Origin of the sequence: Rhizobium sp. 2YAF20 (genome assembly GCF_052114685.1) — a bacterium.
Classification (GTDB): domain Bacteria; phylum Pseudomonadota; class Alphaproteobacteria; order Rhizobiales; family Rhizobiaceae; genus Rhizobium.
Genome location: NZ_JBFRFF010000003.1, coordinates 224093 through 279781 on the forward strand (window position 1 = coordinate 224093; position 55689 = coordinate 279781).

Genomic DNA, 55689 nt, shown 5'->3' on the forward strand with positions numbered 1-55689 from the left:
TGGATAAGGATGGTCTCGCCCGGCTCGAGCTTGGCGTTGTCGAACAGCATGTGCTCGACAGTACCGAAGGTCACCGGCGCAAGCGCTGCGGCAATGGCATCGACGCCGGGAGGAGCTGGAACCAGCAGCCGCGCCGGCAGGTTGACCTTCTCCTGCGCAAAGCCGTCGAGATGGAAACCGTGCACGCCGCTGACATGGTCGCAGAGATTGTCGCGACCCTCGCGGCAGGCGCGGCAAAGTCCGCAGGTGCGTGCGCCGTAGATCGACACGAGCTGCCCAGGCAGCACATTAGTAACGCCCGTCCCGATCGCCTCGACGACGCCGGAGGCCTCCGCACCGATCACCAGCGGCTTCTTGCGCTTGGCAAAGGCCATGCCGCGCCAGCCCCAGACGTCGATGTGATTGAGCGCGACCGCCTTGACGCGCAGGGTCACTTCACCGGGTCCTGGAGCATCGGGCTCCGGCAGGTCGGTGATTTCAAGCTTGCGGTCGTCGATCAGTTGCAAAGCGCGCATGGCAAAACCCTATCGCCCGGAGGCGTCGTCAATATCTCACGAGGCACAATCCCGAAAAACACGAAGCGGTTTTCGGGCTGTTATCATGCCAAACAATGGTTGCAGACAGCCTCTAAGCCGGATCGAGCGCCATGACAAGGCTGGCGTTCTGTCCGCCAAAGCCGAACGAGTTCGAAAGCACGGCATGCACCTGCTTTTCTCGCTTCCTGTTCGGCACGACATCAAGGGCGATCGCCGGATCGGGATTGTTGTAGTTGATCGTCGGCGGCAGCGTGCCGGCAAGCATCGTCTGCAGCGAGAACACGGCCTCGACGGCGCCGGCGGCGGTTAGCGTATGGCCGATCATCGACTTGTTGGACGAAACCGGAATGGAAGGCAGGCGATCGCCGAACACTGCGGACATCGCCCCATATTCCATCTTGTCGTTTTCCGGCGTCGAGGTGCCGTGGGCGTTGATGTAGCCAATATCTGTCTCGTCCATGCCTGCATCGGCCAGCGCCGCGCGGATCGTCGCGATCGCGGGCGCCCCGTCTGGCGAAGACCGGGTGCGGTGGAAGCTGTCGGCTTTGTCGCCACAGCCTTTCATGATGCCGAGGATCTTCGCGCCGCGGGCAATCGCAGCCTCGAGCGATTCCAGCACCAGGGTCGCCGCCCCCTCGGCGATGACAAAGCCGTCGCGGTCCTTGCTGAAGGGCTTGGATGCCTTGGTGGGCGGATCGTTCTGGGTCGACAGAGCCGACAGCAGCGAGAAGCGGATCAGGGCTTCCGCGCTCAGCGAGCCGTCGGTGGCAACCGTCAGCGCCCGCGATGTACGGCCCTGTCGGATGGCCTCGACGCCAAGCTGGATCGCCGTGACGCCGGAAGCGCAGGCGGTCGACAGCGTCACCGGCAGGCCGCGTGTGCCGAACCGGTCGGCAAGCCGCTCGGAGATCGCGCCAAACAGCGCCGCCTCGTGGAAACCCGGGTCCGGACGCTCGCGCATGGCGGCAAGGAAGCGGTTATAGGCATCGCCCTCGTGATCGGCGGGCGGCGAGCGATCGGCAAGTTCGAAGCGGGCGCTCCATTCCGGCTCGATCGGCGGTGCGGCAAGAAACAGCGGCCCGTTGAAATCGCCGGAAAGGCCCGCCTGCGCCAGTGCTTCGATGGTGGTCTCACGCGCAAAGGCATAGGATCGTTCGACGGCATTCGGAACCGGGATATCGATGAAATCGACAGTGCCGGCGATGCGCGTCGAGATGCCGTCCGTTGGGAAACGGGTGATGCCGTGGATGCCGGAGACGCCCGATGAAAGCGCCTCCCAATTGTCTTTTAGTCCCTGGCCGAGCGAGGTGATGATGCCCATACCGGTGACGGCGACGATCGGGCGGCCGAGATGATCCTTGTAGGCGGAAGTTGTCATGGTTGTGTCACTCCTCACGCTTCAGCGGAAAGTACGGCGATGCCTTCGCCACGCACGTGGCCGACTGTCGTCACCACAGCAGTTCTGGCACCGGCCTTCATCGGCAGTTCCTTGCCGGGATCGAATGGGGGCACTTTCGCCTTGTTGGCAAGGGCAAGAGCGGCGAAGGCCACACCGAGCGGGAACTGCGTCTCGAGCCCATGCCCGGAAATGCCGCCATAGCCGCGGATCGCCGCATTCGGCAATGTCGCCTCCAGCAAAGCCTTCTCGCGCGCTGCAAGATCATGAAAGCCGGTACTGCCTGAAAATACGATGGTGCCCTCGCCACGTGCTGCCTTGGCTTCGCCAAGCATGCGCTCAAGACGGGCCTCCATCCTGCCGTCGGCGCGATTGCCGCGATCACCTTCGATCGCATCGATCGTTGCATAGATCGTCGCGGCGCGGGCTTCGGCATGGGCGCGCGATTCGAGCACCAGGAAGGCGCCGAGCGAGCCGACGATCATGCCGCCGCCGTCCTCCGGCTTGCGAGACCAGAGCGGATGCCAATCGCCGAGCGCATGGCCGCTGATCGATTCGATCAGAAGGATCATGTCCAGACGTTCGGCGGAAAAGGCGCCACCGACGAGCGCATGGCTCGATTCGCCTGACTTGATACGATGAAAGGCAGTTTCGACTGCCGATATCCCGGCCGCCTCCTCGCCCATGAACGTGCGCGAAGAGCCCGTCACCTTGTGGACGATGGATATATTGCCGGCAAGAAGGTTCGAAAGCTGGGCGAGAAACAAGGTCGGGCGAAGTTCGGTCGTCAGCTTCTCGTTGAGGAGCAACTCGCGATCATTGCGCTTCAGGCCCTCGTTGACGATCAGCGTATCGACATTGATATCGCGCTCGCCGCCGCCGGCTGCCACGATCATGTCCATGCTACCGCAGGCTTCGAGATCGTCCTTGAAGCCTGCATCGTCGAGAGCCAGCCCGGCCGTGAACACGCCGATGCGCTGCCAGTTTTCCATCTGCCGCTGATCGCCGCGCTTTGGGATCTGCTGGGACCAGTCGATTTCCGGTAGCGGATGCACCGGATAGGGCTTGAATTTCTCGGTTTCGACGATGGTTGCGGGCGCGGTCGCTGCCGTCAGCAGCGCGACATGCGCGTCCTTGCCGACACCCTGGCAGGTGACGATGCCGACACCTGTCACAACCACATCATTCGGAGCCTTGGTCATACATCAATCCTCTTGGCTGCGCCGCGCATCGGCTGCCGCGTCCTTACGCGTTGGCGGCGATGGCGTCGAGAAGCCCGACTTCGCCTGCCCGCTTGCGCACGATGTCGGCCAGCGGCACTTCATTAAACGGCATGGTACGCAGCTTCAACTGCGCATCGCAGACCTTCTTTCCAGCAATGGTGATCCGCGCCTTGGTGACGGCGAAACCAGAGCCGTCGTGCTCCAGCTGCGCCTCGATATCGAGCACGGCCTCCGGCTCGACGAATGTGCGCATCTTTGCACTGTCGACGGTCATCAGGAACGGCATCGCTGCAAACTTGGTCACGGCAAGGACGAGCATGCCCGACGCCTGCGCCATCGTCTCGATCAACAAAACGCCGGGAACCAGTGGCATGCCGGGAAAATGGCCCTCGAAGACGGGGCTTTTGGCGGGAACAACGGAGCGAGCCTTCAAAAGGCCCTTGGAAAGATCGACGGATTCGATCCGGTCGATCATCTGGAAATATTCCAGCAGCATCAGTGCCTCCGATCCGACCCGGCGAGACTGAAATGCCCAGGCGGGATACGATACTTAAGAACGAAACCGCCCGGCCGCCATGTTTCAGAGCGGCAGGGCGTTAAAAAAGATTGGACGGTCGCTCAGGCCTTGGCAGCGCGCAGTTCGTCGATCTTGGCACAGAGGTTCTTGAGGACGAAATATTCCTCCGTCGAAACCTTGCCTTCGTTCACTTCCTGCGTCCACTGTTCCAGCGGAATCTTGATGCCGAATTCCTTGTCGATAGCAAAGACGATATCAAGGAAGTCGAGGCTGTCGATGCCGAGGTCGTCGATCGTATGGCTCTCCGGCGTAATCGTCTCACGATCGATTTCGCTCGTCTCTGCAATTATGTCGGCAACTTTATCGAATGTAGCAGTCACGCCCGTACCTCTTGAAATGATAGTTCAGCCCTCGTCATAGGGAAATCCATTCCAAAAGCCAATGGTATCAGCCAGAGCCTGCAGAAATTTGCGGAGATACTGTTGCCCAAACAGCAATGCCGGCCCATTCCGGCACCGCAAACCGCCCATCGCGCGATATCGCCGAGCCTACCGCTACCTGTCGTGCTGTGTTAGGGCGAGGTGTTCGACCGCGTTGCTCGCGACGCGCTCGGGCTCACCCCTGATGATGATATGCGTGTTGTGCAGACCAACCTCGGATGCGAGCGCGAAGAACTTGGCGGCGTTTTCCGTCTGCAGTCGGACACAGCCATGCGAAGCCGGCTGACCCAGATGCCTCACCTCGACGGTCCCGTGGACGGCATAGCCGCCGTCGAAAAATACAGCATAGGGCATCGGCGCATTGTCGTATTTCTTCGAATGATGATCGCGTGAAAGCCAGAGCGCGCTATAGGAGCCCGTGGGCGTGAAATAGCCCTTCCGAGCGGTCGAAACCTTCCAGTGATACTTGGTAACGCCGTCCTGGGTGACGGTCATTGTCTGTGTCGGAATGCTGACCTCGGCAACAAGCATCCCCGCATTTGCGGAAACGGCATGAAACTGCAAGCATAAAGTCGCGACAACCGCCGCCATGGTCTTCTTCATCTTCGTCCCCTCTGTCACGCCCCTTGAAGCGGGACGTTTTCGACTGACGGGACACTATCGGGAATTTGATTATATTCACTTAAGACGAGCACTGTTCTCGCGCGATTACGCCCGTGCTTATATTGCAGCGGCGATAGGCAAGCTCAAAGCAGGACGAGGAAGAGAACAAAAGCCGTGAAGGCAAGCATGTCGCAGGCCGAATAGAAGATCATCACCCCCGCCTCGACATCACTGACGGTGGCGACGTCGCGTCCCGCCCCGTTTATCATCGGTTCGCGAACGGTCTCGCCGCCATAGACGCGCGGGCCTGCAAGCTGGATGTCGAGCGCACCCGCCATCGCAGCTTCCGGGCGGCCGGAATTCGGCGAGCGATGCAGGCCGCCATCACGCATCGCGACCCTGATCGTATTGCTGAGTGCCGCGATACCGTTCTTGGCCAGCGCACCAACGGCAATCAGCAGGATCGACAGCCTTGCCGCCGGCCAATTGGCGATGTCATCGAGCCGGGCTGCGGCCCAGCCGAAATCGAAATAGGTTTCCGACTTATGGCCGATCATCGAATCCGCCGTGTTCAGCATCTTGTACATGAACAGGCCCGGCAGCCCGAAGACCGCATACCAGAGCGCCGGCGCCACGACGCCGTCCGAAAAATTCTCCGCAAGGCTCTCGATCGCCGCCCGACATACGCCGGCCTCATCAAGCGTTTCCGGGTCCCGGCCGACTATGCGCGAAACCGCGATCCGGCCGCCGGCAAGTCCATCGCTGCGTAGCGCGTTGGAGACGTCGTTGACGTGATCGGCAAGACTTTTCTGCGCGAGAAAGATAGCCACCAGCAAGGCTTCGACCATGATGCCGAACCAGCCGAAGATGCTGAGAAATACATGCAGCACTGAACCGGCAACAATGCTTGCAACGAGCAGCAGCAAGATCGCAACGACGCCGTTGCGCCTCCGCGTCGAGGCAGTCAGCCGTTTCAAATTCAGCTTGCGATCGAAGAACGAGATTGCCTTGCCGAAGACGACCACGGGATGCGGCACATGCGACCATAGCCAATGGGGATCGCCGATCAGCCGATCGAGCAGCAGCGCCAGAACCAGGATAAGGACATGTTCGTCGATCATCGTCTATCCAAATTCAGCCAGCGCCCGCGCCAGCCTCTGATCGGCTTCCTCGTCCGGCGCCAGGCCGAAACGTAGCCAATCACCGGCATAATCGAACTTGCGGACCAGAATGTGATGCATGGCCAGGTGCGTATATATGTCGCTCGCCCGGTGATCGGCAACGAGGGCGAACAAATCCGTTCCGCCAGCCACCTTGAGCCCGCTCCTTGCCAGTACCTCCTCAAGCGCACGCCGGCGTTCGCGGATGCGGTGGAAAATCGAGGTCTGATCACTTAAGAGCAATGATGCGGCGATCGACAATGCGGGTCCGGAGACCGCCCATGGTCCCAACCACTCCTCGAATTTCTCAAGGATCGCCCCATCCGCGATTGCAAAGCCAAGACGAAGACCGGCAAGGCCGAAGAATTTTCCGAAGGAGCGGAATATGATGAGGTTCGGCATGTCAAAGGCATAGGGGGCAAGGCTCGCCTCCGGCGACATATCGCCGAACGCCTCGTCGACGACGAGTAATCCGTCGCGGCGCGCAAGCCGGGAGTAAAGGGCCCTCAGCCGCTCGAGGGAGATCACACGTCCGTCAGGATTGTTTGGATTGACGACGACGACCAGCCCACAGTCGTCGCCTAGAGCGTCAATGTCGCTGATCGCATCGACCGAAAAAACCGCGGCCTGGAAGGCGCGCGCATATTCGCCATAGGTCGGGCAGAGGATCGCAACCCGCTTTCCCGGCGGAACGAGCCGCGGCAGGAGCTGAATGACGGACTGCGTTCCGGGGACGGGCAGAGGCAGGATATCGCCGCTGCGATAGTGGCCCCGAGCCGCCTGTCTTGCCTGCTCCACCAGATATTCATCCGGAAGCCGGTGCCAGGCGGTGACCGAGATGTCCGGCAGCGCCACCGGGTTGGGATTGATGCCGGTCGACAGATCGAGCCATTCCCGCGGTTCGCCGCCATAGATGCGCGCCGCCGCCGTGACGCCGCCGCCATGAGCGATCCTTCCGCTCATTCTTCCTCTCCGGCAAGATCGATCAGATGCATGTAGGAACCTGCTACATTGCCGCGACGCAGACCGGCATTTCCAAGTTCGACATGGAGGGCATCGCTTACGGCAAACAATCGATCCGCTTCGCCTTCCGAGACGATCGTCGAATAATGAAATTCGTGCGCCGTCATCGGGCGATTGAAATAGTCGCGGCTGAGCGGCGTAACACGCCGATAGCCGAGATGTCTTTTGCGGGTTTCATAGCTGGTGACCACCGGCAGCATCCCCAGCATCCGGTGGCGCTTTCCCGATGCATCCACCAACCCGTCGCCGAGAACCATATAGCCACCGCATTCCCCATAGATGCGGATGCCGCGTCCGGCTGCCTCGTTCATTGCCGCGCGGAATTTCTCAGCCGCGGCAATCGTCCCGGCATGTAGCTCCGGATAGCCGCCCGGCAGATAGATCGCATCCGCGTCAGCCGCCGGAGCCTCGTCGGCAAGCGGCGAGAAAAACGAGATTTCCGCACCGCGCCGACGCCAGCCCAGCAGCATGTGCTCATAGGAGAATGCGAAGGCGATATCGCGGGCAACGGATATGCGCTGGCCGAGCGGCGGCAAGCGCGCGATGTTGGCGGTTGAGGGCCGCACGCTTCCCTGCTGCGCGGCACGAAGCAGCAATTCGAAATCGCACTCGGCCGATACCGCCTCAGCGGCGCGCTCGATGAACTCCTCGAGACCCGAATGCTCTTGCGCCTGGACAAGGCCCAGATGCCGCTCCGGCAGCGCAAGGGCCTTGTCGGCACTGACGACGCCGACGACCGGCATCCGGATCGCATCCAGCGCGCTGCGCAGCATCGCCTCGTGGCGGTCGCTTCCGACACGGTTGAGAATGACGCCGGCGATGCGGATATCGGCGCGGAAATTGGCAAAGCCGCTGACGAGTGCGGCAACCGACTGCGACATCCGCGAGGCATCGACGACGAATATCGCCGAAAGCGAGAGGATCGCCGCCAGATCCGCCGCCGTTCCCCGGCCGTCCACCGCACCATCGAACAGTCCCATCATCGCCTCGATGACGAGGGTTCGGCCGCCGCTTCGATGCAGGGCGGCATTGGCGGATATCAATTCGGCCCGCATTGCCCAGGGATCGAAATTCAGGCAGGGCGTGCCGCTTGCCGCAGTATGGAATGCGGGATCGATGTAGTCGGGGCCAGCCTTGCCGGGAGCCACGGAAATGCCCCGCTTGCCAAGGGCGCGCAGGAGGCCAAGTGTGATCGTGGTCTTGCCGGAGCCGGAGGACGGTGCCGCGATCAACAGGCCGCTCATGCCGGGACCTTGCGGGCAGCAACCCGCCTCGTTTCCGGCTGCAGTTTGCGCCCGGAAAGCGCGCCAAGCCAGTCCAGCGACGGCCGCAGGCGAACGACTTCGCCAACGACCACGATCGCCGGAGGCTCGAGGCCTGAGGCGGCAACGGCACCTTCCGCCTCACCGAGCGTCGTCTCCAGTACCTGCTGTTGAGGCGTTGCCGCATTGCAGACGAAGGCGACGGGTTCGTCAGGGGACCGGCCTGCGGCAATCAGATTGGCGCTGATCTGGGCAATATGCTTCATCGCCATGTACATGACGATAACGGGGGAGCCCTTGCCGATCGCCTCCCAGTTGATCGCATCCGGCACCAGCCCCGAGGAATCGTGCCCGGTCAGGAAAGTGACGGCGTGGTTGATGTCGCGATGGGTGACGGGGATGCCGGCATAGGCAAGTCCGCCGATCCCGGCGGTGATACCGGGAACGATGCGAAATGGAATGTCATGCGCCACCAGCATCAGCGCTTCCTCGCCGCCGCGCCCGAAGACGAATGGATCGCCCCCCTTCAGTCGCAGCACGCGCTTGCCGGCGCGCGCAAGCTCGACCAGCCGCAGCGAGATATCGCGCTGCTTGGCTGATGGCTTGCCGCCACGCTTGCCCGCAAACTCCAGCGATGCACCTGGGCGGGCGAGCTTCAGGCAGTCTTCGTTGACGAGCGCGTCGTGGACCACGACATCCGCTTCTGCCAGTCCCTTGGCGGCAAGCAGCGTCAAAAGCCCAGGGTCGCCGGGCCCGGCTCCCACAAGCCAGACGCTGCCCGGCTCCAACGCCGGCAGGTTGGAAAATGCGCTATCGTTCATCCCTGCTGTCCTATGCCCGCCCAATCGAAATTGCAATCTTGCGAACGCGCCTGCCGCCCGCTGAAGCTGCCTTGCCAAATGGCAGGCTTTCAGCGGTATGCAAATCGTAGATCAACTTGGCCGGCGATGCGTTGGTTTGCGCGCTATGCGGTTCTCCCTGTGCGACGCGGCCTTTACCGGAGAAAACCGAATCAAACTATCAATACCCTCATCCAAATTATGAGCGCCTAATCGTAGGAAATTGAAATGATTCGAGCTTAAGGCATCGCCTTCGCAAGCGGGAGAAAGGCGTCGAGCCGCCCCTTCCAACGAAGACATCAGTGTCCAGCGCCGCCCAGAATGGTGTCGCGAATGAGGTCCACGACCTTTTCGGACTGGATGCTGGTGCAGACGATCTGGCTCGGCAGATTGTCCCAGTCTCCCGGTGGAAAGTGTTTGCCAGCTGGCTTCACCACCGTCTGGCCGTCGGCAATACCGCCGCAGACGACGCGCACCGCACCCTCGATGCTGGTAAAGAGCTCCGGGGCGACGATATAGGCGCTGGCGCAGCTGTCATGCACCATCATGCCGTCGTCGACGGCGTGCTTGTAGAAGTCGATATAGGATTGCGACAGCTCGTTGAGCAGCTGAACGTCCTTGCCGCCGGCCTTGGCCATGTCGCCGAGATAGCTTCGGCTCATCGTCGTAATCGCAGTGACGTCAAGGCCGATGACAACAACCTTCCATGCGGCCGTCATGACGACGTCGGCTGCTTCCGGATCGCCGTGGATATTGGCCTCGGCCACCGGAGTGACGTTGCCTGGAACATAGAAGGAGCCGCCCATGATGACGACATCCTTCACCAGTCCTGCGATCTCGGGGTCTTGCTTCAGCGCCAGGGCAAGGTTGGTCATGCGTCCCACGGCCACAAGCCGCACCTCGCCCGGATTGGCCCGGACCGTGTCGATGATGAACTGGTAGGCCGGACGCGGATCGGTCGGCAGATCGACGGCCTGGGGCAGATCGATATCGCCGAGGCCGTTATGGCCGTGCACGAAGGTCGGCCAAGGCCGCTCTTGGCGCGAGGGATCGAGCGTCACGCTGGCGCCCTTGGCGACGGGGCACAGTATGTTCCACTCGCGCTTCAGGAACAGCGCGTTGCGGGTCGTCGTCTCGACGGCGGCATTGCCGAATACCGTGGTCACGCCGAGGAGATCGATCTGCGGGTGGCGATGCAGGAAGAGCAGAGCCATTGCGTCATCAACGCCCGGGTCCGTGTCATAAATGACTTTATGCATGATAGGTCCTTGTTACACTTCTTCAGCCGACGCCAGACGAGTGGCAATCGGCGGGTGCGTCACCATACCCACGGCGGCTATTTCCGCAATATTAGATGCGGCTTTGCGCGATTAGGTCACAGCCCATGCGCATGCATCAGGATCTGGCCAGTCTCTATGCGACGATGGGCCGGCCAGCGTCCCACATGGCTTAAAGGGTCTGCACGCCCGTGCGGAAGCTTGGCCAGACGATTCTGGCGATTGCAGCGGTCGCGAAGGCGGATTTGATCTTCGGGACAACGAGAACACCCGCAGTGCCAGCCGCCGCCAACGCCGCTGCCTCAGCAACTCCGTGACAACCGACGCGGGCAAAGACGAGATCGGACGGATTGGCGAGCCTTGGCGTTTCCCGTTCGAGTGTGGCGGCATCGAAAAATCGGGCAACAACGCCGAGTAGCGCGGCAGTGGCAAGGATCGCCGGCTCTTCAGTTTTCGCATCGATCGAGCCCAGCGCGAGGATCTCGCTCGCCGTGATGCCCGCCTGTTCCAGGGCGCTGAGCGCCAGGGCGGCGACGTCTTCTACCGGAGCGTCGCGCTCGCAGCCCATGCCCAGAACATATCGCGCGGAATTGTCGGTCGGATTGAGATCTTCTAAGTGAGCGGCCAAGGGAGCATTCTCTGAAACGGCAGGAGATCGTGTCTATCCCCTGCCCGGCATGACGTCAATTTCGCCCACGCTTCCAAAACAACGGTTGCCGGAAATCGCCGCGAATGCAACAAGGCCTCGCATCGCCACCACCTCCCTTGAGTCCCCGCCTTGCAAGATATCGCCCTCAATCTGCTGCTCCTGCTATTTGCCGCCGCATTCTTTGCTGGCTTTGTCGATTCGATCGCAGGTGGCGGCGGGCTGATCACCGTGCCAGCCATGCTGATCGCCGGCATACCACCGTTGCAGACGCTCGCAACCAACAAGGTGCAATCGATATTCGGTGCCGGGTCTGCAACGCTTGCCTATGCGCGCAACGGTCACGTAAAGCTCCGCGACCAGCTGCCAATGGCGCTGATGGCAGTGTTCGGAGGTGCGCTGGGCGCAGCGCTCGCCACGATAATGCCGAGCGATGCGCTGCGCATCATCATGCCTTTCCTTCTGATCGCCATCGCGCTCTATTTCGCATTCAAGCCGAACCTTGACGACGTGGAAAAGCATAGGCGCTTGACCCCCATGCTGTTCGGCCTGACCTTCGTGCCGCTAATCGGCTTTTACGACGGCGCTTTCGGCCCGGGCACCGGCTCGTTCCTGATGCTTTCCTTCGTGACGCTCGCAGGCTTCGGGCTCCTGAAGGCCACGGCGCACACCAAGCTCTTGAACTTCGGCTCCAACCTCGGCGCCCTGATCGTCTTCATCTTTTCCGGCGCCATCCTCTGGAAAGTCGGCCTGACGATGGGTCTCGGCCAGTTCCTCGGAGCGCAGGTCGGATCGAAGGTCGCCATGCGCATCGGCGCAAAGATTATCAAACCTCTTCTCGTTGTCGTTTGTCTTGCCTTTGCGGTCAAACTCATCGCCGACCCGACCAATCCGGTCAGGGTGTGGCTCGGGATCTAGCGTCCGACGGTTAGAACTCGACCCCGGCCTGCCCCTTAATCCCCGAACGGAAGGGATGCTTGACCAGTTCCATCTCGGTCACGAGATCGGCGATCTCGAAGAGTTCCTCCTTAGCGTTGCGCCCGGTCAGGACGACGTGCGTCATGTCAGGTTTTTCCGTCTTCAGGAACTCGATCACCTCGTTCAAATCGAGATAATCATAGCGCAGTGCAATGTTGATCTCGTCGAGCAGCACCATGGAATTGCGCTCGTCGCGGATGAGCTCCTTCGCCTTTTCCCAGGCAGCGCCGGCCGCTGCGACATCGCGGGCGCGGTCCTGCGTTTCCCAGGTGAAGCCCTCGCCCATGGTATGAAACTGGCAGATATCGGAAAAGTGCTTCTCGATGAGATCGCGCTCGCCGGTCCACATCGCGCCCTTGATGAACTGCACAACGGCGCAGGGCTTCCCATGGGCGATGTGGCGGAAGATCATACCGAAGGCTGCCGACGACTTGCCCTTGCCCTTGCCGGTGTGAACAATGATGAGGCCCTTCTCGTCGGTCTTCGTCGCCATGATCTTGTCGCGCGCGGCCTTCTTCTTGGCCATCTTGTCTGCATGACGCGTGTCGTCGCCCTTCCCTGTGCCGGAGACGATTTCATCGTTTTCTTCGCTCATTGGTCTCTCCCTGAAATTCTTGATTTTTGCGCCAACGGCCCGCCGCGCCACAGATAAAGCGCCACCAGTGTCTCGGTACGTGTCTGCATGGCATGACGGATGTCGGAAGGATGATGGATGATTTCGCCGGCGGCGCGTGGCTGAAATGCCCCGCCGTCCTTGCTCCAAAGGGAGCCCTCAGTCAGCGGAATGTAGATTTCCAGAGCGACATGATGATGGTCGGGATAGACGATGTCGGGCCCGAGCAGCAGGAAACCTCCCGCCATGTCCTCGCTTGCGAAATGGCCGCGCGTGCCGAAAAGCTCTACCCAGCCATAGCGCTGCAGAAAATCCTCGCCGAAATCGCCGGCCCCATAGGTTTGCCCCCAGCGCAGAACCTTGGCAGCGGCAGCAAGCGCAGACAGCAGTTCCGGCGTTCCGGCATACGGGGCGATGTCTTTGAGGTATTCGACAACTGGCAGAATATGTGGCTCGAGCTTCCGTTCGGCCATATCCCACTCGAAGCCGGCGGTGAAGCGAGCGACAAGATCGTCGTTGCGGGAGGAAAGGTGGGCTTGGAAGCACGCAAGCAAATCAGCGATCTGTTTCATCTGACGCGTTTCCTCGGCTGTTCCCTTGCGGCAAGATCGAAACGTGCCGAATTGCTGCGTGGGGTCCAAAGCTGCCGCTCGATTGCCTCCATCAGCTTCTCTTTCATCTCCTCAAGCGCGGCCGGGTTCTTCTCTTCCATGAAATTGCGCACCAGGCTGTCGGCGACAAACGCCTGGTAGACTGCCTCGAAATGATGATCGCGCACGGCACCTGTCGTTGCCGCAAAGGCAAAGAGATAATCCACCGTCGCGGCAATTTCGGACGCTCCCTTGTAGCCATGACGCATCACTCCTGCAATCCACTTGGGATTGACGACACGCCCGCGGACTACCCGTCCGATCTCTTCCTCGAGAGACCGAATGACAGGCTTTTCCGGGCGGGAATGATCGTTGTGGTAGATCGCCGGACGACTGCCGCCAAGCTGTTCGGCCGCCGCTGCCATGCCGCCTTCGAACTGATAGTAGTCGTCGCTGTCCAACAGATCGTGCTCGCGGTTGTCCTGGTTCTGCACCACTGCCTGGATCGAGCGCAGCCGCTCCTCGAACACGCCGCGCTCAGCGCGTCCTTCCTCGCCGGCGCCATAGGCATAGCTTCCCCAGACGAGATAGGCCTCCGCCAGATCGGCCCGCCGCTCCCAGCCCTTCTCGTCGATCAGCGCCTGCAGCCCTGCACCGTAGGCACCCGGCTTCGAGCCGAACACGCGGTAGCCGGCGCGGCGCTGCGCTGAGGCTTCGTCGAGACCCGCAAGTTCCAGCCGAGCGGCCTCGCCGCGCATGCGCTCGGCGATCGGATTGTCGCTGGCATCCTCGTCAAGGGCGCCGACCGCCCGCACCGCCTTGTCGAACAGCGCAATCTGGTCGGGAAAGGCATCGCGGAAAAAGCCTGAAATCCTGAGCGTCACATCGACGCGCGGCCGCCTGAGCATCGCCGGCGGAATGATCTCGTAGCCGGTGACGCGCCGCGACGACATATCCCAAATCGGCTTGACGCCGATCAGCGCCAGCGCCTGCGCGATATCATCACCGCCGGTGCGCATGTTCGAGGTGCCCCAGGCCGTCAGCCCGAAGGAAACCGGCCAATCGCCGTGATCCTGCACATAGCGGCGAACAAGCAGCTCGGCGGATTTCTTGCCGAGCTCATAGGCGGCCGGCGTTGGCACTGCTCGGCTGTCGACCGAGTAGAAGTTGCGACCGGTCGGCAACACGTCCGGCCTGCCACGGGTCGGCGCTCCGGAAGGTCCGGGGGGCACGAAGCGTCCGTCGAGCCCGCGCAGCAGGCCCTCGATTTCAGCCTTTCCGCAGGCAAGGATCGATGGCTTGAGACGGAATTCGATCTGGTCGAAAACCTGTTTAGTGCGCAGCCATGCGTTCGGGCAGGCAATGTTGCCATCCACCATCGCCGAGGCCAAGAGCTCGATGCGTTCGACGGTATCGCCTTGAATGCGCCATGGGTCGTTCGATATATCGGCGAGGATTTGCGGGCGGGGGCCGGTCCAGGGGGCGGCCATGTCGCAGTCCAGGGGATCGAACTTTTTTGCAGAAGAGGGTCCGCCCCCCTCTGTCCTGTCGGACATCTCCCCCACAAAGGGGGAGATTGCTGTGGCAACCTCTCGCGTCATGTTGATCTCCCCCCTTGTGGGGGAGATGTCGGCCCGGCCGACAGAGGGGGATGCTGCACCCACAGAACCCAACCCCGCATCTGCAGCAATAGCCCGCTGCAAACTCTGGTCGCCGCCCTCGCCCAAACCGCGCGGCACCCGCGCCAGCGCCACCGTCAGATCCGTCAACAGCCGGCCTTGCGGCGAAACGCCGAACACATGCAGCCCGTCGCGGATCTGCATTTCCTTGAGGTCGCAGAGATAGGCGTCGAGCTTCTGCAGCGCGCTGTCCTCGCTCTCGCCCTTGGCGATACCGGCATCCTGATCGAGACCGATATCGGTCACCAGGTCGAGGATCTGCTTGCGTAGCAGCTTGATGCGGCGCGGATCGACGCCGGATGCCTCGTAGTATTCGTCGACCAGCGCCTCGAGGTCCTTCAGCGGGCCGTAGCTCTCCGCACGTGTTAGCGGCGGCGTCAGATGATCGATGATGACGGCACTGGTCCGGCGTTTCGCCTGCGTCCCTTCTCCCGGATCGTTGACGATGAAGGGATAAAGATGCGGCATCGGCCCGAGGATCGCCTCGGGGTAGCAGCTGTCCGACAGGGCCAGCGCCTTGCCCGGCAGCCATTCCAGATTGCCATGCTTGCCCATGTGAATGACGGCATGGGCGCCGAATTCGTTGCGCAGGAAGGCGTAGAAGGCGAGATAACCGTGCGGCGGCACGAGGTCCGGCGAATGGTAGCTTTCTTTCGGATCGATATTATAGCCGCGCGCCGGCTGGATGCCGACGACAAGCTCACCAAAGCGAGTGAGTGGCAACGCGAAGGCATCGCCGAGGAAATAGGCATCGGCCGCGGGCGCGCCCCATCGCTTTGTCACCTCACCTTGAATCTGAATGGGAAGAGACGCAAAGAACGCCATGTAACTGTTGAGCGAAAACCTTACGCGAATGACCTTGCCATCGCGGCCGGAATTGGTCGGCCCTTCCATCAGATGGCGCATCAGCGCATCACCGTCGGCAGGGATATTGGAAACCGGATAACCCGCTTCGGCCATCGCCCGCAGCACCTCGACTGTGCCCGCCGGCGTATCGAGCCCGACCCCATTGCCAAGGCGCCCGTCGCGGTTCGGGTAATTGGCCATGATCAGCGCAACCCGCCGATCGGCTGATTTCGTCTGCCGCAGCCGCGCCCAGTTGCCGGCAAGCTTCGCCGTATAGCGCATGCGGTCTTCGTCAGGCTCGCTGCCGACAATGTTGGCCTCAACCCGCTCGTCGTAGCGCGCTGCAGCCTTGAACGACACCGCGCGCGAAAGCACGCGGCCATCGACTTCGGGAAGAGCGACGTTCATGCCGAGGTCGCGGGCGGCAAGCCCCAGCGCCGACGCGGCCCAGGCCTGCCTCGACGAAGCCGAGAAGATCGCCTGGAGCACCACGGCATCGCTCGCCTCCAATACCGTCGGCTGCCGATCCGCGCCGGGAGCGGAGACGGCAAAGCCCGTGGTGTTGATGACGACCTCGGGCGAAAGTTCGGCAAAGACGCTTTCGAGGATGCCCTTTGATACCGGATCCTTGAGGCTGTAGGCAAAGACCGGCAGCGGCCGCATGCCCTCGGCCAGCACCGCCTCGATCATCGCCTCGATGGGTTTGGTTTCACCGCTCTGGACGAGGGCGCGGTAGAAGGAGATGGCGACGACGGACGTATGCTGAGTGTTATCCCCCTCTGCCCTGTCGGGCATCTCCCCCACCAGGGGGCAGATGTCGGCCCGGCCGACAGTGGGGGGTGTTGTCGCAACCCGCCGCCACTCCTCGACCCCGATCACCCCTCGCCCCGGCCACCAGATTCCCGCCTTCATCAGCGGCGACGCCGGTTGCGGTTTCTCGGTTGCCGACAACATCGCTCCGGCATAGGAAAGAAACGCCCGCATATTGGCGTCTCCACCTTCGATCAGGTAGGACCAGAGCGCGTTGAGGTCCTCGAGCCCCACGTTCGAAAACGGCGTCAAGCCAGGATCGGGCCTGGAATCGCCGGGCAATACCGCAATCAGCGCACCCTGCCTTGCAGCGACGGCATGCAACGCTTCCAGCGCATAGTGAAAATAGCTGGCACCGCCGAGCGCCCTGATGACAATCAGTTTCGCATACCGCGCCGTCCGCTCGACATAGGTGTCGACCGACATCGGATGCTTGAGGCTCATGAGGCTTGCAAGCCTCAGCGAATGGGATTGCTCTCTTTGCCCGTGCGCTGCCGCCATCGCCGCAATCTCGGTATCGGCCGCCGACAGGAATAGGATATCGCCCGGCGACTGGCCAAGGTCGATCGCCTCCTCGCCGTCGGCGATCGTTCCTTTCTGGGCTAGCAGGAGATGCATTCAATTTGCCTCAGACCAGTGCCGCGATCGCCTCGCGCACGGCTTTCTCATCCATGTCATGCAGCCCGATGACCACAAGCCGCGTGGCCCTTGCCTCGCCCGGACGCCAGGCCCGATCGAAATAATGATCGACGCGGCTGCCGACGGCCTGGAGCTGCAGCCGCATCGGCTTGCCGGGAACATCGACGAAACCCTTGAGGCGCAGGATGTCATGGGTCCCGATAACGCTCTTCAGGCGTTCGATGAACGCGGCGGGATCGTCTATACCGGCAAGTTCCACCACGAAACTGTCAAATTCGTCATGGTCATGCGGAGTGCCGTCCGCATGTTCCAGTTCGTGATGCGATTGACGGTTGGCGATATCGCCCTCGGTACCGACGCCAAGGCCAAGCAGCACCGCCGCGGAGACCTCGCCATTGCGCGCTTCGATCATCGTCGGCTTGCGGTGCGTGCGCGACAGGACCTCGGCGCGCACGCCGGCAATACCTCCCGCATCGAGCAGGTCCGTCTTGTTGAGAATGATGAGATCGGCACAGGTCAGCTGATCTTCGAAAAGCTCCTCGATCGGATTGTCATGATCGAGCGATGCGTCTTCGGCTCTTGCGGCATTCACCGCGTCATGGTCATCGGCAAAGCGCCCGGCGGCGACCGCCGCGCTGTCGACGACGGTGATGACCCCGTCCACAGTCACCTGCGTGCGGATGTCAGGCCAGTTGAAGGCAGCGACCAGCGGCTGCGGCAGGGCCAGCCCGGAGGTCTCGATGACGATGTGGTCCGGGCGAACGTCACGCTCCAGAAGCTTGGTCATGGTCGGGATGAAATCATCGGCGACGGTGCAGCAGATGCAGCCGTTGGTAAGCTCGATGATATCGTCCTCGGTGCAATTCTCGGCGCCGCAGCCCTTGAGCACGTCGCCATCGACCCCAAGATCGCCGAACTCGTTGATGATGAGTGCGATCTTCCTGCCTCCGGCGTTCTGCAGGAGATTGCGGATCATCGTCGTCTTGCCCGCGCCGAGAAAGCCGGTGATGACGGTGGCGGGGATCTTCTGGTTCATACGGGTCAACCCTTCATTTTCAGCGGCAATCCGGCCGCAACGAAATATACGTCCGCAGCGATTGCCGCGATCATCTGGTGCAGCCGGCCGGCATGGTCGCGAAAATCCCGAGCCATACGGTTTTCCGACACGATCCCAAGACCGACCTCATTGGAAACAAGCATGATGCGCGCCTTCGCCTGCGGCAGGTAATTCACAAGTGCTATAAATTCGGCCGGAATGTCCCGCTCCTCGATCATCAGATTGGTGACCCAAAGTGTCAGGCAATCGACGAGGATCGCACGGTCTTCGCGATCGATCGATGACAGCTGGCCGACCAGATCGAGCGGCACCTCATGGGTTGTCCAAAGCGCGCCGCGGTCCGAGCGATGCTTTTCGATACGGTCGCGCATCTCGTCGTCCCACGCGCGTCCGGTCGCGACGTAGTGGCGCTCGAGACCGCAATCGGTAACGAGCTTTTCTGCAAAACGGGATTTGCCGGAGCGCGCGCCGCCAAGCACGAGGGTGGCGCCGGATGAAAGGGCGGACATCAGCGGGTTCCGATCCTCACGCGACGCGTCGCACGAGGCCGCTCAATGCGGCCGTCTGGATCGGTAGAACGCGCAAGTAGCAAACGCGCAAAGCAAGTGTTTCAGCCATGACAACCTCCGTGCTGGCAGCGGGACGTCGGTCCCTTGGGTGGGGCTTGTCGCCCGGCACGATTGGCAGGTCTCCTGGCTCGCGGGTGCGGCACCGCGATCAGTGGGCCGGAAACCGGTGTCCACTGATCGCGGGCCTGCGGATCTTCCTGCCTTCCCGGCGGTCATCGTGAGGACGGACGATTCGTAGATAAGGAGGCGTCCAGCCCTGGTAGATCACGATGCCATGCCAGTGGCTTTTTCGGCTCCGACACCATCCTGCCCGTCCGCACCATTGCAAACAGCCGGCAAGAATAGCCTTCGAAGCCGAACGGAAGACCCTGACCGCTCTACAGTCGCGGGGTCGGCTGTGATGAAGGCGCCCGACTTGGGTCCGCCCCTTCACATTCCCTTTTCATCCCCTGCGGCACGCCGCCGCCTGGGAACCATTCGCTATTGCCTCATGGTTAGGCAAACGACGGAATGGAGTCAATCTCGAAGGGAATGTCGCCGATCGTTCTTCCCACAGCAGACGACGCGAAAAAGCTCAGCCCTGCCGGTCTTTTGCCGCAATTCCTTGACTTAAGGGGTCTATAAGGCTCGAAGCATCGGTCTTGCCTCCATTTCAAGTCGTATTTCATGCTCCAGAGATTCCGTCCGCGCCGCTTCGGCGCTCTCCGTCTGCTATTCGATTTCGATCGGCTGAGAGCAGCTCTTCGACGCAGCGAGCTCGGCCTGCTCTTTGCAGGCATCGCCGTCGGTGTTTCTTCCGGATGTGCGGTGACGGCAATGAGCCTGATATCGCAGCAGATGCATCGGCTGATTTTCGGGATCAACGACACGGACCGGCTGAGCTCCTCCGAATTCGACAACAAGTTGCTGCTGCTTGCCGCTCCCGTGGTCGGTGGCGCGTTGCTGGGGCTGCTGATCTTCATCCTTGCCAAGACCCGCAAGAAGCCGATGGTCGACCCGATTGAGGCCAACGCCTTGCATGGCGGCCGCATGTCGCTCACCGACAGCATTCTCGTTGCGGTCCAGAACCTGATCTCGAACGGCTTCGGCGCCTCGGTCGGCCTCGAGGCCGGCTATACCCAGATTGCCGCCGGCATCGCCTCCAAGCTCGGCTACAAGTTGAAACTACGCCGCTCAGACTTGAGAACGCTGGTCGGCTGCGGTGCGGCCGGCGCTATTGCTGCCGCCTTCAACGCGCCGCTAACGGGCGCCTTCTATGCCTTCGAGCTGATCATTGGCACCTACACCATCGTCACGCTGACGCCGGTCGTCGTCTCGGCGCTAGTCTCGACCGTGGTTGCAAGACTGCTTTCGGGCAGCAATGTCATGATTGACATCGGCGCATTCGGCAGCGTCGTTCCGGCCGACTACATCCCCGCCGTGCTGCTTGGGGCGCTCTGCGCCGGCCTCGGCATCCTGCTGATGCAAGGCGTCTCCTTCATCGAGGAACTGGCGCGAAAGAGTTCGATCGCCCTGCCGTTCCGCCCAGCACTCGGCGGCCTCGTCGTCGGCCTCCTGGCCATTGTCTCGCCGCAGGTGCTGTCCGCCGGCCACGGTGCACTGCACCTGAACCTTGGTCGCGATTTAGCGATCCCCGCATTGCTCGGCATCCTTATGCTGAAGTCGCTGGCATCGGCGGTGTCGATCGGCTCGGGCTTCCGTGGCGGCCTCTTCTTTGCTTCCCTGTTCATGGGATCGCTCATTGGCAAGATCTTTGCCTATTCCGCTCCCTATTTCGACCACGCCACGCTCACCCCCGTCATCTATGCAGTCGTCGGCATGAGTTCGCTCGCCGTCGCCGTCATCGGCGGACCGCTGACGATGACGTTCCTGGCACTGGAGATCACCGGCGACTTCCCGATCACTGCGCTCGTCCTTGCGGCCGTCATCACCTCCTCCATGGTCGTGCGCACCACATTCGGCTACTCCTTCGCGACATGGCGCTTCCATCTGCGCGGCGAGAGCATCCGCAGCGCCCACGACGTCGGCTGGATCCGCAACCTTACCGTCAACCGGATGATGCGACCCGACATCCGCACCGCCAATGTCAACATGACGTTTGCCGACTTCCGCCACGATTTCCCAATTGGCTCCACCCAACGCGTGATCCTGCTTGACGACGCCGACAAATACGCCGGCATCGTGCTTGTGCCGGACATCTATGCAAGCCCGGTGGAAAAGGATGAGGAAAGCCGCGACCTTGGAGATTTCATCCGCTACAGGAACGATTTCCTACTGCCGCAGATGAACGCCAAGCAGGCAGCGGCGATCTTCGACAAGACCGAGAGCGAAGCACTTGCCGTCGTCAACAACCTGATCGAGCGCAAGGTCGTCGGCCAGCTCTCCGAGAGCCATACCCTGAGGCGATATTCGGAAGAGCTCGACCGCAGGCGGCGCGAGGTTTCCGGCGAGATTTAGTCAGTTCAGGGAACTGAGATCACCTCTGTGCTAAAATTCGAAGCCATGGAGGCGCGTCGATGGGTAACGCATTCAACGTGTTGCATCTGACGGAGGATGCAGCGGGAGAAAGCCGTTTCGGCGTGTTCGACTTGCCCTTGCACGAGATCGCATTTGCGTCTCCCGCACGCCCCTTTTCTGGCCTCTCCAACGATGTCGGCCAAAGGCTATGTGGCCATCCGGATACCGGCTGGCTGGGCCGGCGAGTTGCATCGGTCGCCTCATCGTCAAATCCTGTTCTGCTTGTCGGGTGCGCTGAAAGTCACGGCAAGCGACAACGAGATGCGCCTCGTCGAGGCTGGATCGGTCTGGCAGATGGAAGACGTCAGCGGCAAAGGTCACTGGAGCGAGGTGGCAACCCCTGTCCCATTCGACGCCGTCATCATCTTGCTGGATTGCCCGTCCTGAACGGCGAGCCACGCGAAATGGCTGCCGGCGGGTTGAGCGACAGGCCTTGAGCCTAAGCCCGCGAGCCGAGCAAATCGTCGAGCCAGCGCTTGTCGAGCACCGCTTCCAGCTCTGCGGCCACGTCGTCGAGTGCTCGGTCGACGCTCTCCCGGTAGTTCATTCGCTCGCCTGACAGGCCGAAGCTGCGCAGCAATCCGGCGCGGTAGGCGTCGCTGCCGAACAGGCCGTGCAGATAGGTTCCCATCACGCGTCCATCGGCGGAGATGGCACCATCTGCCCTGCCGTCGATCACCGATGACGGCCGCTCGCAATCGGGTCCGCGGGTGACGCCAAGGTGGATTTCATAACCCGACAAAGCAACGTTATGCTCGCTCGACCAGGCGCCGCTGTTGCGCACCGTCTTTTCCGGCGTCATTTCGGTCTCGATGTCGAGAAGGCCAAGGCCCTGGACTTCGCTTGCCGGACCCTCGATGCCGAACGGATCGCGCACGAGACGGCCGAGCATCTGGTAGCCGCCGCAAATGCCGATCACTCTGCCACCACGCCGGACATGAGCCGCAAGATCGCGGTCCCATCCCTGCGCCCGAAAATCGAGTAGATCCGAGATCGTCGATTTCGAGCCGGGCAGAACGATCAGGGCGGCGTCAGCAGGCAGGACTTCGCCTGCGCGCACGAAGACGAGTTCGACATCGGGCTCCGCCCGCAATGGATCTAGATCATCGAAATTGGCAATGCGGGAGAGAACCGGGACCGCGATCTTGAGAGCGCCGCTGGCGCCCTTCGCTAGCCGCTCCAGTACGACGGAATCCTCGGCCGGCAATCGGCCAGCCGCTTTGAGCCATGGCACCACGCCGAAACAGGGCCAACCCGTAAAATCCCCGACCGACCTGATGCCATCGTCGAAGAGCGATACGTCGCCGCGAAACTTGTTGATGATGTAGCCGGCGATCATCCGCCGGTCTTCCTCGGCCAGGATGGCATGCGTGCCGACGAGCGAGGCTATCACCCCGCCGCGGTCGATGTCGCCGACAAGCACCACCGGCACATTTGCGCGCGTGGCGAAGCCCATATTGGCAATGTCACCGGCCCTGAGGTTGATTTCGCCAGGCGATCCGGCGCCTTCGACGACGATCAGATCCGCGCCTGCCGACACCGTCGCGAAGCTGTCGAGCACCGCCCCAAGCAGCTGCGGTTTGAGCCCTTGGTAGTCGCGTGCCTTTGCCTGCCCCCAGACTTTCCCCTGCACGATGATCTGGCTGCCGTTTTCCGACTGCGGCTTCAAGAGCACGGGGTTCATATGCACGGAAGCGGGCACGCGCGCGGCGAGCGACTGCAGCCATTGCGCCCGGCCGATCTCGCCTCCGTCTTCGGCCACGGCGGCATTGTTCGACATGTTCTGCGGCTTGAACGGGCGAACCTTCAACCCTCTATTTGCGGCAAGGCGGCAAAGCCCGGCCACCAATACCGTTTTTCCGACATCTGAGCCGGTTCCCTGCAGCATGATTGCCTTGGTCATCGGCGCAAGGCTCGCAACCTCGATGCCACTGGAAATCCGCCGTTCTGCCCCATTTCAGCCTCTTTCCATGCCTGCGGCGATCCTGCTTTTGCAGCAAAAATGCATCACCCGCTCCAGCGCTCTATTTGCGACATCGCATGGCGATTTCATCCATTGTTCCGTGTCGGAAACAGGACTATTTCCGCGCTTAGTCACGCGCCCCGAATTGGCAGGCGCTCCCTTAAGGATACCCCGATGCTGTTCATCTTCAACAACAAGAATTCCATCCAGATTGCCTGGGGTTCCAAGGTCCCGGCCGCAAAGCCGGAAACCCGTGTCCAGGAACTCGACGTCCGCGTCGGCACCGTCGGGCTCATCCGAACCAATAACGCCGGCTGATCCCCAGTCAATCCTGCTTGGTTGCTTTTCCAGATTAGGGGAAGCGGAGCGATTGCATGCCCCAAACGCGAAAACCGCGCGAGCCCTGGAGCTGCACGCGGTTTGCCAGAAAACGCAGACGACTTGCACTTACGCTGCAAGGCTCGCTTTCTCCGGGACGCAAAACCTGATCCGGAGAAGCAGCGGTTGTCCCCCGCCGCGCCACAACAAATAGCCGGACATCGTTACCGGAGTGTTATTGAAGCCTTAAATTAGAATGAATTTCACTTTTTTTCGATTTTTTTTGAGATTCGTCCCGACCTATAAAAAACGGCGCGAATTGGACACTAAACGTCTTCTGCGGGGCGTGACTTTCTCCGGATTTTCGCTCCCTGGCCCACAGCAAGCCGCCTTGCTGGGATGCGTTGCTCAATTTACAGCCACGCATAGTAGAAATTAGGCTAATTCAAGCGGTTATTGAGGCTTTCGGAGAAAGTTCGACAAGCCCCGCTGCGGCTTAACTGTTGATTTCTCCGTCTGAATCCTTAGGCTCTTTTTTTAGGTACAAGAAAAGTGTGGCTGCGACCGGATTTGCAGACGAACAACAAACACGAGTACCGACAGACAGGGGGCCGTGCAGACGTCGTCAGTGGCGCTTGAACGGTTGATGACAGGACTACGCTGACCGGGCCGGCTGCATATGCGCCGCGACGGCCTGAATGTTTATCTGCAAAACACTGGGAGAAACTACATTATGAAGAAGCTTATCGCTTCCGCCATCTTCGCAGCAGGTGTCTATGCTTTGGCTGGCTCGGCACAGGCTGCTGGATGCGGCGACGTATCGATCGCCGAAATGAATTGGGCCTCTGCCGGCGTTGCCGCACAGGTCGACAAGATCATCCTCGAGAACGGCTACGGCTGCAAGGTTTCGCTTGTCACCGGCGACACGCAGCCAACGTTCGCCTCGATGAACGAGAAGGGGCAGCCCGACATGGCGCCCGAGCTTTGGGTCAATGCGGTTCGCACCGCGCTGGACAAGGCAACGGCTGAAGGACGCCTGATCGAAGCAGCGCCGCTGTTGAGCGACGGCGGTGTTGAAGGCTGGTGGATCCCTAAATTCATCGCCGATGCGCATCCCGACATCAAGACCGTCCAGGACGCCCTGAAGCATCCAGACCTCTTTCCAGCACCGGAAGACAAGACGAAGGGCGCCGTCTACAACTGCCCGTCGGGCTGGAACTGCCAGATCTCGACTGCCAACCTTTATAAGGCTCTCGGCGCCGAGAAGCTGGGCTTCACGCTCGTCGACACCGGCTCTGCCGCCGGCCTTGACGGCTCGATCGCCAATGCCTTCGAAAAGAAGACCGGCTGGCTGGGCTACTACTGGGCTCCGACCGCCATCCTCGGCAAGTACGAGATGGTTCGCCTGAGCTTCGGCGTACCGCACGACAAGAAGGACTGGGACGCCTGCACCTCGCAGCAGGATTGCCCCAACCCGAAGGTCAACTCCTACCCGGTTTCGGATGTCTTTACCGTCGTCACCAAGGCCTTTGCCGACAAGGCAGGCGTCGCCATGGACTACGTGAAGATCCGCAAGTGGGATAATGCCACGGTCGGCAAGGTTCTCGCCTGGATGACGGACAACCAAGGCACAAACGAGGACGGCGCGAAGTACTTCCTGAAGACCTATCCCGACATGTGGACCAAGTGGGTTGCACCTGATGTCGCAGCCAAGGTCAAGGCATCGATCTGATCGCCTGAACGGCAAGACGGCGGCGGACCGACCGGCCCGCCGCCATTCCTGCATCCGCCACGAGCCGCAGACGTCCCGCGCCGACAACCGTGCCGGCTTGAAGTCGCAAAGAGCAAAAGGTTTCGCGGCCAAGTGATGTAGATGAAGGGTGCACGTTGCCAACCGGTGACAGCGTTGCCAACGACCTCCCTACCGTGACGGCCACACGGACGGGCTGGGCCAATACCGGACAAAAAGGGGAACGTGATGGCTCTGCAATGTAGTTACCTGCCGGATGTTCTGTGCAACTTCCCGGCAATCAGCGATGTGATCATTCGCGAAGCCCGCAAGAATATCGACGACGGCTTCCGCGGTATGGTGCGGGCATATGGCACAATTATCGATGCGATTGTCCAGCCGCTCCAATGGTTCCTGAACGACCTCGAATGGCTGTTTACCAACACGCCGTGGGTCATCGTGCTCCTCGTCATGATGGGTGTCGTATATTTCGCCAGCCGCAACATCAAGATCGTCATCGGCACCGCAATCTCGATGATCCTGATCGGCGTGTTCGGCCTGTGGAACGACACGATGATCACGCTGGCCATGGTCACCGTCTGTACGCTGATTGCCATCGTCATCGGTCTGCCGCTCGGTATCCTGATGGCGCGTTCCGACAGGCTGCAGTCGGTCATCAACCCGACGCTTGACATCATGCAGACGATGCCGAGCTTCGTCTATCTGATCCCCGTCGTCGTCATCTTCGGCATCGGCAAGGTGCCCGGGCTGATAGCAGTGGTGATCTACGCGGTACCGCCGATGATCCGCCTGACAAATCTCGGCATCCGTCTCGTCGACAAGGAAGTGCTGGAAGCCGCAGACGCATTCGGCTCCTCGCATAGCCAGAAACTGTTCAACGTCCAGATTCCGCTCGCGCTGCCGACAATCATGGCCGGCATCAACCAGACGATCATGATGTCGCTGGCAATGGTCGTCGTCGCATCGATGGTCGGCGTGGGCGGCCTTGGCAAGAATACGCTCCAGGCAATCAACAACCAGTTCTTCACCGTCGGTTTCCTCAACGGCTTTGCGCTGGTCGCAATCGCCATCATTTTCGATCGTACGAGCCAGGCCTACGGCAAGCGGCTTCAGAAGCACTCGGAGGTCGTGCATGGCTAGTCACGCAATTCAGATCAAGAACCTCTACAAGATCTTCGGACCACGCGGCCAGGACTACGTCGAAAAGGTCAAGAACGGCCTCAGCAAGACGGAACTCAACGTCAAGCACGGCCATGTCCTCGGCCTTCAGGACATCAACATCAACATGCCTGCCGGCGCGATTACCGTGGTGATGGGACTTTCCGGCTCCGGCAAATCGACACTGATCCGCCACGTCAACCGGCTGATCGATCCGACTGCAGGTGAAGTGCTCTATGACGGCGTCGATGTCTGCAAGATGAGCGAGAACGAGCTTCGCGAATTCCGTCGTCACAGAACGGCGATGGTGTTCCAGAAGTTCGCCCTGCTGCCGCATCGCACCGTCATCGAAAACACGATCTACGGCCTGCAGATCCAGGGTGTTTCCCGTCCTGAAAGCGAAAAGAAGGGCCGGCACTGGATCGCCAGAGTTGGGCTCGACGGTTTCGAGAACCACTATCCGAACCAGCTCTCGGGCGGCATGCAACAGCGCGTCGGGCTTGCGCGTGCGCTGACCAACGATGCCGATATCCTGCTGATGGACGAAGCCTATTCGGCGCTCGATCCGCTGATCCGCGTCGACATGCAAAGCGTGCTGCTCGACCTTCAGAAAGAGCTGAAGAAGACCGTCGTCTTCATCACTCACGATCTCGATGAGGCATTGCGGCTCGGTGACCAGATCGCCATCCTGCGCGACGGTAAGGTCGTTCAACAAGGCAGCGGCCAGGATATCGTCCTGCATCCGGCTGACGACTATATCAGCGCCTTCGTCAAGGAAGTGAACCGCGGCCGCGTCATCAAGGCGCAGACGGTAATGAAGCCAATCGTCGGCGAACAGTCATCAATGCGCATCCCCGGCGAGATGACGCTGGAAATCGCCGCCAAGCAGATGACCGAGGCCGGCCTGTCGAATGCGATTGTCGTCGATACGTCAGGCAAGCCAATCGGCTCGCTCGACCTGCACAGCATCATCTCTGCCATGGTAACCCCAACAAGCCACCTGACCGCCTCCATGGCAGCCGCCTGAGGTTTTGACGGACAGCATTCAAATCTGGGTTACGACACGATCAGGTCTCCGTCACACGACGGGGACCTCAATCATTTCTGCTGGGGCTCACTGCCGATTGGTACCCTGCAGATACGAGCTGACCAGGATGACGAGCTCTCGTTTCAGTTCCGGTGACTGCAGCGTTCCTCGTCTCGCTGCATTGTGGATCACTCCTTCAACCGCCGAAGACAACACCTTTGCGACGATATCACTGCCAACGTCTCCGCTGTTGCTCTGAAACCTGACGACGATGGCCTCATAGTGATCCAGATATTCGGACATGAATGCGTCGGGTGCCGATCTCGAGCCTTCAGTGCCGGGAGCCTCGTCAAGTAGGACCCGGTGCAAAGCCGGGTGGTCGCGGTGCGCCTCGATCATGCCGCCGACGAGGTCTTCGACAAGCTCAAGAAGTGGCTTCCTCTCGTCCCCCGATCTGCGAATGACCAAGAGCACCGCGTCGAAGTGACGGCGCCGGATGGCTTCGGTCAAGGACAGCTTGTCTGGGAAATACTGGTAGAGCGAACCGATGCTGACGCCGGCGACGTCCGCGACCCTGTTTGTGGTAAAGCCGGCCCATCCTTCCTCGGCCAAAACGCGAGCACCTGCCTCGATGATGGTCTCGACTGTCGCGCGAGAACGCGCCTGACGCGGCTCCTTTCGCATCCGGGCGCGTGCATTTCCAATGCGAGTAGACACCCGAGCCATCTCCCGTGAATATGTGAACATGTTACTCACATTTCTCCGAACGGCAAAGGACAACTGGAACATGAGCGCATTGGGATTGCTTCGCACCCTTTTCAACTATCAGGCTTGGGCCAATGACGAATTCCTGGAAAAAATGGAGGATTTTGATCCGGAGTTGCATAGGAAACAGCAGCACGCCGCGGTGCGATTGATCAATCATTCCTATGTCGTTGCCCAGATTTTCGCAGCTCATCTCTCTGGCGCACCGCATAATTTTTCGACTGACAATCCTTTGGAGACGCCTGCCTTGTGTGATTTGCGCGTGGCTGTAGCCACATCGGGCCGCTGGTACCTCGAATATCTGGAAACGGTGACACCTGAGCAGCTCAACGAACTTGTCCCATTCTCATTTACCGATGGAGATAGAGGGTACATGTCGCGCGAAGAGATGCTCACCCATGTCATCGTCCACGGCAACTATCACCGTGGTGAAGTCGGGCGCATCATGGCGCAGCTTTCTCTCGCACTACCCTGGGATACGTTTGCTGTGTACCTCCATCAGACTGAGGCTTGGCGCAGGCGACAGACCGTGGAGGCCGCTTGATAGCATCGTGGTCGCCTGTTTCGTCGGTACTTTTCTTTGTCGCATTGAGGATGGTCTGAGGCATTGAAGTCATATAAAGATATCTTTATATTCCACCGACAAATCATTCTCGAGGACCTATCATGACCGCTGTCGCCAATCCGCTGACCGATCTTCTTGCCGAAAGGGGCGTGTTGCTGGCCGATGGCGCGACGGGCACAAACCTGTTCGCGATGGGCCTTGAGGCCGGTGAAGCGCCTGAGCTGTGGAACGAGACCTATCCGGAGCGGATCACCAAGCTGCATCAGGATTTCGTCGATGCTGGCGCGGACATCATTCTCACCAACACGTTCGGCGGCACGCGTCACCGTCTGAAGTTGCATCACGCCCAGGATCGCGTCCACGCGCTCAACAAGGCTGCAGCCGGCATTGCCCGCGAAGTGGCCGACAAGGCTTCCCGCAAGGTGATCGTTGCCGGCTCGGTCGGCCCGACCGGCGAACTGCTGATCCCGCTTGGCGCCATGACCTATGAGGATGCAGTCGCTTCGTTTGCCGAACAGATGGAAGGCCTGAAGGCCGGCGGCGCCGATGTTGTCTGGATCGAGACCATGTCGTCGCCCGACGAAATTCGGGCCGCCGCTGAGGCAGCCGTCAAGACCGGCCTGCCCTACACCTATACCGGCTCCTTCGACACGGCCGGCAAGACGATGATGGGCCTGCATCCGCGCGACATCCACGGTGTCGCCGGAGACATCGGCGCAGGCCCGCTTGCAGTCGGCGCCAATTGCGGTGTCGGCGCTTCGGACATCCTGTCGAGCCTGCTCGACATGACCGGAGCCGATCCGGAAGCAATCGTGATCGTCAAGGGTAATTGCGGCATTCCTGAATATCGCGGCGCTGAAATTCACTATTCCGGCACGCCGCCTTTGATGGCCGATTATGCGCGGCTTGCCCGCGACGCCGGCGCGAAGATCATCGGCGGCTGCTGCGGCACGAGCTGCGGTCATCTCGCCGCAATGCGCCAGGCGCTCGATGACTACACGCCCGGCCCCCGCCCGACGCTGGAGGTCATCGTCGAAAAGATCGGCCCCTTGCGCAACAAGACTGCCGACGAGAGCGCTGCCCTGCCGGCCAGGGAACGTCGTCGTCGCAACTGAGGCGCAGCTTCTCCAATAGCGGATGACAGGTTGGAGCAAGCTTATCGAGGTTAGGCTTTCTCAAAGGCCATGGCCCTCGCGGCCGGCCACCTGTGATTCCTGCTGAAACGGAGCGCTTCCTTGAGCAACGGAAACAACGAAGTCCAGAGCCTCTCCGAAAACATCAATGAACAGGTGCTGAGACAGGTCCGGCCCGAGGATCGTGTGGTTCTCGATGTCGGCTGCGGTTATGGAAGCTTAGGCAAGGTTCTCAAGCGCCAGCGCTACGACCGCACCGTTCTCGGGATCGAGAACCACGGACAGGTAGCAGCTATTGCCCGCGGCGTTCTCGATACCGTGTTCGAGCTGGATATCGAAAAAACATTGCCGCCGATCGCGCTCGGTAGCGTGGATTGCATCGTCTTCGACAACGTTCTGCAGCTGGCGTCAGATCCGCTCGACATTTTGCGCCGGATGAAGCCATTGCTGCGGCCTGGCGGGCGGGTAGTCTGCTGCCTGCCGAACGTCCAGCATTTCAGCACGATCGCCAATGTTCTGTCGGGCGATGTCCAATACCAACTTCAGGGCGCGTTCGACCAGAGCCAGAAGCGCTTTTTCGGCGCCGCCAATATTCAAAAGCTGTTCCTCGACGCTGGCTTTCTTCCCGGTTTCACCGACGCCATCCGCACGCAGATGTCCGAGGAGCTTGCGATGGCGTTCATGCCGCTCGTCGAACATCTTGGCCTTAACCCTAGCGCCTTCATCGACAAGACGACCATTTCGCATCACATCTGCGTCGCATCGCCGATCCCCGAGATTGCCACGACATCTGACGCAATCACCTTCATCGTCGCCGTCAGCAACGAGCGCCAGCTCGAAAACAATCTGCTGGCCTCACCGATCCTGCAGAACGATCGCCACGAGATCGTGCCGGTGATCGGGACGTCGAGTGCGGCCGAGGCTCTCTACAACGGCCTCAGCCAATCCGCGCGCAAGAACAAGCTGGTCGTGGTGGTCCACGAAGATGTCTATCTTCCCGCCGGCTGGGATGACCGGCTGATTTCAGGCATTGCCGAGGCCGAACGCAGGTTCGGACCGGTCGGTGTCGCAGGCGTGTTTGGTGTCACCCGCTCGCAATTCGGCTCGTTCGAGCGCGCCGGCAAGATCGTCGATCGCGGTAGCCTGCTTACGACAGGCCACCAGCTGCCGATTTGCGCGACGAGCCTTGATGAGGTCGTCATCGCTTTCCCCGTCCAGAACGGATCGATCGTCGGCTTCGACGAAACCCTCGGCTTCGACATGTACGGCTCGGAAGCCTGCCTTGCGGCGTGGGAAGCCGACCAGTTCGCAGTGGTCGTCGATGCGCCCTGCTTTCACAATTCGCAGGCCGGCAGCGACCTCGGCGAAGACTTCCAGCAGTCCGCATTTGCCTTCGCTGCGAAGCGACTGGATGCGTTCCCCTACGCCACGACATGCATCGAATTTGCCGGCGACGGACAGGTAAGGACCTGGTAGCTCGCGCTGCCGACGTCGGTCCATTGCCGTTCTGAATTGCTTGAACTGATTTCGTTGCGCGGAATGCCGGATTACCGGCCGATTGTCTCTCGCAGGATTTCGGCCTGGGAAATGCCGCCCATGATCTCGAACCCTGTCGTCGCAAGAAGATTGCGCTCGTCATCATTGGCGACAAGCGACAGGCAGCGGGCGACAAGCTCGTCATAGGCAGCAGACGCAAGGCCTCCGGCGTAGTGAGCCAAGTCAGGATCATCCAATTGGCCTTCCGTCAGCACGCAGACGCGATTGGCCAGAAGATATGAGACGCGCACGATCTCGAACACCTGAGCCGCGAAATGGTGAATGTTGATCACCATCTTGCAGCGGGCGATCGCGGCATCCCGTTCCTCGCCGTAGACACCGAAGAGAATGCCGACGTTCAATCCGGCTTCCCGCAGCGCCAGCAACACGTCGCGTCGACGCTCGTTCATCGAGCCGTAGAACAAGACGTCGAACTCCTTGACCGGCGCATGCACGATCCTTGTCAGGCCGCGGCTGTAGCCGACGCGCAGCAGCCCTGCGTGGGCGATGCCAAGGCGATAGAGCTCATCCCTGTTTTTGGGACTGTAGTCGAGGACGGGAAATTGGCGCAGCAGCCCGACATAGGCGCCGTTGATCCAGCTGCTTTCTTTCGACACCTGCTCGAGATTGACGAGGATCGTGCCCTTGGGCAGCCAATTCGCCGCATTTGCCGGAAGCAGGTTGGCGCCGAAGACGATCGGAATGCGACCATTCCAGTTGGAGGGCTCGGTGACGAGCGGCGCGCGGCCGCCAAGCTCGACAAAGGCAAAGTGAAGACCAAGCGCCACCTCGTCGAAGGCGCGGCTGTGAACATAGCCCTTGGGAGAGACGATCCAGATGCAATGCCGATCCCGATGATATTCCCAACCGCCTGGAAAGGCCATCAGCGGATTATGGCCGCCGGAAATGGCATTCAGCGCGGTCTTTGTCTGGGCGTGCATATCGATCCCCTATCGTCTTGTCGGTCGTGTCGGGGCTGGAAAGACTGCCCGATGCAGCCACCTTGGCAAACTTGGCTGGTTCCAGCCTTGCGCGCGACACGTCCTGCTCAGCAAGCCTGGCGAAAGCGCGATCGACTACCGTAACGTCTCCAGAGACCAATTGTGATCAGCGAGCCGAAGACCATGAGTGCAGCCTCCTCCTTCCCCAACCAGGATGCCGTCGCCGACAAATTCGCGAGCCTAGGCGATGGCGACAAGGCGTTCATCGAACTGCTGATGGAGAACGCGCTGCAGGACGAAAGGCTGATCGAAGGGCTGCAGCGGCATCTGGACCGATCCGCCAAGGCAAGCTTCCTCAACACGCTGAAGCTGGAAAAGACCGGCGAGTGGCTGGGAAACACGGCGCCCGCCCGCCTGCAGATCCGCCTGATGGAAACAGCAAAGGCGAGCCAGCATCCGGTTTACGCAGCTTTCAAAACGGGTTTGATGCGCTCCGGCGGACTGGAGCGGGCCTATCCCAAGGTCTGAGCAGGGCCGCGGCTGCAGTTCAGCCGGGCAGCATCTGCGCGACGGCTATGATCGGCCCAAGCGGAAACAGACTATCCCGTCGCTGCCATTCCGGCACGTAGAGGCTCGAGATGCTGCCATCGAGGAAGAGGGCGTTGCCGCACCCGAGCGCATCGCGAAACAGCGTCGCAAAATCATGAAACCGCACCGGCCCGTTGGAAACGGCAAACACCGCCTTGCCATCCACCGAAACGCCTACGCCGTTGCGCATCTTCAGGCTGGCGCTGTCGATCAGGAAGGCGGGATGCAGATGGCCGTCGATGACGAGCATCGGTCCGGATTGCGTTGCATAGAGCGGCTTCTTGCCGGATGCGGCAAAGGCCCTGGTTTCCATGACCCCGACACGGCCCCGCTCGATATAGAAAACGCCGTTGGGCAGCAGCCCGAAATTTCCAAAGCCGCCTTTGGTGTCAAGCGGCTTCAATTCCCGTCCGGCCTGGACAAACAGTCCGACCGGGCTCTGGTCCTCCTCGTACATGCCGCCGTTCATCGCAAACCGGAGATAGGTCCGATCCTCCAGGAGGTCGTTTCGCAGGGCGCGGAAAGAGCCATAAAGCTTACCGTTCCTGTCGTTCTGGTAAAGCCGGATGTCGTCCCTGGCCGGATCGAACGTGCAAACCGTATAGAGATCGCCGAGATACTGGAGCCTACGACAGGCCTCATCGGCAAAGACGGAACTTGCGCAGAGAAACGCCGCTAGGACAACGATCAATCTCATCAAGGCTGGTCTCCACTTGGCAACGAGCAGCACGATCACATCCGATTGCGGCCGAGCGAGGACGATCGAAGGATCAAAGGTTTAGCGCCGCCATATGAAATGCGAGCTGCGCGCCGGCATAACGATAGGCAGAACCCACCGGACAGGCATTTCGCGCCAGACAACCGCCCTTCATGCATCCGCCCTGCCCCATGGCTGTCCTCAAATGCGATCGACAGGCCGCCACGTCGAACGCGGCAGGTTTCACCGCGTCAACGGGACAGCTTGAGAGGCAAGGTTTTCCAAGGCATTCATCGCAAGGATGGGGACCAGCCGGCACCGTAGCGGCTGACTGGATACGAAAGGCAAACCCCAGTGCGCCGCGATAGCCATGCCACAAGCCATATTCGGGATGGATCAGAATTCCGAGCGGCGACGGCTTCAGCCCCTCGGCTTTCATCGCCCACTGCTGGAAGGGCTGCCACGGCGGATCGGACGGGAAATAGGCTGTCGCGCCAAGTGTTTCCGCCAACGGCCGGATAATGTCCTTTGACCAGTCGTCGAGCGGATCGAGCCGATCAAAATTACCGGGAGCGGCACGCCACTGCAAGAAGGGTCCCCAGATCGAGCCGCCGATATTGCCGATAAGCAGGATGCTTTCAGCCCGACCGCCTGAGGAAAGCTCGGGTCCCGCGTCGCCTTCGGAAAAGCAGACAACGCCACGCGGGAAAATTCCGTGCGGCTCGATCGCCGCACGGATGGTTGCAATGATATCAGCCGAGGTGCTCAACGCGGACCCCTATACTGATAGTGCGGCCGCCAGACCTCCTTTTGGATGAGATCGGCGACGCGGATAGCCCCGCCTTGCTCCCTGGCGGCGTCGGGTTCTCTTCAGGTGAATGCGTCGGGCATCGAGTCCTTGCGCTTCTGGATATAGTCGAGCAGCGCCGCGTCGATTACGGGATCCAGTGCCGGAGCTTCATACTGATCGAGCCAGGAGCGGCAAAGCGCGTTTGCCCGCTGCTCGATGCGCTTCTCCCCCTCGATTTCCCACTGTTCGTAGGAGTTGTTGTCGGCAAGCGCCGAGCTGTAAAATGCGCTTTGGAAGTTCGCTAGCGTGTGGGCGCAACCGAGGTAGTGGCTGCCGGGGCCGACTTCGCGGATGGCATCAAGCGCCTGGCCGTTCTCACTGAGGTCCACGCCCTGTGCCATTTTCTGCATCATGCCAAGCTGATCCTGGTCGATCATGAACTTCTCGTACGAACTGACGAGACCGCCCTCCAGCCAGCCGGCGGCATGCAGCACGAAATTCGTGCCGGCAAGCAGCGTCATATTCAACGTGTTGGCCGATTCATGCGCCGCCTGCGCGTCCGGAACCTTGGATGCGCACAGCGAGCCGCCAGTGCGGAAGGGCAGGCCAAGGCGGCGGGCGAGCTGTGCTGCGCCGTAGGAGACCAGTGCCGGTTCCGGAGTACCGAAAGTCGGCGCACCCGACTGCATCGAGATCGACGCCGCGAAGGTGCCAAACAGCACGGGTGAGCCCTTGCGGATCAACTGCGTGAATGACGCGCCGGCCAGCACCTCGGCGAGGATCTGCGCCAGCGTGCCAGCTACGGTTACCGGGCTCATGGCGCCCGACAGGATGAAAGGCGATACGACGGATGCCTGGTTGTGGCGCGCATAGACCTTCAACGCGCCCAACATCGTCTCGTCGAACACCATCGGCGAGTTGGCATTGATAAGGTTCAGGGTAACGCAATTGTTCTCGACGAAATCGTCGCCGAACACGAGCTTGGCCATGGCGACCGTGTCTTCCGCCCTCTCCGGTGCCGTCACCGAGCCCATGAACGGCTTATCCGAATATTTGATGTGGCTATAGATCATGTCGAGGTGGCGTTTGTTCACCGGGATATCGACCGGTTCGCAAACCGTCCCTCCGGATGAATGAATAGATGGCGCCATGTAGGCGAGTTTCACGAAATTGCGGAAATCCTCGATCGTGGCATACCGACGCACACCTTCCAGATCGCGAACGAAGGGTGGTCCATAGACTGGCGCAAACACCGTCGCCTTGCCGCCGATCTGGACGTTGCGCTCCGGGTTGCGCGAATGCCAGGTGAATTCCCTTGGCGCCGTCTTCAACAGGTTGCGGCAAAGCCCTTTCGGAAAATGCACGCGCTGTCCCCTGATATCGGCACCGGCCTCCTTCCAGAGTTCCAGCGCCTCGGCGTCGTCTCGAAATTCGATACCGATTTCCTCAAGGATGGTGTCGGCGTTGCGCTCGATGAGCGCCAGGCCATCCTCATCGAGCACTTCGTAGACGCCGATCTTGCGGGTGATGTAAGGCAGAGACGTAGCAGGTCCGCCGCCGCTTCGCGACGCACGGCGCCCTGCGGCTCCCCGGCCCTCGCTGCGCGAACGGCGTCCAGGCGCTTCGGTAGCTGCCGCTTCCTCGATCATATCGTCCATGATGTTTCCTCCCTACACATGAATGCTTCCATCATGGCATGCATGCTAACCTAATTCATCGCACGAACATTCCTCAATGCGCCAGCCATTAGCATAGGACAGACATCGGCCCAGCTAAAATCGGACGGCACAATCGTCGTTATTTACCCGGATGGCGTCGCATTCGAAAAGAGTTTTGTCATGGTTGAGGTTTAACTCTTATTCAGGCAGTCTTTTATAGGAAGCAGCCGACGCACGGATTCTGCAAGGCGCTGATGCGGCGCACCAAAATGGGATGGAGATCATGGCTGACGACGACATCATTCTCTCGGAACTTTCTGACGAAGAACTCGTGCAGCAGATGCATGATGATCTTTACGACGGCATGAAGGAAGAGGTCGAGGAAGGCACCAACATCCTGATCGCACGCGGCTGGGTGCCTTACGATGTCCTGACCCAGGCGCTGGTCGAAGGCATGCGCATTGTCGGTATCGATTTTCGCGACGGCATCCTGTTCGTGCCGGAAGTCCTGCTCTCCGCCAACGCCATGAAGGCCGGGATGCACATTCTGCGCCCGCTTCTGGCGGCAACCGGTGCTCCCAAGCAGGGAAAGATGGTCATCGGAACGGTCAAGGGCGACATCCACGATATCGGCAAGAACCTCGTCGGCATGATGATGGAAGGCGCCGGCTTCGACGTCATCGACCTCGGCATCAACAATCCGGTCGAGAACTATCTTGACGCCATCGAGCGCGAAAAACCCGATATCCTCGGCATGTCGGCGCTTCTGACCACGACGATGCCCTACATGAAAGTCGTCATCGATACGCTCAAGGAAAAAGGAATGCGCGACGACTATGTCGTGCTTGTCGGCGGCGCGCCTCTCAACGAGGAATTCGGCAAAGCCGTGGGCGCCGATGCCTACTGCCGCGATGCAGCCGTCGCCGTCGAAACTGCCAAAGACTTCATGAAGCGCAAGCACAACAGCCTCGCCGCTGGCTGACGAAATCAATTCGGCCGCGGCCTTTAAAAGCCGCAGCCGAATTCACAATTGACTATTGGACGGACTTCTTGACGGTGTGGCCTGCCGATTGGGTTGCGTTCACGGTATTGGCCGTATCCTTGCCCATGCCTTTGATTGTGTTGGCGCAGGAAGCGAGTAGCATGAGAGCGACGCAAGCGGCGCTTACTTTTGCGAGGGTCGATGCTGACATGGTCGGGAGTCCTTCGTGATATGGGTTTTGCTGGGAATAAGGCAGAAGTGAACCTTCCGACGCATAAACGCGCGAGATTGCAAAAAGTTCATGTAATTGCGTGCGGCGCAATTGCGCGCGAGGTATTGGCGATCAGCCGAATCAACGGCCTCGATCACATCGATCTGCACTGTCTTCCCGCGATCTATCATTCCTACCCGCAAAAGATCGCACCGGCCCTGGAGCAGGCGATAGCGGAAGCGCGCGCCAACGGCTTCGAGAAGATCTTCATAGGCTACGCCGATTGCGGCACGGGCGGCGATATCGACAAGATCTGCGAGCGAGAAGGCATAGAGCGCCTCTCAGGGCCGCACTGTTACTCCTTCTTTGCCGGAAACGAGGAATTTGCCGCGCGAGCCGATCAGGATTTTACGGCGTTCTTCCTGACCGACTTTCTTGCGCGCCAGTTCGAGGCCTTCGTCATTCAGCCGCTCGGCCTCGACCGGCACCCCGAGCTCAAGGAAATGTATTTTGGCAATTACAAGAAGCTGATCTACCTTTCCCAGGAAGAAGACGAGACCCTTCAGAAAAAGGCGAAAGAGGCCGCCGACTATCTTGGCCTTGAATATGAATACCGCTTTACCAGCTATGGCGATCTCGCCACTGAATTATTGGCCATTTGATTTTGAAATAAGATCCATTTTGCCTAGCGATAGTACATCGGAGCGGTTCTTTGACGACGTCGGCGGCAGCCTGGCAGTCATCAAGCCCACGGATGCGAAACAATCGACCTCCCGGCTATCGCACAGCAAAAGCATCAAAAAATCATCGAGCAGCGGGGTCATCGGCAAACACGACGAAGGCACGGCCCCCGCGCCGATCATTGCCACGCTCGTCGCATGGCTGGTCCTGATATTTACCAGCTACGGCTATCCTACGCCGCGAAACAAAGTCGTGATCACATTCGTGCTCGCGGCCCTTTTGATTTCCAACTGGCTCTATCTAATCCTCGGCATGGATATCCCGTTTTCAGGCCCTATCCGAATCTCGAGTGCGCCGCTTCAATAGGGATTGGCGCAGATGCATCTTTGACAACGACATGCGCTTAATCCGGCGGCGCCCCATTGCTTTTCCTTGGCCGCTCACCTGAAATGATGAAATCGGCGCGGGCAGGACATGCGCGTCGTATTTCGGCATGGGTAGCGTCGTGGCGAGCGCAGTCCGCAACGGCAGGCACGTGCATGCTGCAGGAAAGAGGAGAGACGTCGCATGGCAGATCGCATTGTGGTCTATTGGCGCGATATACCAGCGCAGGTCATCATCAAGCAGGGCCGCAAGACTGCCAAGCGCGAGCTGTCGCTGCGCTTTACCGAGGCAATCGACATGTGCGCCATGCGCACCGGCGCGGCAGAAACCGACGACTATCTTGCCGAGTGGCGCAAAGCCGACCCCGTTCCCGTCTCCGACGATCTGGAAGCGGAAGCCGACAAAGCAGCTTCCGAGCTCGAAAGCACCTTCGATCGTGAGCGACTGATCGCGCTTGTCAAATCGGGAGGCCGCGACAATGGCTGACAAGCAGCGGTCCGGCAACGCAGCGCCCGCCTCAAAGGCCGCTACTGGCGCCTTCACACCGGCGGGTGTTTCACCGAGCCGGCGTTCGCGCCACAAATACACCGTTCGCCTTTGGGCAGTCCGCCATTCGCGCTTTCTCGAATGGTTCTATCACCGTTTCGCCGACACTTTCCTGCTGCTGCATCCGCTCTGGAAGGCACTCGGCTACGACCGCGTCGAACGACCGATCACTTTCGTCGAGCGACATGTGAAGGGCTTCCTGTTCGACTGCCGGATGTGCGGCCAATGCGCACTGTCGTCGACGGGGATGTCGTGTCCGATGAACTGTCCGAAGCAGCTGCGCAACGGCCCCTGCGGCGGCGTCCGGGCCAATGGCAACTGCGAGGTCGAGCCCGATATGCCCTGCGTCTGGGTGCAGGCGTGGAACGGTTCCCGCAACATGGACGGGGGCGACCGGATCATGAACATCCAAAAGCCAGTGAACCAGTCGCTACGCGAAACCTCGTCATGGCTGCGCGTCACGGCAGAGGCGGCCGCTGCCCGCGCTGCCCCGGTCGCAGCCCCGGTCAAGGAAACCTGACGGCATGGCGCATATCGACGAAAACCCGCTTGGCGTCCACCTGCCGCTTGATCCCCTGCCCGGCCACTCCTCGCTTGGGCGGCTGGAGCGCGTGCTTCGCCGCGGTGAATTTGCAGTGACAGCCGAACTGAACCCGCCCGACAGCGCCGATCCAGAGGACGTCTACGAGCGCGCCTCGATCTTCAACGGCTGGGTAGACGGCATCAATGCCGTCGATGCCTCAGGCGCCAATTGCCACATGTCGTCGGTCGGCATCTGCGCGTTGCTGACGCGCATCGGCTACGCTCCGATCATGCAGATCGCCTGCCGCGACAAGAACCGCATCGCCATCCAGGGCGACGTGCTGGGGGCGGCGGCCATGGGCGTCGCCAACATGATGTGCCTGACGGGCGACGGCGTTCAGGCCGGCGACCAGCCGGGAGCAAAGCCAGTCTTCGATCTCGATTGCATGTCGCTGCTCGAAACCGTCAGGATCATGCGTGACAACGGCAAGTTCCTGTCAGGCCGCAAGTTGACAAAGCCACCGCAGGTCTTCCTCGGTGCTGCCATCAACCCCTTCGCACCGCCTTACGATTTCCGTCCCTATCGGCTGGCGAAGAAGATCGAGGCCGGCGCCCAGTTCGTCCAGAGCCAGTACTGCTACGACGTTGCGATGTTTCGCGAATACATGAAGAAGGTCCGCGATCTCGGCCTCGACGAGAAATGCTTCATCCTCGTCGGCGTCGGTCCGTTGGCATCGGCCAGAACCGCGCGCTGGATGCGCTCGAACGTTCCCGGCGTTCACATCCCGGATGCGATCATCAAGCGTATCGAGGGAGCCGAGGACCAGAAGAAGGAAGGCAAGCAGCTCTGCATCGACATCATCAACGAGGTGAAAGACATTGCAGGCGTTTCCGGCATCCACGTCATGGCTTACCGTCAGGAAGAATATGTCGCCGAAATGGTGCATGACAGCGGCGTTCTAAAGGGCCGCCGCCCCTGGCAGCGCGAGGCAGCGCGCGACGACGCGATCGTTGCCGAACGCCGCGAATACATCCGCGAGGGCCGGCCGGAAAATCAGCAGGAGATGGCGGAACTTGCCGCTCATCACCCGCCTCACCCGACCCAGGCAAACTGAATATTCGGGACAGTCCGGTGGAGGAGCTGGCCTGCTTGTAACACCCATCGCGGCACGATAGACACGCTCTATCGAGCCCTTGACCAGAGGATCAGACATGACGCGCACCATCGTTGCTTCAGCCACTCGCGAAATCATCATCGGCTTCGATCAGCCGTTCTGCGTGATCGGCGAACGCATCAATCCGACGGGGCGCAAGAAGCTCGCAGCGGAAATGATCGTCGGCAATTTCGACACGGTCATCCGCGACGCGTTGGAACAGGTGGCGGCGGGCGCGACCATGCTCGACGTCAATGCCGGCGTCACGTCAGTCAATCCGAACGAAACCGAACCGGGCCTGCTGGTGCAAACACTGCAGATCGTCCAGGGCCTTGTCGACGTTCCGCTATCGATCGACAGCTCGGTCACGGCCGCCATCGAGGCGGCGCTCAGGGTCGCCAAGGGCCGGCCGTTGGTCAATTCCGTCACCGGAGAGGAAGAGAAGCTCGAGGCCATCCTGCCGCTGGTCAAGAAATACGACGTGCCGGTCGTTGCCATCTCCAACGACGAGACCGGGATTTCGATGGACCCTGACGTTCGCTTTGCGGTCGCCAAGAAAATTGTCGAGCGGGCGATGGACCACGGAATCAAGCCGCACGACATCATCGTCGACCCGCTGGTCATGCCGATCGGCGCTCTTGGAGACGCAGGCCGCCAGGTCTTCGCGCTGCTCCATCGCCTTCGCAACGAATTGAAGGTCAACACCACCTGCGGCCTCTCCAACATCTCATTCGGCCTGCCGCATCGCCACGGCATCAATGCCGGCTTCATTCCGATGGTGATCGGCGCCGGCATGACCTCGGCGATCATGAACCCGTGCCGACCACAGGAAATGGAAGCTGTCCGCGCCGCCAACGTTCTCAACGGCACCGACCAGAATTGTGGCAACTGGATCATGACCTACCGCGACTACAAGCCGGCGGAAGCCGGAGCCGCCGCCTCCACCCAAGCCCCCGGCGCCAGCAGCGGCCGCCGCGGCGGCCGGGCTGCACGGGCGGGCGCGGGTGCAGCGACAGAATAATCCTTCACCTCCCCCTTGATGGGGAGGTCGCGCGGAACGCGCGGGCGGGGGTGACCATTGGGTGTTGCAATCGATCACCCCACCCCGGCACTGCGTGCCGACCCTTCCCCTCAAGGGGAGGGTGAAATGAAATAGACACACCGCCTGAAAGCACCATAATGACCGATAAAGACGCCCTCGTTTTGTTCATGCCCTCCGGCAAGCGCGGCCGTTTTCCCCTCGGCATGCCGGTGCTTGAAGCAGCGCGTCAGCTTGGCGTCTATGTCGAAAGTGTCTGCGGTGGAAGGGCCACGTGCGGGCGTTGCCAGGTCTCGGTGCAGGAAGGCAATTTCGCCAAGCACAAGATCGTCTCGGCAAACGACCATCTTTCGCCGATCGGCCCCAAGGAGCAGCGCTATGCCGAGGTGCGCGAGCTGCCCGACGGCCGCCGGCTTTCCTGCTCGGCCCAGATCCTCGGCGACCTCGTCATCGACGTGCCCCAGGATACGGTCATCAACGCACAGGTCGTCCGCAAGGATTCGGACGGCCGCGTGATCGAGCGCAATGCCGCGGTTCATATGTGCTACGTCGAGGTCGAGGAGCCCGACATGCATAAGCCGCTCGGTGACCTCGACCGCCTGAAACTCGCCATCACCAATGACTGGAAATACGAAAACCTCGATGTCGATTTCCATCTGATCCCTCAAGTTCAATCGATCCTGCGCAAGGGCGAATGGAAGGTCACCGCCGCGATCTACAAGGACGAGGAAAAAGGTGACCGGCCGCGCGTCATAGCGCTTTATCCGGGCCTGAAAAACGAAGCCTACGGCATTGCCTGCGACATCGGCTCGACGACGATCGCCATGCATCTGTCATCGCTGCTGTCCGGCCGCACGGTCGCCTCCGCAGGGACTTCCAATCCGCAGATCCGCTTCGGCGAGGATCTGATGAGCCGCGTCTCATACGTCATGATGAACCCCGATGGTCGCCAAGGCATGACCAATGCCGTGCGCGAGGCGCTGAACGGGCTGATCGACAAGGTCTGCGCCGATGGCGGCATTTCGCGACAGGACATTCTGGACGCCGTCTTCGTCGGCAATCCGATCATGCACCATCTTTTCCTCGGCATCGACCCGACCGAGCTCGGCGGCGCGCCGTTTGCGCTTGCCGTTTCCGGCTCAGTCCATCTCAAATCGGCCGAGGTCGGCCTGCCGATGAATGCCGGCACCCGCGTCTACATGCTCCCCTGCATCGCCGGCCATGTTGGCGCCGATGCCGCGGCGGCAACGCTGACCGAAGGTCCGCATCGCCAGGACGAGATGATGCTTCTCGTCGATATCGGCACCAACGCCGAGATCGTGCTCGGCAACCGGCAGCGCGTCGTCGCTGCCTCCTCGCCGACAGGCCCAGCCTTCGAGGGCGCCGAAATCTCGTCTGGCCAGCGGGCAGCCCCCGGCGCCATCGAGCGCGTCCGCATTAATCCCGTCACGCTGGAACCGCGCTACCGCGTCATCGGCATCGAACCCTGGTCGGACGAGCCGGGATTTGCGGAAGCTGCGAAAGACATTCGCGTGACCGGCATCTGCGGCTCGGGCATCATCGAGGTCGTCGCCGAAATGTTTTTGGCAGGCATCATCTCTGAGGACGGTGTTATAGACGGCGCGCTGGCCGCCCGCTCACCGCGCATCCTGCAAACCGGTAGAACGTACTCCTATCTGCTCCAGGACGGCGAGCCGCGTATATCGGTGACGCAGAATGACGTGCGGGCTATCCAGCTTGCAAAGGCGGCGCTCTATGCCGGCGTCAAGTTGCTGATGGACAAGCAGGGCATCGACCATGTCGACCGCATCGGCCTTGCCGGTGCCTTCGGCACATTCATCGACCCGATGTACGCGATGGTGCTGGGTCTCATTCCGGATTGCCCGCTCGACAAGGTCAAAGCGGTCGGCAATGCTGCCGGCACCGGCGCCCGAATGGCGCTGCTGAACCGCGACTACCGCCGCGAGATCGAAGAAACCGTCAGCAAAATCGAGAAGATAGAGACGGCGCTTGAATCAAAGTTTCAAGAGCATTTCGTCTTCGCCATGGCCTTGCCCAACAAGGTGGACGCTTTTCCGGAGCTTTCAAAAGTGGTGACACTTCCCGAGCGAAAGGCGAAAGGCGACGACGGCAGCGAGGGCGGCGGACGCCGCCGACGCCGCAATCGCGAATAGCTTTTCAGGTCCGCAAACTTAGGCAGCGCGCGCTAGTTCGCCGAACGCGTAGCGGATACTGTCGGCCACGGCTGCCATCGGCCCGGTCATCTGCGAAGCGGTCAAAAGCCTGATATCAAAAGTGTTGAGTTCCGGCAGGCCCTCGTTCGGGCCGAGGATCGTCATGTCCTCGGTCACGTAGGAGCGCGGGAACGGCGCAATCGCCAGATCGGAGACGACGGCCGCTCGCTGTGCCATCGTATGGGCGCTCAAGAAGGCGACGCGGTAGTTGCGCTTGTTGTTTTGAAGCTGTGTCAGCGCATCGGAACGCCAGATGCAGCCCTCTTCCCAGATCGAGATCGGTAGCGGATCGCGACGATACGCGGAGCCGCATTTCGCACCAGCCCAGACGACCCTCTCGTTGTAGATTATCTCACCTCCGGTCGGAACCGGCCGCGTCGCGCAGTTGATCAGCGCCAGATCCAACCGCTGCTCCTCGATGCGCTTCTTCAGCCCGATGCTCATGTCGACGGTCACATCGACCATGATGCCGGGATAGGTCGCAGCGAAGCTTTTGAGGATGCTCGGAAGCAGGCGCTCGCCAATATCATCGGGCGCGCCAAGACGAACAACGCCGCTGAGTTCGGGCATGATGAAACGCGAAACCGCCTCGTTGGAAAGCGCCAGCATGTTGCGGGCGTAGGACAACAGCATCTCGCCATGGTGCGTCAGGCTGACCGAACGCGCGTCGCGCAGGAACAGTGTGACGCCAAGCTGTTCTTCCAGCTTTTTGATCTGCATCGAGACGGCAGATGGCGTGCGGAACACCGCATCGGCGGCGGTGGAAAAATTGCCGGTTTCGGCGATAGCGACGAAGGTCCGCAGCACGTCGTTGTCGAGCAGCGGTATGGGACGGCGAAGAGGAAAAGTCATCGTCTCATCTTTCAATTTTTCTGATCTTATACACCATATCATTTCGTTTGTCTGATTGTCAACGCATGCTCATATTCGAAACTATAGAGACCAGAACGGACAGCCGAAAAGGAGTTTCACTATGGTTGCCGAGACAATTCGAGATATTTTCGACCTATTCACGCATGTCAGGGCAAGGATGGTGCGTCACACCAAGCAGCATACGCTCAAGGAGATGGCGCGCCTGCCCCGGCATCTCATCGACGACGTAAACGCGCGCGGCCTGCCTTCGGATCGATTGCCTCCAAGACGCGGTGAAAGCGAACAGGCTAAACCATTGATTTCACTGAAAGTGGCGCACTAGCTATTTTTGGCGACCTTTCCCGTTACGAGCAACACGACAATGTCGCAGCCTGGTACTATTGTTGCGACCTGTTGAAGCACGTCAACGGAGCCGAACAAATGACATCCGAAAAAAACGTTGTCAAAAATTCGAAGCCCTCTAAGCAGATCGACCCTGATCAGTCGCAAAAGGATTGGCAGGAGCAGGAGGACTATCTCGAAGAGGCGCTGGAAGAAACCTTCCCCGGCAGCGATCCGATCGCCCCGGGCCACGTCAGGAAGCCCGCCAAGGGCCAGTGAAGGAGGTCGTTTCAGGCAGCATCCAATGCGATCGTCAAATCGGCGACGAGATCGTCCGGATGCTCTATTCCAATCGACAGGCGGATTGTCGTATCGAGAACCCCGATCCGCCGCCGCAATTCCTCCGGCACGCCGGAATGTGTCATGGTCGCCGGATGGCTGGCCAGCGATTCCGTGCCACCGAGGCTGACGGCCAACTTGAATATCTGAAGTGCGTTGAGGAATTTGAAGGAAGCAGGCTGGCCGCCGCGAATATCGAACGAAAAGGTCGATCCGGCACCGGTGCATTGGCTTGCGAAGGTTTTGCCGACCGGCGATTCCGGATCGTGGTAAGGCAGGTAGTGCGTTCCCTGCACCTTTGGATGATCGCGCAAGAAATCGGCCACGATCCGCGCATTGCTGTTGGCTCTCTCCATGCGAATGCTGAGCGTTTCCAGCGATCTTCCAAGCATCCAGCAGGAATGCGGGTCTAGCTGGGTGCCGATCGCCCCTCGCAACGCCTTCACCTGCTTCATGGTTGCCTTCGGCCCGAGAGCGGCACCGGCGATGAGATCGGAATGGCCGCCGACATATTTCGTCAGCGAATAGAGGGAAATATCGGCGCCGTGCTCGATCGGCCGCTGAAAGACCGGTCCGAGAAGGGTGTTGTCGCATGCGATGATCGGAACGTGACCCTGCTGCTTGCCAATCTCATCGGCGATCCGGCGGATCATCGCCACATCGACCAGGCTGTTCGTCGGGTTGGCAGGCGTTTCGATCAGGATCATCGACACACGACCCTTTGCCATCGCCTCCTTAGCCGCCGCCTCGACGGAGCTTTCACTTACCCCATCGGAAAAACCGACCGCCGCAACGCCCATATTCAGAAAGGTCTTCGCCAGCAGCGTTTCCGTGCCGCCGTAAAGGGGTTGCGAATGCAGGATGGCGTCGCCGGGCCGAACGAAAGCCAGCAGCGTGGTCGCTATCGCCGACATGCCGGAAGAGAACAATACGCCGCTTTCGGTGCCCTCGTAGACGGCCAGCCGGTCCTCGACGATCTCACTGTTTGGGTGGTTGAACCGGGAATAGACGAGCCCCGCACCGGTTCCCGCCGGCGGCTCGCGCCGGCCGGAAACGAAATCAAAAAAGTCCCGTCCTTCCTCGGCGGATTTAAAGACAAAGGTCGATGTCAGGAAAACCGGTGGCTTGACGGCGCCTTCCGATAGCTCCGGATCATAGCCGTAGTTCAGCATCTGCGTTTCGGGATGGAGCTTGTGATTGCCGATATGCGTCTTCGATGGATGCGGCGCAGTCATGTTCGATCCTCCTGTCAGCAAACGTCAAGAGCTCAAATCCCCGGATCGATCTCCGGCGGCTTTGGCGCCCTCTCCTCCCGGCTGCTTACTCCGAACAACGGCGTGACATTCGAAGCGCTGCCCGAAGCATTGCGCTGCGACCTGCGGCGGCGATCCGAGAAATCGGCAGCCAGCGCGACGCCTTCCTCGAAGGTTTCGCGCGGATGATAATAGGCCATCCGTTCCGGCTGCTCGATGCCGTATTCCAGGCATATCCTGTCGATGAGATCCATCGCCTTTAGCCCAAGCCGTGAATAATCCGCCTGTCGGTGGAGGAAGAAGTCATCGAACTCCGGTGGGCTGACATCCAGCGATTCCAGGGCGTCGATGATATTCCTCAGCCTGTTGGGCATCCATTGGATGTCTTCAGCCAAATCCGGGGTCAGCAAGCTCCAGTCGGCATCCCTGGGCAGGACGAGCGTCGGATTGTCGGTATGGAGAACGAAGTCACCGAGATCGGCGGGGTTGAATTCCGGGGCGTCGATCGCCGCGCTGTGGCACCCGCCGACAAGATCGTCCAATGCAAGTACCACCCGCATCGCCAGAGCCCGGGCCTCGTTCGTCCGCGCCGGGCGAGGCTGACGGACAAACCCTGTCAAAGCCGATGATTTTAAAAGGAGTTGCCCAATCGTTATGCCGCCGGCACCGATCAGTGCGCCGAGTATAATGCTGCCCTGCGTAGTCTCAAAGAACTGCCACAAATCAAACCTCATTCGTATCGCGTCACTACACTACAACGAAGGTCGATCCGTTGGTGTGACAAATTTTTTCTCGATCAGTCCCTGCACAGAAAAGACAAGAAATTCAGTCTCCTGGCCGATCCTGTCACCGTCCATCATCCGCACCAGATCGTCGACTCCGGCAACGGGCATCCCATTTATCGCGAGAATCACATCGCCTTCCTGGAGGCCACCGCGATCGGCAGGACTGCTCGGTTCAAGTCGCCGAAGCCGAACCGACGTCGTCTGGGCGACGCCTGCATGCAGTGCCACCCGGCGGTGCAGATCTATAGTATCCGCCGCGACACCGATATAGGCATGGCGCACCCGGCCGAACCGCAATATCTCCGAGATGACGAAATTGGCCGTATTGGAGGCAACCGCAAAGGCAATGCTCTGCGCACCTTGGATGACGGCCGTGTTGACGCCGACGATCTCGCCGTTGGACGACACAAGGGGGCCGCCGGAATTGCCGGGGTTGAGCGCTGCATCCGTCTGGATGACGTCGTCGATCAGCCGGCCGTTGGCAGCGCGCATGGAGCGCCCGAGCGCCGAGATTATCCCGGCGGTGACTGTCCATTCGAACCCGAGCGGATTTCCGATGGCGATGGCGATGTGCCCGCGCTTCAGCCGCTTGGAATCGCCAAGACGAGCCCAGGCTCCGACGCTGTTGTTGGCTCTGATGAGGGCGATGTCGGTATCCGGGTCGCGGCCGAGCACCCGCCCCTCCGTCACAAAGCCGTCAGGCGTCTTGATACGGACAATCCTTGCGTCGTCGACGACGTGGTTGTTGGTGACGATCAAGCCGTCAGGTGAAACGGCAAAGCCAGAGCCATGACCACCCTGCCCTCCAACCCTTTCGATGCGGCTGACGGCCGGACCGACGAGATCGACTGCCTGGGAAAGTGAATTCGAGTAAGCATCAAGCAACTCGCCGTCCGCAGCCGGCAGTATTTCCTTGTTGATAAATCCCATCTGGGTCTCCTTGGATGGCCCCCTTGCGCCATCGCAAAATGCAGCCGCGAAAGCTTGCCGAGGACAAGAGCGCAGGAGCGGTCACAGTCACGGTCACAGAACTTATCTCTAAGATGGAAATGCCCAGAGCTTGATTCAAGCCACCGGCCGGCAAGCGCGGCAGCACTTACCTGCGGTCCGCAGTGCCGCTCCGCAGTGCAAACACGTCGACCGGGGCGCCAAGGCCGCGCAGGGGATAGGAGCCCAGACTGTCAAGCGACACATCGCTTCCAAGCATGTCGACAAAGGCCTTTGAAAGCAGCACGGGCCGTTTGAGTTCCTTTGTCAGTGTTTCCAGTCGCGATGCCACGTTGACCGCGGGTCCGATTACCGTGAAATCAAGACGTTTTCGCGAGCCGATATTGCCGTACATGACATCACCGACATTTACGCCGACGCCGTAACCGAGCATGGGACGCGACTTTTCGCGATTTTCGGCATTCAGGAGCTCCATTGCCGCCTGCCCTTCCTGGATGGCGAGCAGCAGATTGGCGCAGGCATCGGGCTTGGCGAGCGGGAAGATCGCAAGCAGGCCGTCGCCCATGAACTTCAGAATTTCCCCGCCGTGCTTTTCGATCGGTTCGGACAGCGCGTCGAAATATCCATTCAGGAGCTCGATGACGTCGTCGCGGGGCCACAGATCCGAAAGTGCCGTAAAATCGCGGAGATCGCATATCATGATCGCCGCGCTGACGGTCGCGCCGCTGCCTCTCGTCGTCGCTCCCGCAAGGATCTGCTCGCTCGCATGCGGCCCGACATACGTCTCGAGCAGCGTTCGCGCCATGATGTTCTTCAGCCTGATTTCCGTGACGATAGTCAGCGCCGGCAGCAGGTCTTTCAGCAGGCTGATATGCTCGTCCGAAAAGCCGCCCGGCCTGTCGGTGGCGAAGGAAACGATGTGCAGCTTGTCGAGCGTGAACTTCATCGGCCAAGCTACATAGTCTGTGATGCCGTCGCGACGAAGTTCCTCGTAGAGACCGTACTTCGCCTTGCCTTCGGCCATGCCTTCAAAACTCTGTCGAACCTCGTCGGCGCCGCTGAATACCTCGTTCAAGGGGCTGTTCAGGAACTGCGGAGTGGTCTCTGTGCCGTAGGCAAAGGTGGTGATCGCAGCCTCCTCCATGCCGGCATTCCACAAAATCCGCGCGCCCCTCCACTGAGGGTGATTGGTTTGAAAATGCATCGATGCACGGGCGATCGGAACCCCATCCAAAATCAGCCGCTGGCTCATCGCAACCAATATGTTATCGATAAATCGCTCGTTGCGCGTCTCGTTGACGAGCCAGTCGAGCGTCCGCCGTCTCTGTATCGGCCAGGTGCCGCTTTCCGCGAGGTCCGATCGCTGGGTTGATCCGAGAATGACTGACATTATAATGCTCCGCTATGGCCACGCTCTGCGAGCGCTCTGACGGCAGGACGAGATTTCGCCGACATCTGATTAACCGGCCGCGATTATATAGGGTGCGTCCAACACATCGGCCAGCCCGACCAGCCTCATCACGGTTTGCGCCAAAATGCATCCCCCAGACCGGTCCTTATTCCTGGGGCTTGTCGGCAAAATGCGCTATGGCGAACTCGGCGACCTTCTGGTTCGCCCGGCGTGCGTCGTCCAGCCAGAACGGAAACAATTGCCACTGATGGACCATGCCGGCCCAGACCTCGGTGGTGACGTCGACGCCCGCCGTTTGCGCCTTGCTTGCCAGCCGCAATGTGTCGTCCCTTAGCGTCTCGTGCGATCCGACCTGCATCAAAAGCGGTGGGAAACCCGACAAATCGGCATAGAGCGGCGATACCGCCGGATCGGTCGGGGAATGCTTTTCAAGATAGGCCTTTCGCAGGGCATCGAACTCAGACTTGCCAAACAGGGGATCGCTATCGGCGTTGCCATCCAACGAGGCGCCGGTTGCGGCGAAATCGGTGATCGGGCTCATAACAATGACGGCGGCCGGCAGCGGACCATTCACCTGCATCTGGCGAAGTGTGGTTCCGATCGCGATCGTCCCTCCGACCTGCACCCCGACAATGACGATATTGTCGTTGCGATAGCCGGATTCAAGCAGCCATCGATAGGCGTTGAGCGCATCGTCGATCTGCGCGGGGAACTGGTATTCCGGCGTTCGCCGGTAGTCGATCAACAGAACGTCGGCAGATGCAGCCTTTGCAAGCGTGCCGGCCAATGCCCTGTCGCTACGCGGCGAACCGCTGAAGAAACCGCCGCCGTGAATGTAGAGGATCGCGCGCGTGCCGATCGCATGGTGAAGTCGCGCCGGCCACATGAGATCACCCTCGACGCCGTCGGCATCGACACGCTTGATCTGGACGCGTGTCGGCTGCGGCGTCGAATCCATGAATTTCTCAAAGGCCGACCGTTGTTCGATCAGCGTATGTGCCCCGTCCATGTGCTGATGCCAAAGTGCTACCAGCTTCTTGACCTGCTCTTGCGAGGCCGGTGTCTGGGCAGCCTCGTCCAGTGCCAGTGCGGACGATATCAAGCCAGTCGCCAGGAATACAGCGACGGCGGATACCCTCAGCATCAACAGTATTTGGCTTGATATCAACGACGTCCCCCCAGTTCCTCAAGTGACTTCAGAAAATATCATCGAGCCAAGAAAGTAAATCACTGAAAAGTGACGCCTGATAGTGGGCAAAGGTATGCCAGCCCGTTAAAGACCTCGACGACCTGATAAGCCAAGCAGCGCCGGCGCGCTGAGCCGCCAGGCCGTCCCGCTCGATCCGGTCACCGATGAGGCAAGTTTCCTCGGGCGCGACCCTGGCAAGAGACATCAATACCTCGACCCGGCGCGGATGGGGCTTGAGCCGGCCTACGATCGCATCTTGCGCCGACACGATGAAATCGGCGCGCAATTCGAGCGCTTCGAGTTTCCTTGCCGCTGCGTAATCGGAGAGGATCGACACCGTGTGAGGCGCTGATTTCGCGATATTCGGATAGGCGTTTGCAAGCGATCAGAAATGCGCCACCGAGCCAATAGCATAGGATCACCGATGCGGGCGGTAGCGCGTATTGCGAACTCTGGGACGCAAGCATCGGATCAATTCTCTATTCCCCCTGGCGCGAAAGTATCGCCGCGGCATTCCCTTTTCGCAGAACACTAATAAAGTGGCCTCTGGCACTTTCCTTTCACCTTGACGGCCTTGCTTCAGGCATCGATACGACGAGGTTCCCGAGGCCACCATGACACGCGCGCAGCAAATTGGGGTCATTCTCGGCCTGGTGATCGTCGCGGTACTTTCAGTGCTGCGAGCGAGCGATCCGCCGTTGTTGAGCATCGTCCGGGATCTGACCTTCGATCAGTATCAGCGACTGGCCCCCCGCGCATTCGAGAAATTGCCAGTTGTCGTCGTCGACATCGACGAAGCGTCGTTGCGCGAATTCGGCCAATGGCCGTGGCCGAGAGACCGAATTGCCGCCATCGTCAACAGGCTCTCTGACATGGGAGCGTCGGCGATCGCATTCGATGTCCTCTTCGCAGAGGCCGATCGCCTGTCACCCCGCAATGTCGTTCGCGACGTCAAGGGCGTCGATCCGCTCGTGCTTGGCCAGTTGCCCGACAACGACGAGACCTTCGCCCAGTCGATATTGCAGAAACCCGTTGTGCTGGGCGTTGGCCTATCAAATCAGGGAAACTACCTGCCGCCTGTCAAGGCGGGCTTTGCTTTCACCGGCGAAAGTCCTCTCGGCGCGCCTCCGGCGATCAAGGCGGCAACGCCCTTGCTGCCGCAACTTGAGGCGAACGCGGCCGGCATTGGTCATATCAGCCTTACACCGGGTGCCTCGCAGGCGGTGGTGCGCGCCGTTCCTCTTTTTTTGAGCGACGGGCGGCAATTCTACCCAAGCCTGGCGATGGAGGCATTGCGTGTCGCACAGGGTGCCTCGACCTATGTGCTGGCAGGCGCCCCTGACGCGCCGAATACGATGACGTTTGTCAAGATCGGTAATTTCGTCGTGCCGGTGACCGCAGCGGGCGAACTCTGGCTCTATGTCAGCCGCGATACGGCGCAGAGGTACGTCTCGGCGAGCAAGGTGCTCGCGGCGGGTGGCGCCTCGCCGGAGGTCCGGGCTGCCGTCGAGGGCAGCATCGTGTTCATCGGAACCTCCGCCGCCGGCCTCCAGGACGTGCGCACGACGGCGCTAGGCGAGAACGTACCGGGCGTTTCGATCCATGCCCAGATTGTCGAACAGATACTCTCCGGCCACTTCCTCTCGCGCCCGGATTGGGCAAACGGCGTCGAGATCCTTTCCATCGCGGTTCTCGGTACGCTTCTCGTGCTTGTGACCACGTTTGTCACCCCGGCAGTCGCACTTGTCTGCGGGCTGCTGATAACATTGCTTGCGGTCGTCGCATCGCTCGCGGCATTTCTCTATGGCGGGCTGCTTTTCGATCCGCTCGCGCCGATCGTTGCCGGATCGATCACCCATTTCGCGGCCACTGGTTTTCGCTTCCTGGTGATCGATCGAGAGCGGCGCGATGTGCGGCGGGCCTTCGGTCACTATCTGTCGCCGTCGCTTCTTTATCGCATCGAGCACACGCAAAATGCGCTGCGGCTGGGGGGAGACGATCGCGAGCTAACCGTCATGTTTGTCGATGTGCGAAATTTTACCGAGATCAGCGAGCAGATTACACCGACGGCCGTCGTCACCTTCCTGAATACGCTGCTCGACGCTCTCAGCCACCACGTGATCGCCAATGACGGCACTCTCGACAAATTCATCGGCGATTCGATCATGGCTTTCTGGAACGCGCCGGTCGATGTCACCAATCATGCTGGCAAGGCGGTCCACGCGGCGTTGGCCATGCGCGAAACCCTCGTCCGCCTCAACGCCGAAGACGCATTTCATTTCGGCAGCGAGCGAAAAGTCGGGATCGGCATCGGCATACACACCGGGCTTGCCTGCGTTGGAAACATGGGGGCCGAGACGCGTTTCAACTATTCTGCCGTCGGCGACGCCGTCAACATCGCGGCCCGCATCGAGTCATCCTGCAAGGAGGTGGGCTTCGATATCCTCATTTCCGAAAATACCGCTGAGCTATTGCCGGAATATGCCTTGCTCGATGCAGGGACGCTGAGCCTGAAGGGCAAGAAGAAGCGCACGAAGGTCTTTGCGGTCGTCGGCGACCAAGCCGTCGCGCGCTCCGCAGACTTTGCCGGGATGCGCATCATTCATCAGCAACTCGTGAACGCGTTGAAAGCCCACTCGACCACCAGCCGCAAATTGGTCAGGGGAGCAAAACTCATGGCCGAGGAGTTTACGGAAGGCCTGTCTGAATTCTATCGACGGATTTCGCGAAGATCCGACCATTTTCGCGATGAGGAAACGGTCGAGGACCGGATCTCCGCCGAGTGATCTTGGGACCGGCTAGTTGTGATGATGGTCGCCGCCGTGATCTCGGGAATCGTGGCCATCATGTCCGTCCCTGTCGGAGTGATGGTGACGGTGATCATGATCATCGTCGTCCCTGTCAGGCGGATCGGGCGTGGCCGGGCTTGATTGCGGCGGTGCCGGCTGGCTCTGCGGAGCGCTCGGAGCAGGAGCGCTCGGAGCAGGAGCGCTCGCCGGGCTGGCGGGAGCCTGCGGCGATGGAGCAGCGGGCCTGCTCGGTGCCGGATCGGGCGCGCGAGGGCTGACGTTGTTCCTGGCCGGCGCATCGATTGTCTGGGCAAAACTGCAGCCGCCGCCAACACCGCCTAGACCTCCTGACAATTGCTGACCGCCCGAAAGGAACGGAAGCGCCCGCTGGTTGCCGAGCAGTTTTAGTACGTTGCGATTGACCTGCTGGGTATCTGTTACATCCCCATTGCGCTTGGCCACGACAAAGTCGCAGCGCCGCTTCAATTCCTTGCAACCGCCGGCACCGCAGAAACGAACCTCACCATTCAGCAGCACGACGGCGGTCGTGCCATTGTGGCTGATATTGACGTCGAAGGCGGTTCCCCGGACCCCGATGGTCCCTGCCGGCGTCACGATCTGGTAGGCAGACGATTTCGAATTTCCGCTGATCCAGCGGAATGTCCCCTCGGCTACCTTGATGGTCAGTCTTTTGACCGTCTTGGAATCATCGTAGACAAATTTGTCGATGACGACGGTAGACCCCCATCCAACCGCGAGCTTCGTCCCGTCCCGGAAGACGAATTGGCCCAAACCGTCCTTCGACGTCTTGATCGCCTCATCGCGATGGACGGGATCGTTGACCTGAAGCGGACCGCCCTCGCCCCTGACCTCGGTTTTGATAAGCACCGCCTCGCCCACCGGCTCGGCGGCCAAAATCGGCGTGGGGCCGACCAGCCCAACGCACAACGCGATGATTTCAACCCGTCGCAAACGCAACATAATATTTTCCTAAATTAGGAAAGTATTAACAGCGATTGCGATCAGTGTCTTATCGCCCAATTTGCGTAGGGTAAACTAACCCCCGAGGCGTGTCGCTCAGGTCGCTCTGGGCTCAGGCGCGCACCTGTTCCGATCGCCTCAGCAAGTCGATCACCTCTTCGTCGCTCGTCTGGTCGAAGTCGGCATAGTGAAGGCCGACGGCGCAAAAATCCGCCGGCGTGTACAGGCAGACGACGCCATCGACGTCGCTTCGCAACTCGTCCAGCATGTCCTCGGGTGCTACGGGTACTGCCAGCGTCACACTTGCGACGCCGGCGCTTCTCAAGGCTTTCAACCCCGCCTTCACGGTTGCGCCGGTCGCAATTCCGTCATCGACGAGGATGACGTTGCGGCTCTTGAGGTCGATAGGCTCGCGGTCTGCGAGATAGGCTTGGCGACGACGCTCGATTTCAACAAGCTGGCGCGCGACTTCCTTTTCAAAATAGTCCGGAGAAACGCCGAATTGTTTCAGCATCCGCTCATTGATGACGTGCTGCGGGCGCCCGCCATCGACAACGGCACCGATCGCACATTCGGCGTAGCCGGGAGCGCCGATCTTGCCCACCAGAAGCAGGTCGAGCGGCGCTCTGAGGGAAATCGCGATTTCGAACGCCACGGGCACGCCGCCACGCGGCAGAGCCAGAACCACAGGTGCCTCGCGTTGATAAGCGAGCGCAACCGCCAGCCTGCGACCGGCATCTGCCCGATCAATGAATTGCGGCATGTCACGCATTAGACCTTCCTACCAGAGCGCCATCGAAGCTGAGACGAAGCCTATTGCGCCTCGAAGGTGCCGACCAGCGACGCCTGCGCCAGGAAATGTTTTCTCGCCTCGCGCCACATGCCTTCGACCCCGGCAGAACCGGTAACCGGGAGGCTCGCAACGTCGAGCGCCGCCA

56 protein-coding genes and 1 riboswitch (2 of these 57 only partly in view) are annotated in these 55689 nt (G+C 60.6%); of the genes, 22 read left to right on the plus strand and 34 right to left on the minus strand.

The features are described 5' to 3' along the window. The 12 genes from AB4Z52_RS07130 to AB4Z52_RS07185 form a co-directional block, all read right to left on the minus strand. Window positions 1-515 carry the 5' portion of a zinc-binding dehydrogenase gene (locus AB4Z52_RS07130; RefSeq protein ID WP_442217209.1) on the minus strand. Its footprint begins 514 nt before the window's first position, so 515 of the gene's 1029 nt are visible here — the first part of the coding sequence; the start codon lies at window positions 513-515; the stop codon falls past the left edge of the window. 112 nt (window positions 516-627) lie between these two features. Further along, complete coding sequence (locus AB4Z52_RS07135) at window positions 628-1914, minus strand: beta-ketoacyl-ACP synthase (protein WP_442217210.1); 1287 nt, start codon at window positions 1912-1914, stop codon at window positions 628-630. A 14-nt stretch (window positions 1915-1928) separates the two neighbouring features. Further along, complete coding sequence (locus tag AB4Z52_RS07140; RefSeq protein ID WP_442217211.1) at window positions 1929-3134, minus strand: beta-ketoacyl-ACP synthase; 1206 nt, start codon at window positions 3132-3134, stop codon at window positions 1929-1931. A gap of 43 nt (window positions 3135-3177) precedes the next feature. Further along, window positions 3178-3651 carry a 3-hydroxyacyl-ACP dehydratase FabZ family protein gene (locus tag AB4Z52_RS07145; protein ID WP_442217212.1) on the minus strand — a complete coding sequence of 158 codons (474 nt, stop codon included), beginning with the start codon at window positions 3649-3651 and terminating at the stop codon, window positions 3178-3180. A 122-nt stretch (window positions 3652-3773) separates the two neighbouring features. After that, window positions 3774-4052 carry an acyl carrier protein gene (locus AB4Z52_RS07150; protein WP_046797252.1) on the minus strand — a complete coding sequence of 93 codons (279 nt, stop codon included), beginning with the start codon at window positions 4050-4052 and terminating at the stop codon, window positions 3774-3776. Window positions 4053-4226: 174 nt separating this feature from the next. After that, a complete protein-coding gene (locus AB4Z52_RS07155) occupies window positions 4227-4715 on the minus strand; it encodes a L,D-transpeptidase (protein WP_442217213.1) in 489 nt (162 codons plus the stop codon). A gap of 143 nt (window positions 4716-4858) precedes the next feature. Continuing rightward, entirely contained in the window at window positions 4859-5836 is a 978-nt protein-coding gene (cbiB, locus tag AB4Z52_RS07160) for an adenosylcobinamide-phosphate synthase CbiB (protein ID WP_442217214.1), read from the minus strand. A 3-nt stretch (window positions 5837-5839) separates the two neighbouring features. Further along, window positions 5840-6838 (minus strand): threonine-phosphate decarboxylase CobD, encoded by a 999-nt coding sequence (cobD, locus tag AB4Z52_RS07165; protein ID WP_442217215.1) that lies wholly within the window; start codon window positions 6836-6838, stop codon window positions 5840-5842. Next, window positions 6835-8142, minus strand: a complete 1308-nt coding sequence (locus AB4Z52_RS07170; protein WP_442217216.1) for a cobyrinate a,c-diamide synthase — start codon at window positions 8140-8142, stop codon at window positions 6835-6837. The genes cobD and AB4Z52_RS07170 overlap by 4 nt, the downstream gene beginning before the upstream one ends. Further along, complete coding sequence (gene cobA / locus AB4Z52_RS07175; protein WP_442217217.1) at window positions 8139-8981, minus strand: uroporphyrinogen-III C-methyltransferase; 843 nt, start codon at window positions 8979-8981, stop codon at window positions 8139-8141. The genes AB4Z52_RS07170 and cobA overlap by 4 nt, the downstream gene beginning before the upstream one ends. A gap of 317 nt (window positions 8982-9298) precedes the next feature. Beyond that, entirely contained in the window at window positions 9299-10258 is a 960-nt protein-coding gene (locus tag AB4Z52_RS07180) for a nucleoside hydrolase (protein WP_442217218.1), read from the minus strand. Between the two features lie 190 nt (window positions 10259-10448). Beyond that, window positions 10449-10844, minus strand: coding sequence for a cobalamin biosynthesis protein (locus AB4Z52_RS07185; protein ID WP_442217293.1), 396 nt, complete (start codon window positions 10842-10844; stop codon window positions 10449-10451). A gap of 210 nt (window positions 10845-11054) precedes the next feature. On the opposite strand from AB4Z52_RS07185, the gene AB4Z52_RS07190 reads away from it, so the two are divergent. Further along, window positions 11055-11840: a TSUP family transporter gene (locus AB4Z52_RS07190; protein WP_442217219.1), complete on the plus strand. Its 786-nt coding sequence runs from the start codon at window positions 11055-11057 to the stop codon at window positions 11838-11840. 10 nt (window positions 11841-11850) lie between these two features. On the opposite strand, the gene cobO is transcribed toward AB4Z52_RS07190, so the two are convergent. The 5 genes from cobO to cobU are packed head-to-tail and all read right to left on the minus strand — an operon-like array spanning window position 11851 to window position 18643. Beyond that, window positions 11851-12495 carry a cob(I)yrinic acid a,c-diamide adenosyltransferase gene (gene cobO / locus AB4Z52_RS07195; protein WP_442217220.1) on the minus strand — a complete coding sequence of 215 codons (645 nt, stop codon included), beginning with the start codon at window positions 12493-12495 and terminating at the stop codon, window positions 11851-11853. Continuing rightward, window positions 12492-13085, minus strand: a complete 594-nt coding sequence (locus AB4Z52_RS07200) for a dimethylsulfonioproprionate lyase family protein (protein ID WP_442217221.1) — start codon at window positions 13083-13085, stop codon at window positions 12492-12494. The genes cobO and AB4Z52_RS07200 overlap by 4 nt, the downstream gene beginning before the upstream one ends. Further along, a complete protein-coding gene (cobN, locus tag AB4Z52_RS07205; RefSeq protein WP_442217222.1) occupies window positions 13082-17056 on the minus strand; it encodes a cobaltochelatase subunit CobN in 3975 nt (1324 codons plus the stop codon). Before cobN ends, AB4Z52_RS07200 begins: the two co-directional genes overlap by 4 nt. Before the next feature lie 10 nt (window positions 17057-17066). After that, on the minus strand, window positions 17067-18113 hold the full coding sequence (gene cobW, locus AB4Z52_RS07210; protein ID WP_442217223.1) for a cobalamin biosynthesis protein CobW: 1047 nt from the start codon (window positions 18111-18113) through the stop codon (window positions 17067-17069). Window positions 18114-18118: 5 nt separating this feature from the next. Further along, window positions 18119-18643 (minus strand): bifunctional adenosylcobinamide kinase/adenosylcobinamide-phosphate guanylyltransferase, encoded by a 525-nt coding sequence (gene cobU, locus AB4Z52_RS07215; protein WP_442217224.1) that lies wholly within the window; start codon window positions 18641-18643, stop codon window positions 18119-18121. A 156-nt stretch (window positions 18644-18799) separates the two neighbouring features. Continuing rightward, window positions 18800-19196: riboswitch (cobalamin riboswitch) on the minus strand. A gap of 173 nt (window positions 19197-19369) precedes the next feature. Here cobU and AB4Z52_RS07220 point away from each other — a divergent pair. Further along, on the plus strand, window positions 19370-21160 hold the full coding sequence (locus AB4Z52_RS07220) for a chloride channel protein (RefSeq protein ID WP_442217226.1): 1791 nt from the start codon (window positions 19370-19372) through the stop codon (window positions 21158-21160). A 192-nt stretch (window positions 21161-21352) separates the two neighbouring features. After that, window positions 21353-21607 (plus strand): hypothetical protein, encoded by a 255-nt coding sequence (locus AB4Z52_RS07225; protein WP_442217227.1) that lies wholly within the window; start codon window positions 21353-21355, stop codon window positions 21605-21607. A 52-nt stretch (window positions 21608-21659) separates the two neighbouring features. Here the strand turns inward: AB4Z52_RS07225 and AB4Z52_RS07230 are convergent, their stop codons facing one another. Then, the gene (locus tag AB4Z52_RS07230) at window positions 21660-23123 is read right to left on the minus strand and encodes a cobyric acid synthase (protein WP_442217228.1); all 1464 of its coding nucleotides are present in this window, start codon (window positions 23121-23123) and stop codon (window positions 21660-21662) included. A gap of 234 nt (window positions 23124-23357) precedes the next feature. Between AB4Z52_RS07230 and AB4Z52_RS07235 the strand changes: the two genes are divergently transcribed. From AB4Z52_RS07235 to AB4Z52_RS07250, 4 genes are all read left to right on the plus strand, one after another. Beyond that, on the plus strand, window positions 23358-23501 hold the full coding sequence (locus tag AB4Z52_RS07235; protein WP_442217229.1) for a hypothetical protein: 144 nt from the start codon (window positions 23358-23360) through the stop codon (window positions 23499-23501). 733 nt (window positions 23502-24234) lie between these two features. Next, window positions 24235-25233 (plus strand): ABC transporter substrate-binding protein, encoded by a 999-nt coding sequence (locus tag AB4Z52_RS07240; RefSeq protein ID WP_442217230.1) that lies wholly within the window; start codon window positions 24235-24237, stop codon window positions 25231-25233. A 246-nt stretch (window positions 25234-25479) separates the two neighbouring features. After that, a complete protein-coding gene (locus tag AB4Z52_RS07245) occupies window positions 25480-26391 on the plus strand; it encodes an ABC transporter permease (protein WP_442217231.1) in 912 nt (303 codons plus the stop codon). Beyond that, on the plus strand, window positions 26384-27436 hold the full coding sequence (locus tag AB4Z52_RS07250; RefSeq protein ID WP_442217232.1) for a quaternary amine ABC transporter ATP-binding protein: 1053 nt from the start codon (window positions 26384-26386) through the stop codon (window positions 27434-27436). Before AB4Z52_RS07245 ends, AB4Z52_RS07250 begins: the two co-directional genes overlap by 8 nt. An 87-nt stretch (window positions 27437-27523) precedes the next feature. Here AB4Z52_RS07250 and AB4Z52_RS07255 read toward each other — a convergent pair whose 3' ends face one another. Next, the gene (locus AB4Z52_RS07255) at window positions 27524-28162 is read right to left on the minus strand and encodes a TetR/AcrR family transcriptional regulator (RefSeq protein ID WP_442217294.1); all 639 of its coding nucleotides are present in this window, start codon (window positions 28160-28162) and stop codon (window positions 27524-27526) included. A 61-nt stretch (window positions 28163-28223) separates the two neighbouring features. Between AB4Z52_RS07255 and AB4Z52_RS07260 the strand changes: the two genes are divergently transcribed. From AB4Z52_RS07260 to AB4Z52_RS07270, 3 genes are all read left to right on the plus strand, one after another. Beyond that, window positions 28224-28745 (plus strand): DinB family protein, encoded by a 522-nt coding sequence (locus tag AB4Z52_RS07260; RefSeq protein WP_442217233.1) that lies wholly within the window; start codon window positions 28224-28226, stop codon window positions 28743-28745. A gap of 122 nt (window positions 28746-28867) precedes the next feature. Beyond that, the gene (gene bmt, locus AB4Z52_RS07265; RefSeq protein ID WP_442217234.1) at window positions 28868-29881 is read left to right on the plus strand and encodes a betaine--homocysteine S-methyltransferase; all 1014 of its coding nucleotides are present in this window, start codon (window positions 28868-28870) and stop codon (window positions 29879-29881) included. A gap of 120 nt (window positions 29882-30001) precedes the next feature. Next, window positions 30002-31375, plus strand: coding sequence for a class I SAM-dependent methyltransferase (locus AB4Z52_RS07270; protein ID WP_442217235.1), 1374 nt, complete (start codon window positions 30002-30004; stop codon window positions 31373-31375). Between the two features lie 71 nt (window positions 31376-31446). Here the strand turns inward: AB4Z52_RS07270 and AB4Z52_RS07275 are convergent, their stop codons facing one another. Further along, on the minus strand, window positions 31447-32376 hold the full coding sequence (locus AB4Z52_RS07275) for a hypothetical protein (protein WP_442217236.1): 930 nt from the start codon (window positions 32374-32376) through the stop codon (window positions 31447-31449). A gap of 183 nt (window positions 32377-32559) precedes the next feature. Between AB4Z52_RS07275 and AB4Z52_RS07280 the strand changes: the two genes are divergently transcribed. After that, window positions 32560-32904: a hypothetical protein gene (locus tag AB4Z52_RS07280; RefSeq protein ID WP_442217295.1), complete on the plus strand. Its 345-nt coding sequence runs from the start codon at window positions 32560-32562 to the stop codon at window positions 32902-32904. 19 nt (window positions 32905-32923) lie between these two features. Here AB4Z52_RS07280 and AB4Z52_RS07285 read toward each other — a convergent pair whose 3' ends face one another. The 3 genes from AB4Z52_RS07285 to AB4Z52_RS07295 all read right to left on the minus strand — a co-directional run bounded on the left by AB4Z52_RS07285 (window position 32924) and on the right by AB4Z52_RS07295 (window position 36100). After that, complete coding sequence (locus AB4Z52_RS07285; protein ID WP_442217237.1) at window positions 32924-33661, minus strand: phosphodiester glycosidase family protein; 738 nt, start codon at window positions 33659-33661, stop codon at window positions 32924-32926. A gap of 73 nt (window positions 33662-33734) precedes the next feature. Further along, window positions 33735-34430 carry a ferredoxin gene (locus AB4Z52_RS07290; protein WP_442217238.1) on the minus strand — a complete coding sequence of 232 codons (696 nt, stop codon included), beginning with the start codon at window positions 34428-34430 and terminating at the stop codon, window positions 33735-33737. A gap of 101 nt (window positions 34431-34531) precedes the next feature. Next, on the minus strand, window positions 34532-36100 hold the full coding sequence (locus tag AB4Z52_RS07295; RefSeq protein ID WP_442217296.1) for a trimethylamine methyltransferase family protein: 1569 nt from the start codon (window positions 36098-36100) through the stop codon (window positions 34532-34534). A 292-nt stretch (window positions 36101-36392) separates the two neighbouring features. Between AB4Z52_RS07295 and AB4Z52_RS07300 the strand changes: the two genes are divergently transcribed. After that, window positions 36393-37091 carry a corrinoid protein gene (locus AB4Z52_RS07300; protein WP_442217239.1) on the plus strand — a complete coding sequence of 233 codons (699 nt, stop codon included), beginning with the start codon at window positions 36393-36395 and terminating at the stop codon, window positions 37089-37091. A 52-nt stretch (window positions 37092-37143) separates the two neighbouring features. Here the strand turns inward: AB4Z52_RS07300 and AB4Z52_RS07305 are convergent, their stop codons facing one another. Beyond that, the gene (locus AB4Z52_RS07305; RefSeq protein ID WP_442217240.1) at window positions 37144-37302 is read right to left on the minus strand and encodes an entericidin; all 159 of its coding nucleotides are present in this window, start codon (window positions 37300-37302) and stop codon (window positions 37144-37146) included. Window positions 37303-37322: 20 nt separating this feature from the next. Between AB4Z52_RS07305 and AB4Z52_RS07310 the strand changes: the two genes are divergently transcribed. From AB4Z52_RS07310 to AB4Z52_RS07340, 7 genes are all read left to right on the plus strand, one after another. After that, window positions 37323-37964, plus strand: a complete 642-nt coding sequence (locus AB4Z52_RS07310; protein WP_442217241.1) for a DUF1638 domain-containing protein — start codon at window positions 37323-37325, stop codon at window positions 37962-37964. Beyond that, the gene (locus tag AB4Z52_RS07315) at window positions 37909-38349 is read left to right on the plus strand and encodes a bestrophin-like domain (protein WP_442217242.1); all 441 of its coding nucleotides are present in this window, start codon (window positions 37909-37911) and stop codon (window positions 38347-38349) included. The genes AB4Z52_RS07310 and AB4Z52_RS07315 overlap by 56 nt, the downstream gene beginning before the upstream one ends. Before the next feature lie 201 nt (window positions 38350-38550). Then, entirely contained in the window at window positions 38551-38853 is a 303-nt protein-coding gene (locus tag AB4Z52_RS07320; RefSeq protein WP_442217243.1) for a virulence factor, read from the plus strand. Further along, window positions 38846-39433, plus strand: coding sequence for a methylenetetrahydrofolate reductase C-terminal domain-containing protein (locus AB4Z52_RS07325; RefSeq protein WP_442217244.1), 588 nt, complete (start codon window positions 38846-38848; stop codon window positions 39431-39433). Before AB4Z52_RS07320 ends, AB4Z52_RS07325 begins: the two co-directional genes overlap by 8 nt. A 4-nt stretch (window positions 39434-39437) precedes the next feature. Further along, window positions 39438-40550 carry a methylenetetrahydrofolate reductase gene (locus tag AB4Z52_RS07330; protein ID WP_442217245.1) on the plus strand — a complete coding sequence of 371 codons (1113 nt, stop codon included), beginning with the start codon at window positions 39438-39440 and terminating at the stop codon, window positions 40548-40550. A gap of 97 nt (window positions 40551-40647) precedes the next feature. Further along, window positions 40648-41610: a methyltetrahydrofolate cobalamin methyltransferase gene (locus AB4Z52_RS07335; protein WP_442217246.1), complete on the plus strand. Its 963-nt coding sequence runs from the start codon at window positions 40648-40650 to the stop codon at window positions 41608-41610. A 158-nt stretch (window positions 41611-41768) separates the two neighbouring features. Continuing rightward, a complete protein-coding gene (locus AB4Z52_RS07340) occupies window positions 41769-43802 on the plus strand; it encodes an ASKHA domain-containing protein (protein WP_442217247.1) in 2034 nt (677 codons plus the stop codon). Between the two features lie 18 nt (window positions 43803-43820). On the opposite strand, the gene AB4Z52_RS07345 is transcribed toward AB4Z52_RS07340, so the two are convergent. After that, entirely contained in the window at window positions 43821-44756 is a 936-nt protein-coding gene (locus AB4Z52_RS07345) for a LysR family transcriptional regulator (protein ID WP_442217248.1), read from the minus strand. Window positions 44757-44835: 79 nt separating this feature from the next. On the opposite strand from AB4Z52_RS07345, the gene AB4Z52_RS07350 reads away from it, so the two are divergent. Both AB4Z52_RS07350 and AB4Z52_RS07355 read left to right on the plus strand, forming a co-directional pair. Continuing rightward, entirely contained in the window at window positions 44836-45057 is a 222-nt protein-coding gene (locus AB4Z52_RS07350) for a hypothetical protein (protein WP_442217249.1), read from the plus strand. 98 nt (window positions 45058-45155) lie between these two features. Further along, window positions 45156-45335, plus strand: coding sequence for a hypothetical protein (locus tag AB4Z52_RS07355; protein WP_442217250.1), 180 nt, complete (start codon window positions 45156-45158; stop codon window positions 45333-45335). An 11-nt stretch (window positions 45336-45346) separates the two neighbouring features. On the opposite strand, the gene AB4Z52_RS07360 is transcribed toward AB4Z52_RS07355, so the two are convergent. The 6 genes from AB4Z52_RS07360 to AB4Z52_RS07385 all read right to left on the minus strand — a co-directional run bounded on the left by AB4Z52_RS07360 (window position 45347) and on the right by AB4Z52_RS07385 (window position 51318). Continuing rightward, complete coding sequence (locus AB4Z52_RS07360; RefSeq protein ID WP_442217251.1) at window positions 45347-46630, minus strand: cystathionine gamma-synthase family protein; 1284 nt, start codon at window positions 46628-46630, stop codon at window positions 45347-45349. Between the two features lie 32 nt (window positions 46631-46662). Next, window positions 46663-47382 carry a hypothetical protein gene (locus tag AB4Z52_RS07365; protein ID WP_442217252.1) on the minus strand — a complete coding sequence of 240 codons (720 nt, stop codon included), beginning with the start codon at window positions 47380-47382 and terminating at the stop codon, window positions 46663-46665. An 18-nt stretch (window positions 47383-47400) separates the two neighbouring features. Continuing rightward, entirely contained in the window at window positions 47401-48363 is a 963-nt protein-coding gene (locus AB4Z52_RS07370) for a S1C family serine protease (RefSeq protein ID WP_442217253.1), read from the minus strand. Window positions 48364-48529: 166 nt separating this feature from the next. Beyond that, window positions 48530-49771 carry an adenylate/guanylate cyclase domain-containing protein gene (locus tag AB4Z52_RS07375; protein ID WP_442217254.1) on the minus strand — a complete coding sequence of 414 codons (1242 nt, stop codon included), beginning with the start codon at window positions 49769-49771 and terminating at the stop codon, window positions 48530-48532. Between the two features lie 166 nt (window positions 49772-49937). After that, the gene (locus AB4Z52_RS07380) at window positions 49938-50936 is read right to left on the minus strand and encodes an alpha/beta hydrolase (RefSeq protein WP_442217297.1); all 999 of its coding nucleotides are present in this window, start codon (window positions 50934-50936) and stop codon (window positions 49938-49940) included. A 52-nt stretch (window positions 50937-50988) separates the two neighbouring features. After that, window positions 50989-51318 (minus strand): HAD family hydrolase, encoded by a 330-nt coding sequence (locus AB4Z52_RS07385; RefSeq protein ID WP_442217255.1) that lies wholly within the window; start codon window positions 51316-51318, stop codon window positions 50989-50991. 277 nt (window positions 51319-51595) lie between these two features. On the opposite strand from AB4Z52_RS07385, the gene AB4Z52_RS07390 reads away from it, so the two are divergent. After that, window positions 51596-53767, plus strand: a complete 2172-nt coding sequence (locus AB4Z52_RS07390) for a CHASE2 domain-containing protein (RefSeq protein ID WP_442217256.1) — start codon at window positions 51596-51598, stop codon at window positions 53765-53767. Between the two features lie 12 nt (window positions 53768-53779). On the opposite strand, the gene AB4Z52_RS07395 is transcribed toward AB4Z52_RS07390, so the two are convergent. The 3 genes from AB4Z52_RS07395 to AB4Z52_RS07405 form a co-directional block, all read right to left on the minus strand. Next, on the minus strand, window positions 53780-54751 hold the full coding sequence (locus AB4Z52_RS07395) for a FecR family protein (RefSeq protein ID WP_442217257.1): 972 nt from the start codon (window positions 54749-54751) through the stop codon (window positions 53780-53782). A 112-nt stretch (window positions 54752-54863) separates the two neighbouring features. Then, complete coding sequence (locus AB4Z52_RS07400; protein WP_442217258.1) at window positions 54864-55523, minus strand: phosphoribosyltransferase; 660 nt, start codon at window positions 55521-55523, stop codon at window positions 54864-54866. Window positions 55524-55564: 41 nt separating this feature from the next. Further along, window positions 55565-55689, minus strand: partial view of a YbhB/YbcL family Raf kinase inhibitor-like protein gene (locus AB4Z52_RS07405; protein ID WP_442217259.1) — the 3' portion only. It continues 340 nt past the right edge of the window; the window shows 125 of its 465 coding nt (coding positions 341-465); its start codon lies off the right edge, out of view; its stop codon occupies window positions 55565-55567.

Excerpts from the sequence above, each read along its gene's own strand:
- AB4Z52_RS07145 (WP_442217212.1), bottom strand. The coding sequence starts at position 3,651 with ATGCTGCTGGAATATTTCCAGATGATCGACCGGATCGAATCCGTCGAT.
- AB4Z52_RS07225 (WP_442217227.1), top strand. The coding sequence starts at position 21,353 with ATGTCGGCCAAAGGCTATGTGGCCATCCGGATACCGGCTGGCTGGGCC.
- AB4Z52_RS07340 (WP_442217247.1), top strand. The coding sequence starts at position 41,769 with ATGACCGATAAAGACGCCCTCGTTTTGTTCATGCCCTCCGGCAAGCGC.
- cobO (WP_442217220.1), bottom strand. The coding sequence starts at position 12,495 with ATGAGCGAAGAAAACGATGAAATCGTCTCCGGCACAGGGAAGGGCGAC.
- AB4Z52_RS07395 (WP_442217257.1), bottom strand. The coding sequence starts at position 54,751 with ATGTTGCGTTTGCGACGGGTTGAAATCATCGCGTTGTGCGTTGGGCTG.
- AB4Z52_RS07155 (WP_442217213.1), bottom strand. The coding sequence starts at position 4,715 with ATGAAGAAGACCATGGCGGCGGTTGTCGCGACTTTATGCTTGCAGTTT.
- AB4Z52_RS07200 (WP_442217221.1), bottom strand. The coding sequence starts at position 13,085 with ATGAAACAGATCGCTGATTTGCTTGCGTGCTTCCAAGCCCACCTTTCC.
- bmt (WP_442217234.1), top strand. The coding sequence starts at position 28,868 with ATGACCGCTGTCGCCAATCCGCTGACCGATCTTCTTGCCGAAAGGGGC.
- AB4Z52_RS07325 (WP_442217244.1), top strand. The coding sequence starts at position 38,846 with ATGGCTGACAAGCAGCGGTCCGGCAACGCAGCGCCCGCCTCAAAGGCC.
- AB4Z52_RS07305 (WP_442217240.1), bottom strand. The coding sequence starts at position 37,302 with ATGTCAGCATCGACCCTCGCAAAAGTAAGCGCCGCTTGCGTCGCTCTC.
- AB4Z52_RS07310 (WP_442217241.1), top strand. The coding sequence starts at position 37,323 with ATGGGTTTTGCTGGGAATAAGGCAGAAGTGAACCTTCCGACGCATAAA.
- cobN (WP_442217222.1), bottom strand. The coding sequence starts at position 17,056 with ATGCATCTCCTGCTAGCCCAGAAAGGAACGATCGCCGACGGCGAGGAG.
- AB4Z52_RS07330 (WP_442217245.1), top strand. The coding sequence starts at position 39,438 with ATGGCGCATATCGACGAAAACCCGCTTGGCGTCCACCTGCCGCTTGAT.
- AB4Z52_RS07375 (WP_442217254.1), bottom strand. The coding sequence starts at position 49,771 with ATGTCAGTCATTCTCGGATCAACCCAGCGATCGGACCTCGCGGAAAGC.
- AB4Z52_RS07235 (WP_442217229.1), top strand. The coding sequence starts at position 23,358 with ATGCTGTTCATCTTCAACAACAAGAATTCCATCCAGATTGCCTGGGGT.
- AB4Z52_RS07360 (WP_442217251.1), bottom strand. The coding sequence starts at position 46,630 with ATGACTGCGCCGCATCCATCGAAGACGCATATCGGCAATCACAAGCTC.
- AB4Z52_RS07295 (WP_442217296.1), bottom strand. The coding sequence starts at position 36,100 with ATGATCGAGGAAGCGGCAGCTACCGAAGCGCCTGGACGCCGTTCGCGC.
- AB4Z52_RS07180 (WP_442217218.1), bottom strand. The coding sequence starts at position 10,258 with ATGCATAAAGTCATTTATGACACGGACCCGGGCGTTGATGACGCAATG.
- AB4Z52_RS07260 (WP_442217233.1), top strand. The coding sequence starts at position 28,224 with ATGAGCGCATTGGGATTGCTTCGCACCCTTTTCAACTATCAGGCTTGG.
- AB4Z52_RS07280 (WP_442217295.1), top strand. The coding sequence starts at position 32,560 with ATGAGTGCAGCCTCCTCCTTCCCCAACCAGGATGCCGTCGCCGACAAA.
- AB4Z52_RS07220 (WP_442217226.1), top strand. The coding sequence starts at position 19,370 with ATGCTCCAGAGATTCCGTCCGCGCCGCTTCGGCGCTCTCCGTCTGCTA.
- AB4Z52_RS07185 (WP_442217293.1), bottom strand. The coding sequence starts at position 10,844 with ATGGGCTGCGAGCGCGACGCTCCGGTAGAAGACGTCGCCGCCCTGGCG.
- AB4Z52_RS07365 (WP_442217252.1), bottom strand. The coding sequence starts at position 47,382 with ATGAGGTTTGATTTGTGGCAGTTCTTTGAGACTACGCAGGGCAGCATT.
- AB4Z52_RS07345 (WP_442217248.1), bottom strand. The coding sequence starts at position 44,756 with ATGATATGGTGTATAAGATCAGAAAAATTGAAAGATGAGACGATGACT.
- AB4Z52_RS07370 (WP_442217253.1), bottom strand. The coding sequence starts at position 48,363 with ATGGGATTTATCAACAAGGAAATACTGCCGGCTGCGGACGGCGAGTTG.
- AB4Z52_RS07255 (WP_442217294.1), bottom strand. The coding sequence starts at position 28,162 with ATGGCTCGGGTGTCTACTCGCATTGGAAATGCACGCGCCCGGATGCGA.
- AB4Z52_RS07315 (WP_442217242.1), top strand. The coding sequence starts at position 37,909 with ATGAATACCGCTTTACCAGCTATGGCGATCTCGCCACTGAATTATTGG.
- AB4Z52_RS07350 (WP_442217249.1), top strand. The coding sequence starts at position 44,836 with ATGGTTGCCGAGACAATTCGAGATATTTTCGACCTATTCACGCATGTC.
- cbiB (WP_442217214.1), bottom strand. The coding sequence starts at position 5,836 with ATGATCGACGAACATGTCCTTATCCTGGTTCTGGCGCTGCTGCTCGAT.
- AB4Z52_RS07400 (WP_442217258.1), bottom strand. The coding sequence starts at position 55,523 with ATGCGTGACATGCCGCAATTCATTGATCGGGCAGATGCCGGTCGCAGG.
- AB4Z52_RS07390 (WP_442217256.1), top strand. The coding sequence starts at position 51,596 with ATGACACGCGCGCAGCAAATTGGGGTCATTCTCGGCCTGGTGATCGTC.
- cobD (WP_442217215.1), bottom strand. The coding sequence starts at position 6,838 with ATGAGCGGAAGGATCGCTCATGGCGGCGGCGTCACGGCGGCGGCGCGC.
- AB4Z52_RS07275 (WP_442217236.1), bottom strand. The coding sequence starts at position 32,376 with ATGCACGCCCAGACAAAGACCGCGCTGAATGCCATTTCCGGCGGCCAT.
- cobU (WP_442217224.1), bottom strand. The coding sequence starts at position 18,643 with ATGTCCGCCCTTTCATCCGGCGCCACCCTCGTGCTTGGCGGCGCGCGC.
- AB4Z52_RS07335 (WP_442217246.1), top strand. The coding sequence starts at position 40,648 with ATGACGCGCACCATCGTTGCTTCAGCCACTCGCGAAATCATCATCGGC.
- AB4Z52_RS07170 (WP_442217216.1), bottom strand. The coding sequence starts at position 8,142 with ATGAGCGGCCTGTTGATCGCGGCACCGTCCTCCGGCTCCGGCAAGACC.
- cobW (WP_442217223.1), bottom strand. The coding sequence starts at position 18,113 with ATGAACCAGAAGATCCCCGCCACCGTCATCACCGGCTTTCTCGGCGCG.
- AB4Z52_RS07285 (WP_442217237.1), bottom strand. The coding sequence starts at position 33,661 with ATGAGATTGATCGTTGTCCTAGCGGCGTTTCTCTGCGCAAGTTCCGTC.
- AB4Z52_RS07380 (WP_442217297.1), bottom strand. The coding sequence starts at position 50,936 with ATGCTGAGGGTATCCGCCGTCGCTGTATTCCTGGCGACTGGCTTGATA.
- AB4Z52_RS07355 (WP_442217250.1), top strand. The coding sequence starts at position 45,156 with ATGACATCCGAAAAAAACGTTGTCAAAAATTCGAAGCCCTCTAAGCAG.
- AB4Z52_RS07245 (WP_442217231.1), top strand. The coding sequence starts at position 25,480 with ATGGCTCTGCAATGTAGTTACCTGCCGGATGTTCTGTGCAACTTCCCG.
- AB4Z52_RS07230 (WP_442217228.1), bottom strand. The coding sequence starts at position 23,123 with ATGACCAAGGCAATCATGCTGCAGGGAACCGGCTCAGATGTCGGAAAA.
- AB4Z52_RS07240 (WP_442217230.1), top strand. The coding sequence starts at position 24,235 with ATGAAGAAGCTTATCGCTTCCGCCATCTTCGCAGCAGGTGTCTATGCT.
- AB4Z52_RS07140 (WP_442217211.1), bottom strand. The coding sequence starts at position 3,134 with ATGACCAAGGCTCCGAATGATGTGGTTGTGACAGGTGTCGGCATCGTC.
- AB4Z52_RS07300 (WP_442217239.1), top strand. The coding sequence starts at position 36,393 with ATGGCTGACGACGACATCATTCTCTCGGAACTTTCTGACGAAGAACTC.
- AB4Z52_RS07135 (WP_442217210.1), bottom strand. The coding sequence starts at position 1,914 with ATGACAACTTCCGCCTACAAGGATCATCTCGGCCGCCCGATCGTCGCC.
- AB4Z52_RS07320 (WP_442217243.1), top strand. The coding sequence starts at position 38,551 with ATGGCAGATCGCATTGTGGTCTATTGGCGCGATATACCAGCGCAGGTC.
- AB4Z52_RS07250 (WP_442217232.1), top strand. The coding sequence starts at position 26,384 with ATGGCTAGTCACGCAATTCAGATCAAGAACCTCTACAAGATCTTCGGA.
- cobA (WP_442217217.1), bottom strand. The coding sequence starts at position 8,981 with ATGAACGATAGCGCATTTTCCAACCTGCCGGCGTTGGAGCCGGGCAGC.